We start from the raw sequence: 54397 nt of genomic DNA, 5'->3' as shown, positions 1-54397 counted from the left end.
AATCTGTGTTCCGGGACGGATGGTGACGTGGCCATGGGTGTCTTCAAGGCCATATTCACTGATCAGATGGGCGATTTGGGACATGCAGGCTGCGCCGCTCACGCCAGGCACCCTGCCCTCCTGCAAGCGCATCCTGGGAGCGCTGAGGTGACGGCCGGAGCGGCTGACTGCCCGCTCACCGGTGCCGTCTTCTTCGGTGTTGCCATAGCCGGCAACATAGAACACGTCGTCATCCTCGCCTTCATCCGCCACGGCCTGGAGCGTGGCGACGGGGCCGGTCCATGTCCCCGCGATGCGCAGGAGCGCGATGTCATTGCCGGTCTCGGGGTGGCCTGGTCGATAGTCGGGATGGATGACGATCCGACTGACAGGGAAGACTGATCCGGCTGCCATGCGGCGCAGGTCGCTATTGCCGATAACGAGAATGATCGGCCCGAACCGGACCAGGTTCCCTTCCGCGTCGGGGACATATTGCACCGCGCGACCGACGGCCTCGACCCGGGCCGTCTCGACACAGTGCGCGGCCGTCAGGGCCCATGTCTCGCTGATCATCGTGGCGCCGCACTCATGATAGAGTCCGCTGCCCTGTATTGACTGCAGGGAGGCGATGCCTGGCCAGTCCTCGGCATTGGCATCAACGCCGCCGATTACCTGCCTGGCGGCGGCGGGCGTCGCCACCATCCATAGGGCAAGGACGGCCAGCATGGCCGACTTGAAAATCACCGATGGGCGCAGTCCGACCTGTTGCATGATCATTCGTCCCTTGAACCATGATCATAACCCGGGTTGGGCTTCGGGCCAATTCAGGCCGCGCCAAGGGAGTGGTCAGGGGGCAGCAGGGGCCGTGTTGCGGCGGATGCCCGTGGTAGTGGATATCCAGTCGGCATAGGCCGAGACACGCATATAGACCCCGGGACTGTCTGCCCGGCCACAACCGAGGCCCCAGCTCACTACGCCAACCTGAACCGGCACCGCGTCGGTTCCGCGCTGCACCAGCGGGCCGCCGCTGTCGCCCTGGCAGGAGTTTGAATAGCCGGTACCAGCGCAGAGCTGCAATTCGGGTGACACGGTAACGCCGGAATAGTCCACGCCGTAGCCATAATCCTTGATCAGGCCCTCAATTTGGGTCTTGCAGGTCTCAGCGGCGACGGGGGGCACGAAGCCCTCCTGCAGGACCATCATGGGGGCGCTGAGGTGGCGGCCGGTCCGGCTGAAGGCTTCCTGTCCAGCCGCCTCCTCGCCGATCTTGCCATAGCCAGCGACGACGAGTTCGGACCAGGGCTCGGCCATCGCGCCGGCATCGCCCGTCAGGCCATCGATCCGGGACACGGGGCCGGTCCAGAGACCGTCAATATTGAGGAGGGCGAGGTCATGGCCACGTTCGGGCCTGCCGCGTTTGTAGTCGGGATGAACGACGATGCCCTTGACCAAGAATACGGTGCCCTTCTTCACGCGTCGCAGGTCCCCTGCCCCGATGGTGACGGTGATGGGCCCGAAGCGAACAAGCTGGCCGTCTTCATCAGGCACGTACTGGATGGCGCGCCGGCCGTTTTCGATACGAGCCGTCTCGACACAATGCGCGGCGGTCAGGGCCCAGCTTTCGGAAATCATGGTGGCGCCGCACTCATGGTAGATGTCGCGGCCCTGGACCGACTGCATCGAAGCCATGCCCGGCCAGTCGGCAGGATCGGCATCTCTGCCCGCCACGACACAGGCCGTGGCCAGCGCCAGCGTGCCGAGCGCGAGGCCCCATCTGGCGAATGGTTTCATGACATCCCTCCCTTTGTCTTGCCGGCAGTATACACGCCCCGGGCGATGGCGCGCGCCAATGTGCTGGCGGCAAGTTCACCGATGCGAGCGACCGTTGCCGGGGCCGGATCGGCGAGGGGGCGCTTGCCCGTGGCCAGCACGAACACCGCATCGCCGTCAAATGGCGCGAAGACAGGCCGGATGGCGCGCGAGAAACCCGACAGGGCCATCTGGGCCACGCGTTTGGCCTGGTCTGGCGTCAGGGTGGCATCGGTGGCGATACAGGCGATGGTCGTGTTCTGCCCGAGACCGGGATTCATCTTTGCCGCGCCCCAGTCTTCCGGGTCCATGGCGAAATCGGCTGGCGGACGGGCGCCGCCAAACTCGCCATCAATCTCGTACGGCCAGGCCCAGAAGGCATCTGTGTCGGGCATGTAGACCGATCCATAGCAATTGACCGCTGCGAGCGCACCGATCGTGACCTTGTCCTTCATGACGATGCTCGCCGAGCCCGTTCCACCGAGATGCGCCCCGGCAGCGGCGCCGAAGCCTGCCCCTGCCCGACCCAGCTTGAACGTGCCCGACGCCGTGTCATAGGCCTTGCGGCCCAGCGCGGCATAGGGCGAGACGTCTCCCCAGTCCTTGTTGCCGCCATTGGCAAGGTCATAGAGGATAGCCGAGGGCACGATGGGCGATTTCGGCACGCTGGGCAGGTCGATCAGGCCGAATCCGCGCCCTGCCTTTTTCAGGCCCGCCGCCACGCCGTCCGCGGCGGCAAGGCCGAATGCGCTGCCTCCGGACAGGACGATCGCATCCACTGCATCGACCAGGGTGCCACCGGCGAGCAAGTCTGTTTCGCGCGTTCCGGGACCACCACCGGCGACACAGACAGCCGCAACGACCGGATTGTCGGCGAGAATCACCGTGGTGCCCGTGCGCACGGAAATATCTTCTGCCTGCCCAATTTTGATGCCGGGGACGTCCGTTATCAGGTTCTTTGCACCCGGCTTTGCCATCATGTCTGCCTTTGTCTTTTCATTCCTGCACCCATCTCATAAGGTCAGCCGCACACTGCGCCAAGCAAAGGGTTTTTCATGTTTCGCCGTTCCTACATTTCCTCGCGTTCCGCGACGCTGCCCTTCGTGGCGCTTGCGGGCCTCGCGCTCGCGGCCTGCGCGCCCGCAAAAGACACTGTGTCATCGACGGCGGAGGCTGCCCGCGAGGCGGCTGAGACAGCCGAAACATTGAGCCCGCCGCTGGGCGACCTGAGCTGGACCAAGGGGGCCATGGTCGCTGCTGCCAACCCGCTGGCGGTCGAGGCCGGGCTGGAAGTGATGCGCAACGGTGGCAACGCCATCGATGCGGCCATTGCCGTTCATGCCGTGCTGGGCCTTGTCGAACCGGAAAGTTCCGGCCTCGGTGGCGGCGCGTTCATGGTCTATTACGACCGCGCCAGGGACGAGATCACTGTCTTCGACGGTCGCGAAATGGCCCCGGCCTCCACGACGCCCGAACATTTCATCAAGGACGGCGAGGTGATGGGATTCATCGAGGCCTGGCAATCGGGCCGGTCGGTGGGCGTGCCGGGCCAGGTTGCGCTCTACAAGGCTGCCCATGACGCAGCCGGAACCGGCGACTGGGCCGCGAATTTCGCGCCTGCCATCAAGCTTGCTGAAGAGGGCTTCGAGGTCGGGAAGAAGCTGCACGAGGCACTGGCGTCAGAGCGCTTGCGCTCATTCATCAACCTTGACGACAACCCGGTCACCGCCGCCTATTTCTATCCGGATGGTGCGCCCTTGGCCGTCGGCTTTGTGCGCGACAATCCCGACTATGCCGCCACACTGAAAGCCATCGCAGCTGAAGGCCCCAGCGCCTTCTACAAAGGCGACATTGCGGCCGGCATCGTTGAGGCCACGAATGCGGGCCCCGAAGGGGGCAACATGACGCTGGAAGACCTGTCCAATTACACGGTCAAGACACGACCGGCCGTCTGCGGCATGCTGCCAACCGGCTACAGGATCTGCTCCGCGCCGCCGCCGAGCTCCGGCGGGATCGCCCAGAACGAGATCATGGGCCTTTATGACCAGATGAAGCCCGGCCCGAACATGCGCGTCAGCGAGGACTATTTCCTCAGGATTTTCGTCGACGCCCAGCGCCTGGCCTATGCCGACCGCGACTATTATGTCGCCGATGCCGACAAGGTGACCGTGCCAACAGCAGACCTGATCAATCCGGACTATATCAAGGTGCGCGCAAAAGAAGCCTTCGCACCGGATGCACACGCGACGCCGGGTGATCCGGGCATCGCCCTCGGCCGCGACCCGATGATCGGCATGTGGGGCCAGGACAAGACAGAGCACCAGCCGGGAACGACGCATATCTCGATCATTGACACCGACGGCAACGCCGTGTCGATGACGGCGACGGTGGAAGCCGCCTTTGGCTCGTCGCGCATGACGCACGGATTCCTGCTGAACAACCAGCTGACCGACTTCTCGCGTGCCCCGACCGCAGGCGGCCAGCCGGTGGCGAACGCCCCGGCCTCTGGCAAGCGCCCGCGCAGTTCGATGTCGCCGACGCTGGTGTTCGATGAGGGCGGCGACCTGTTCATGGTGACCGGTTCGCCGGGCGGCAATTCGATCATTGCCTATGTCGCCAAGACGCTTGTCGGCGTCCTGGAATGGGGACTGACGGCACAGGAATCGGTCGACCTGCCCAACATCATTGCCCGCGGCGATACGGTCGGCGTCGAGGTCGACCGGGCTGATGGCCTCCAGAAGGCGGAAACGCTCCGCCAGATGGGGTACAATGTCGAAGAGCGGACCGGCGAGAATTCCGGGCTGCACGTCATCGTGGTGCGCGACAACGGCCTTGAAGGCGCTGCCGATCCCCGCCGGGAAGGCATCGCGAAAGCGCTGGAATAGTCCGGGACCAACTGCCTTGCCCGCGCCCATCACTGGACGTCGTTCAGGATGAGCGCTTCGGACGAAACCTGATGCGGTGAACCATGGCCAAGCTCTATTTTTCCTATGCTGCGATGAATGCAGGCAAGTCGACGATCCTGCTGCAGGCGGCGCACAATTACCGCGAGCGCGGCATGGACGTGCTGATGCTGACGTCGGCGCTGTATCGCGATGACAGTGACGGGCATATTTCCTCGCGCATCGGGATCAGTTCCGAGGCGACGCTTTATTCCGACACGGTCGACCTGTTCGCCCTGGTGCAGGATGTCATGGCCAAGGGGCGACTCGACGCGATCTTTGTCGACGAGGCACAATTCCTGACCAAGAAGCAGGTGTGGCAACTGGCCCGTGTGACTGACTACCTGCACGTGCCTGTGCTGGCCTATGGATTGCGGACCGATTTCCAGGGCGAGCTGTTCGAAGGGTCTGCGGCGCTGCTGGCGATTGCCGACAATTTGCGCGAGATACGCACGATCTGCGAATGCGGCAGCAAGGCGACCATGGTCGTCCGCCTCGGACCGGACGGCAAGGCACTGACGGAGGGCGATCAGGTCAGCATCGAGAAAGCGACCTACCTGTCCCTCTGCCGGCGCCACTGGGAAGAACGCATGGGGCGCTTCCCAGTGGGCTGAAGCGGACCACCCTAGGCGCTGGCGGCCTTGCCTGGGACAGGCATGCCGGGGATGAGGCCGGGCGTCGTGCGGCGGTAGGCTTCGTAATCTTCGCCCAGGTCAGCGACCAAGGTCTTTTCCTCGAAGTGAATGCCAATCGCGATGTAGACCGTGAAGGCAATTGTCAGGACCAGCCGGCTGACAGTCAGGTGAGGGATCGCCCAAAGCGACACGATCATGCCGGTCATCATCGGATGGCGTACGAGCTTGTAGAGAAGCGGCGTACGGAACGTATTCTCCTTTGACTCGGTATGGTCGATCTGTTGCCAGGCCTGTTGCAGGCCGAACAGGTGGAAATGATTGATCAGGAATGTTGCGAACAGGGTGAGCGCCCAGCCGAAGAAGTAGATTGCCAGCAGGCCGTTCCCGGCGAGCGTGCCGGAGATATCCCAGATCGTGGTCGGCAACGGCACCCAGAATGCGACAAGGCCGACGGTCATTATCGCGACGAAGATCAGGTAGGTGCTCCGTTCAATCCGCGCCGGCATGTATTGGGTCCACCAGGCCTTGAAGCCGGGACTTGCCATGAACGTGTGCTGGGCGCCCCAGATCGCGATGAGGGCAACATTCCACGCAATGGCCGGAAGGCCTGTCAGGCCGGGCGCGAATGGCGAACCTGTATTGACTGTGACCGGCACGTAGAGGTCGGCGATGAAAAGAATGAGCAAGACGAGTGCTGCGACACCTATGGCGTAGCAGGCGAGGCTGTAAAAGACGGCAATGAACCGAACCATTGGTATTCTCCCTTTTTGTATGCTTCCGGACAACCCGGCGATTTTTCGGACATCGCATTCGAGTGATGATTTCGGTAGTTCGGGAAATGAAGCATTGCGCTTCATGTTCTGAAGTATCGCACTTCACTTACGCGCGTCGAAAGCTTGCCCTGCCTCGCCGAGGCAGCCGGACGCCCGAGGAATCACATCCGGTTTTCTGTAGTCGGACCAGCACTTTTCTTACAGGAATCCTGAATTTGTTGCGCCGCAACCACACTTTCGTCCGATCGATTTTCCCGAAGCATAATTGTCGTATTTCAGAAGAAGAAGTGTCGCGCGCTTGTCATGGTCGCGGCCTATGCGGTGCCCATTCTTTTCAGGGGGCTACCATGAATATGCGATACAAAACTCTACTTCTATCGACCGCGCTGGCATCGATCAGCCTGTGCCTCTCGGCACCTGCTTCTGCCCAATCGACAGATGAAGACGCCGACGCCCGGCTCGACACAGTGCTCGTTGTTGGCCAGCGTGCAATGATGGAAAGCGCCATTGCACGCCAGCGCGCCTCTGACACTGTCGAAAGCGTTGTTACGCGCGACGCCATCGGCCAGTTCCCGGACCAGAACGTTGCCGAATCCACGCGCCGCCTCACGGGCGTCAACATCCTCGACGACCAGGGCGAAGGCCGGTTCATCTCCGTACGCGGACTTGATCCAAGCCTGAATGCCGCATCGGTCAACGGTGTGCGCCTGCCATCGCCAGAAGCTGACACGCGCGCCGTTGCGCTGGACGTTGTGGCCTCTGAGCTTGTTGAATCCATCCAGGTCAAGAAAACGCTGACACCCGATATGGACGCCGACACGATCGGCGCCTCCATCGAAATCAACACGACCAAGGCATTTGACCGCGACGACCTGTTTGTCAGCGCCAAAGCCGAAGGGTCCTACAATGACCTGTCGGGCGAAACGTCGCCGAAAGCCTCGATCGACTTCTCGATCCCGATGTCCGACAGGTTCGGAATTGCGGGCGGCCTGTCCTTCTACAATCGCAAAACTTCGACCGACAACATGGAAATGGACGGGTGGGACGAAGACGGCGGCGTCGTGTATGCGGACACGGTCGAGTATCGTGACTATGACGTGGAGCGCGAACGTATCGGCGCATCCCTGTCCTTCGACTGGAAAGTCGGCGATGCAACCGAGCTCTATGCCCGCGGCATCTTCAGCAAGTTCGACGACACAGAGAAACGTGGCCGCCTGACATTCGAGATGGATGAGGCGCCATCAAGCGCATCGGGCGATACCGTGACGTTTGACGATGCCGACGGCGAAATTGTCGTCCAGCGCGACCTGAAAGACCGGTACGAGAGCCAGATCATCCAGTCCTACCAGGTCGGAGGCGAAACTGACCTCGACACCTGGAAGTTCGACTACAAGATCGCGTATTCCGAAGCCGAAGAACACGAATACAAAACCCAGGACCCGACCCGTTTCGAACAGAAATTCGATGGCGACGGACTGGTCGCCATGTTCGACTACTCGAACCTCGAAACGACCAAATTTGCGATCATGTCGGGTGAAGGCCTGTTCCTGGACGCGTCGGGATATGAATTCGACAAGCTGGAAATTGTGGACGGCCTGACGACCGACAAGGAATGGTCCGGCAAGTTCGATGCGACACGCCGCTTCAACCTGGCGTCGGGTGAGTTCGACCTGAAAATGGGCATCAAGGCGCGATTGCGCGAGAAGGACTTCAACCTGATCGACGAGGTCTACAAGGACTTCAACGGCGCCGATGGCTACACGCTTGCCGATGTCGCAGGTGGACAGACCTATGGCCTGGCCGATCTCGGCCCGCTGCCGGACCTTGGCAAGGTGCGCGCGTTCAATCGCGCCCATGCGAGCGACTTCGAGCTCGACGCCTTCGACACCGAGTTCGAGGCTGCGGCAGCCTATTTCGATGTTCAGGAAGACATCTTTGCGGCCTATGTGCAGGGCCGCTACGAATCCGGACCGCTGACAGTGATTGGCGGCGTGCGCGTCGAGCAGACGCAGGACGACCTCAAGGGAAACACGCTGGAAACGGTCGAGGAAGACGCCACTTATAATGGCGTGGTCGTGACCGAAGACACAAACTTCATCACGCCGATTTCGATCTCGAACGACTACACGGACTGGCTGCCAAGCGTGAACGTCAAATATGAGCTTGCCCCCGATATCATCGTACGCGGCGGCGTGTTCGCCAGTATCGTACGCCCCGGCATCGGCGCCCTGGCCCCCCGGTTCCTGGTCGAACAGAATGACGACAACGAGCGCGAAGGCGAATTCGGCAATCCGGACCTCGATCCCTATCACGCCTGGAATGGCGACATCAGCGCGGAATACTATTTCGCGCCGGGCGGCGTGCTCCAGGTCGGCGCCTTCTACAAGGACGTCCAGGACTTCATCGTTGAACAGAACTTTGATGAGCCGGGCACCTATCGCGGCATCGCCTATGACGAGGCCAAGATCCGGATCAATGGCGATACGGCGAAGGTGAAGGGTGTGGAATTCAACTACCAGCAGGCGCTGGACTTCCTGCCCGGCCTGCTTGACGGAACGCTGGTTGGCTTCAACTACACCTATACCGATGCCGAAGGCGACGTGCCGGACGGCAATGGCGGCCTGCGCTCCATCCCGCTGCCAGCGGCCTCGAAACATACGTACAACGCCATGCTGGGCTATGAAAAAGGCGGCTTCTCCGGACGGATTACCGCGTCCTATCGTGATGAATACCTGGATGAACTCGGCGACGATGCGGAATCGGACCGTTATGTGAAGGATCACCTCCAGATCGACGCATCGGCGAAGTATCGCTTCAATGACCGCGTGCAGGGCTTCATCGAGTGGGTCAATCTCAACGACGAGCCCTATCTCGCCTTCCAGAAGGGTCCGGAGGGCAACCGCCTGCTGCAATTCGAAACCTATTCCTGGACAGCGAAGGCCGGCGTGCGCCTGACCTATTAAGGCCTCGCCCCTGACTGCCCTTGCGCTCCGGTCTGGCGACCGGGGCGCCTCGTTCAACACATGTGGAGACTGACATGACCCCCACCCGCCTTGTCCTCGCCGGTACCGCCGCCTTGATCCTTGCTGCCTGCGCCAGTGTACCGGACGTGCCGGTTGCCAGGGTCATGGCCAGCGCAGAAACGGTTCCGGCTGGCTCGACGGGCGACAGCGCCGACGACCCGGCCATATGGCGTCATCCGAGCGATGCAGCGCAATCCCTGATCCTCGGCACGAACAAGCAGGAAGGCCTGGTCGTGTTCGCGCTGGACGGATCGGAACGCCAGCGCCTGCCGATCGGACCGATCAACAATGTCGATGTGCGCCACGATCCCGGATCGGCCTATGACATCGCGGTTGCCAGCAACGACACTCAGGGCATTTCAGTGTTTTTGATCGATCGCAGCGCCGGCGAAGTGAAACACGTCAATGATGTGCCAACCGGCAAGACCGAACCCTATGGCATCTGCCTCGGGAAAAATGACAGCATGGGACTGGCCGGCGTTACCTACAAGGATGGTACGGTCGAGCTTTGGCAACTGGACGGCGACGCAGGCAGCGTGACGGGAACGCTGGCGCGCAGCGTTAAGCTGGCGACGCAGCTTGAAGGCTGCGTGTTCGATGAAGCCAATGACGCACTGGTCATCGGTGAAGAGGGCCACGGCGTCTGGAGCCTCGCCTACAAGGATGCCGCTTCGGTTCCCGTGGAGATCGACACGATTGCCGCCCAAAACGGACTGGTGGCTGATGTCGAGGGCGTCTCGATCTGGCGCGGCAAGGACGGCAAGGGCTGGATTGTCGCATCGGCGCAGGCCGCTGACCGCTATGTCGTGTACGAACGCCAGGCGCCGCATGCCGTGATGGGCGTTTTCACACTTATTGCCAACACAGCGGCCGGAATCGACAAAGTAACGCATACGGATGGACTGGATGTATTCTCGGGCGCCCTGCCCGGCTATCCGCGCGGCCTGCTTGTGGTGCAGGACGATGGCAACCCGAACAAGGAGCAGGACCAGAATTTCAAGCTGGTCGACTGGTCATCTGTCGAGACGGCCCTTGGTTTACCCGTGCTTGTTGCCGAATAGACACAGACCGCCCGGTCTTCCTCCCTATTCCTGCCGCATTTGCGCGCGACGATTCAAGACACTGGGGAAACGAAGGAGACTTCCCGTGGGCGCGAAGCGGAATGCCATTCTTGGAATCATCACGATTGCCGCCTTTGTCGGCTGCGGCCTGCTGGCGAGCGCCGAGGCGCAGGAAGCCCCGGACTCCTTCATCGACTATGACGGCTTCGTTGGCCTCAGCGGGGAACTTGCCGCCTATCGCCAGACGCGGCTTGTGGACCTTGATACATTCAATGCGATGAAGGCCGAACCCGGAACGATCCTGCTGGATACGCGCAGCTCGGAGGCCTTCCACATGGGCCATATCGAAGGCGCCGTTAACCTCAATTTCTCAGACTTCACCGACGCGAAACTGGCCAAGGTTTTGGGCGACAAATCCACGCGCATCCTGATCTATTGCAACAATAATTTCACCGACAATGTCGCGCCGGTCATGGTGAAACGCATCCAGCTGGCGCTGAATGTGCCGACATTCATCAATCTCTACGGCTATGGATACGAGAATATCTATGAGCTGAAAGGCGCCCATTCGATCAGGGATTCCGACATTCACTGGGGGTCAGACTGGCCGGAAATGGCCGAGGTTGCGACCGTTCAGGAAAACTAAACTGCCCATCTGCTACCTTGCTTTTGCGGGTGCGAGGCTTCATTTGCGGCGCTGTACCTGATTAGCAGACCCCGTGAAGAGGCCCGCCCATGACCGCCGATGCATCCGCAGCAGCTGCTGCCGCGCCGAGAGTGAACCCGAACGCGCCGACCGAGGAAACCGTCCTCAGCGTCGAGCATTATACAGACAGGCTGTTCCGCTTCCGCATCACACGCCCGCAGAGCTTTCGGTTTCGCACCGGCGAGTTCGTGATGATCGGCCTGCCGAAGGAAGACGGCAAGCCGCTGCTGCGCGCCTATTCCATTGCGTCTCCGGCCTGGGACGAGGAACTGGAATTCTATTCGATCAAGGTGCCGGACGGCCCGCTGACATCGCGCCTGCAATCGATCCAGCCGGGCGACAAGGTGTTGCTGGGCAAGAAGCCGACTGGCACGCTGGTGTTGGATGCGCTGACCCTTGGCAAGCGGCTTTACATGTTCTCCACCGGCACGGGCTTTGCGCCTTTCGCCAGCCTGGTACGCGATCCGGAAACCTATGAACGCTATGACGAAGTTATCGTCACGCATACGTGCCGTGAAGTCGACGAGCTGACCTATTCGCGCAATCTCGTGAACGATCTCGTCAATGACCCGCTGGTCGGCGAAATGGTCGAAGGCAAGTTGCGCCTCTATACGAGCACGACGCGCGAAACCTCTAACTGCATGGGCCGTATCACCACGCTGATCGAGACCGGCAAACTGTTCGAGGATCTCGGCGTGCCAAAACTCGACCCCTCCACCGACCGGGCGATGATCTGCGGTTCGATGCAGATGACGCAGGACCTGAAGGCGCTGATGATGGCTCATGGCCTGACCGAAGGCTCGAACGCGGCGCCGGCCGAGTTCGTGATCGAGAAAGCCTTCGCAGGCTGACCTGCGTTCGCTATTGCGCCCACACGATAAATCCTGACACCGACGTCATGTATTGACATCGCCCGCCTGCCCCGTGTCCACTCGCCTTCAAAACGAGGGGAGACGGTATGGCGGTTTCACGCAGGACGATGCTTCTGGCAGGCGGCGCAGTCGTGGCCGGCGGTGTCGCCATTCCGACAGGACAGCACCTGGCCTGGGGCGGACGGGACTTCACGCGGCCTGATTACAATCCGGATTATCCCGACGCGCCTGTGGGCGAGGAAAGCTGGATGAACTGGTCCGGCGTGGAGCGCGCGACACCGCAGGCGATCAACCTGCCCACGAGCGAGGATGAACTGAGCGCCCTGATTACCGGTACGGCCGGACGGGTCCGCCCGTTCGGCAGCGGGCATTCCTTTTCAGGCCTCGTGCCGAGCGAAGGCATGATGGTGGATGTCAGCCGCCTGACGGGTATGCAGTCAATCGACCCTGAAGGGCTTGCCGTTTTCGGCGCAGGCACTCGCCTGTTCCAGATGGCGACTGAACTCGCCGATGTCGGACGCGCATTGCCGAACCTGCCGGATATCGACGTGCAGACACTGGCCGGATCCTTCTCCACGGCGACTCATGGCACGGGCGTGACGCTGACGGCGCTGCACGACCATATTGCCGGCTTCCGGATGGTGACGGCGAGCGGCGAGATCCTGGATGTGACACCGGAAAGCCATGCGGACCTGTTCGCGGCGGGGCGCGTATCGCTCGGCGCGCTGGGCGTGATCACGCAATACACGCTTCGCACGGTGCCCGCGTTCAACCTGCGCCGAACTGTCTGGGTCGAGCGGATCGAGACGCTGATCGAGCGGGCCGAGGAACTGGCCCAGCAGCACCGCAATTTCGAATTCTACTATTTCCCGCACACAGGCTATGCGGCGGGCATCAGCCACGACCTGCACGAGGGCCCGATCACGGGCAAGGGCGAGACCGAGGACGATTCCACGCTGGAAGAGCTGAAAGCCCTGCGCAACTCGGTCGGCTGGTCGCCCTGGCTGCGGCGCAAGATTATCGGCGCGGCCCTGCCCAAGGGCGTGGTCGAGGATGTCAGCGACAATTCCTACAAGCTGCTGGCGACGACGCGGCCGATCAAATTCAACGAGATGGAATACCACCTGCCCCGCGCGAACGGGCTGAAAGGCCTCAAGGAAGTGATCGCGAAACTCGAACAGCGCAAGGACGTGTTCTTCCCCATGGAAGTGCGCTTCATCGCACCGGACAATGCGTGGTTGAGCCCGTTCAATGACGGGCCGCGCGTGTCGATCGCGATCCACGCCGCGGTGGACGAACCGTATGATTATTTCTTCTCCGATATCGAACCGATCCATCGCGCGAATGGCGGGCGCCCGCACTGGGGCAAGCACCATTCGCTGGGGCGGGACGAACTCAGCGCCCTCTATCCGAAGCTCGGGGACTTCATGGACCTGCGGCGCGCGATGGACCCTGAGGGAAAGTTCCTGAACCCGCACCTTGCCAAGCTGTTCGGGGAGCCGTTCGATGCTTGAGCTTTCCCGCCGCAACCTGATCCTGGGCGGTGCCGCCCTAGCCGGAGTGACTGCACTGATGATGAAACCCGGAGACAAGAGCGGGCCGCGCGATGCCTATTTCCTGGACGTGCAGAAAGCGCTTATCGCGGCCGGGATCGCGATGCCGACCATGGTGGTGGACCGGGCGCGGCTCAACGCCAATATCGACACGCTGAAAGGCTTCCTGCCGCCGGGCATGGGTTACCGGATCGTGGCGAAGTCCCTGCCCTCGCTGGGCCTGATCGACCATATCCGCAAACGGACCGGCACCGACCGGCTGATGACGTTCAACCTGCCCATGCTGCTGGACATTTCGCAGGCGATGCCGGAGGCAAGCCAGCTGCTGGGCAAGCCCCTGCCGGTTCAGGCGGCGCGGCAATATTTCGAACAGCTACCGCTGGAAGTGTCGGGCGCGGCGGACAATATCCAGTGGCTGGTCGATACGCCCGAGCGGGTGGCGCAGTATGCGGCGTTGGCAGACGCTTTCGGACGGGACCTTGCGCTGAACGTGGAGCTGGATGTCGGCCTGCACCGGGGCGGCGTGGTGCCCGGCGAAGTACTTGGCGCGATGCTGGCCGCGACCCAGGCGCACCCACGCCTCCGCTTTGCGGGCTTCATGGGATATGATCCGCACATCCCGTCGCTGCCGACGGCCATGGGCTGGCGCGAACGGGCCATGAAGGGCGTGCGCAAGACCTATGCCGAGGCGCTCAAGCAGGCGGGCAACGTGTTCGGCGCCGACGCGATGGCGGGCATAACGCGCAATGCAGCGGGCAGCCCGACCTACCGAACCTATCAGGATACGGAGATTGCCAGCGAAGTCTCGGCAGGCTCGTGCCTCGTCAAGCCGACGCATTTCGATACCGAGCTGCTGGAGCCGCACGTGCCGGCAAGTTTCATCGCGACGCCGGTGATCAAGTCCCTGCCTGTCACGCACATGCCAGGCCTGGAATTTGCCGACGGGGCAACACGGGCGTGGAACCCGAACGCGTCGAAGACCGTATTCATCTATGGCGGCAACTGGCTGGCCGACCCGGTCGACCCGCCGGGCCTGGAATACAACAAGACGTTCGGGCGCTCGTCGAACCAGGAAATGCTGAATGGCGGGCCGGAGCTGGAGATCAGCCCGGACGAATTCGTCTTCCTGCGCCCGCACCAGAGCGAGGCCGTGTTCCTGCAATTCGGCGACATCGCGGTGTATGAAGACGGCGCCATCGTGGAGCGCTGGCCCGTGTTTGATTATTCGGCTTGATGGGTGCGTGGGGAGAGGGGTGTTCGAATCCTCTCCGGTGCGCCATTCCCCAATTAGGCGAGCGGCGTGTCAGAGATTTCTCCTGTCTCTTCGAGGTAAGCACGTAGGAGTTCTCATCTTCAACTACCCCAGTGTGCCACGGGCCACTTACTCGCAAGAGTGTTTCTATTTAAATTTGCAATTTCTCTCCCTTAAGCTAGGATTTTGGTGAGCTGAGGAGGGAACGATCCATGAGATGTAATTGGTTGGCGACTAGCTTTATTCCACTGCTGTTGACTGCTTGTGCCGGTGCCACCTTCCATAAGGTCGAAGATGACGGGACCTTGGCAACAGAAGACATTGGCCTGCACTACTACATGCCGGTTCCCCACCTTCTCGTTCAACGTCCGGGTAACAAAGAGGGAGCCACTACAACCTCCATAATCTATCTGCCGGACATCAGCCAAGAGTATGCAATAAAGTACAAGAGCGGTGTCGGTAGCGGTAAAATGGAAGTTACGCTGTCAAACGGAATGATAGCGAGCTTCAACCAAGAAACCGATAGCAAGATTCCGGAAACCCTAGCCAATCTCGCAGCGCCGATTAGCGGTGTTGCTACGGCCGCTGCGAGCTTTGCAGCAGGTGACCTTTCCGACGCCCAGGCGAAACTCATCCGCAAGCGAATCGACGCTGGTTTACTTGACCCTGCGGCGCTGGCAGGAACCAATCCGCGGATTCCATTTGTTAACGCTTGCCCACCAAATTCAGCCAAAATCAGTGTAGATAGCCCGTATAATGATCAAATTTCTCCAGCTCGAGTCTCGGACATAATCGATGCAGCAAATCATCTCGCCTGCGCCAGCGAATTGCTGGACGATCAAGCGCTTTTTCCAAAGAAAGCCGGAGACGCCGCTGCAACCGCAAGACGACTTCCAACCATTCTAGCCGACTTGTCCGAAGAGGATCGCGTTTCTCTTGCTGCAACCCTGGGCATAGACGGTAGCCCCGAAGCCGCTTTTCTGAGAGCGGTCTCTAAACCATTTGCAGATTTCGACGCAGGACAATCTCCAGACGCACAAAAGATTGAAGACACCCTACATCGAGCGGTTAGCCTGCTCAACGATGCGGCCAATGCGATAGAGCCGCCAAAACCAAAGAAAACGCTCCCTACCTTTGAACTCTATCGTATTGTTATGGACGCGGGACACACGGCATATCGTCCTGTTGGAAATTTTGAGAGTTTATGCTCGAATCCTGCCCTGAAGCCTTCATTGAAAAATATCTGTTCGCCGTGATTATTCGTTCAAATTACGACGCTGAATAATAATTTGAAATAGTGCCCCCTTTCACCCTCTCCGGTGCGTCATGGAAACGGTGTGATGTGATTTTGCGACCCACCGCTCTTGCTAACATTACAAAAAATTGTGGCGGCTTGGGGCTGTTTCCTGTGTTCGTTGCCTCGACAAGCGGGGGTGGATGGGGTGAGCTGATCGTCATTGTACAGTTCTTGTAAAGTAACGGAGGCCCCGCCATGAAAGTGGGCAGTAGCGTATTTTCCGCAGCCATGTTCCTGGCGCTTGGCGCGTGTGTCAGTGCACCGCCTGATCTCAAGGACAACCAGATCGTGCCCGGCCAGCGAGTCAGCAATGTCGAGCTCGGCATGTCATTGTCCAGCCTGTTATCGCTGCAGGGCAAGCCGAGCCGGACGATCCCGATCGCGCATACGAATGCCACGTCCTACACGTTTGACGGGTTGACCGTGGCCGCCGACGACAAGGTCTATTGGATCATCGCGCATGATCCGCGCTTCTTCACGGACCGGGGCGTGTCGATGGGCTCGGAGCAGATCTTTGCGCGCGGGACCTATGGCAAGCCGAAATGCGTCGTCACGCGCGATGACGTCACTGTCTATGATTATGGCAACATCTATTTCGAGGTGGACAATGCGACCGGCAAGGTCGGCCAGATCGGCGTCCAGCGCAGCACACAGACCTGCGACGGGCCGTCCTAGCAGCGCCACAGGCCTGCCTGCTTTCGCGGCCTTTCCTGCCAGCCTGAAGCACCTCCGCCTTCCCCCGGATTGCGGGGGAAGCGGCCATGCATGAGTTGCTTTTCTCCACGCCGACGCTGTCAGGACGAATCCAGCAACGCGATCTGGAGACAGGCTTCGTTGTGGATGTCGCGCAAGGCCTCGCGCTCGCTTTCGGGCACGCGGCGCAACCTTGCGGCGGGTGGCAGGGTGGCGAGGCGGTAGCGGGGCGCTGAGGGCGTGGCGCGGGTGCGGGCGAGGTGACGCGTCATGCGGGCGATGTGGATGGCAGGATCGTCATAGACATCGCGCAGGGCCGCCAGACGGCGCACGAGCGGCTGGCTGGGCACCAGTTCGTCGGCGCGCGGCAGGTATTCCCATGGCTCGGGCGGCGGCAAGGGCAGGTCAAGACGGAGGATGCGCGGGCGCGGGCCGCCTTTCAGGCGGCGCGGGGGTGGCGCGGTGGGGGTACGGGGCGCAGGATCAGCAAGGCGGAAGGCAGGAAGGGTGAGGCAAGGGCGTGGTGCGGGTGTGCCGTGCGGTACAGGCGTCGCTGCAACCTGCACGGCGCGCTGCCGGACATCCGGCAACGGACGCTCCAGCACCATCAGCACAAGCAGGCGGCGTGTCAGCGCTTCAAAACGGGCGAGGTCTGCGCCGAGGCGCGCGCGGACCGGGCGCAGCAGGAAGGGCTTGCAAGCCAGCCGGCCAAGGCCGAGCGACCGCGCGATCTCGTGCACCATGTAGTCGGCGCGCCGCCATGCAACCATGACCAGCGACTGGAGCGGGGTGGACGGCATCAGGTTCATGCCGGCAATGATGCCACAGGTTCCGGTGCGGTCGGAAAGGGACCGCTCTTTCCGACAAAACCTGAACGCTGGATTCAGATGCTGCGATGCGGCTCTGAATGGGCCCATTCGGCCAGCAGGGTGCGCAGGGCAGACACGAAGGCGAGCGGCTGGTCGAGCATGACATGGTGGCGCGCATGCGGGATGGAGATGAACGGCACCTGGTGGCCGAGCAGCTTTCGCATGTAGTCTCCAATATCGTCCGGCATCAGCGCGCTTTCCTCACCGCGAATGATGGCGATCCGGCATTTCGCCGCCTTCAGCATGTCCCCCGGGGCGTCGTTCGGCTCGAAATGGGTCCAGATCGTCGGGTCGAATTTCCAGGTCCAGCCGCCATCGGCCTTTTTCAGACTCCAGCGGGCGATATAGTCCATGGCATAATGGTTTTCGCACAGCTGCGGCGGCGCGAGACGGAAGCGCCCGAGGGCGCTGGCAAGGTCGGCATAGACCTTGTTCGGGCGGCCGGAGCGCGGCGGTCCCTGGTGCGGGCGTTCGGGCGGATTTACGGGACTGTCGACAATGACCATGCCGGTGAAGCGTTCGCCATGTTCGGCGCCCGTAACGAGCGTGACGAAACCGCCAAAGGAATGGGCGACGATGATCGGCTTCACGTCTGCCTCGAACAGGCCGGCATCCTCGGCGACGGCAATCTGTTCGGAGCTGAATGTCGCCATGTCATAGGCGTCGCGCCAGTCGCTTTCGCCCATGCCGGAAAAGGTGAGCGCGGCGACGTTGTAGTGTTCGGCAAAATAGGGGGCGATGAAATCCCACCAATGCGCATGGGCGCCATTGCCATGGACAAGAAGAAGGCCGGGCTTGCCCCGCTGGCCCCAGCGCTGGTAGCGGACCTGCGCGCCTTTCACCTCGACCGAACACAACTCATAGGGCGTGGCCACAGCCTGCTGGAACCAGGCCGGGGCGGGAGGCACGGCGCCATTATATTCCAGCAGCGGGCCGCCCTCGGACGGCATTTCCGCCGGCTGGTCGCGCACAATCCCTTCGGGGCCTGAACTCATGGCTTGTCCTCTTTACCTGACGCCCCTGTCATAAATACAGGACCGGTTAAGACAAGCCTGACGCTGGGGACGTTACTGGTACTTCACGGAGCAGCCATAGGGCTTGGAACTGGGCACGGCGACGGCCTCGCCCGCAGCGACGCTGTCGAGGGCTGCGCGGACATAATTCGTGGCACCCTCTATATCGGCGACGCGAGCGGATGGCGCGGAATCGATGGCGCCTTCATAGGCCAGGGTGCCACCGGGACCGATGACGAACATGTGGGGTGTGGTCTTGGCGCCGTAGAGATGGCCGATCTCTCCGGTCGGGTCGAGCAGGACATGGCTGGGCATGGCATCACGAACCGCCGTCAGTTCATTGGCCTCTTCGCCGGTGACATGCCCCTGCTTTCCGGGAGCGGAGGAAATGACAGAAAGCCAGACGACATCATCGGCGCCGGCATAGGATTGCAGGGCCTGCATGTTTCCGGGCGGCGTCGCGTAATGTTTCTGGACGAAGGGGCAGCCGTCATTGGTCCATTCGAGGACCACGGTCTGTCCGGAAAAATCGGAGAGGGAAACCGTGTCCCCGTTCGAATTGGTGCCCGCGAAACCGGGCGCGGGCTGGCCGGGCGTAACGAGGGGGCTGGCATCGGCGGTGGAAGCGATGAGCGCGCCGGCTGTCAGGGCGACAGCAGCGGCCATGCCGGCAGCGAGTGAAAGATTACGGCGGCTGAACATGGGCAGTCTCCTACGTGCGCTCCCCCTTGCCTCGTATTCAACTCAAGATGCGTCCAGAAGTCCAATCACAAGGTCTTTAGACAGGATTTCGGGCAGTATCTCCGGTTCGGTCGCGCCAGCCGGATACCAGAGATACATCGGCACGCCGGCGCGTTCTCGCAGTTTCAGTTCGGCGGCGATGACCGGGTCCTTGCGGGTGAAGTCAGCGACGAGGAAGGCGACCCCGGCCTCGGCGAAGGCCTCCTGCACGGCTGTTGTCTTGAGCGTGCTGAGCTTGTTGAGCTGGCAGGAGGCGCACCATGTGGCGGTGAAATCGACAAAGACCGGGCGGCCTTCGGCGGTGAGTTCTGCGACACGTTCGGGGCTCCAGGCCTCGGTCGCGTATTTGGCGGCATAGGCCGTGGGCGTGCCTTCCGTGCCGCCGGGAACCGTGGCGCGCAGGGCCGGCCAGGCGAAGCCGGCAATCAGGACGAGCACGGCGGCAGCGCGGGCCGGGGCGCCGCCCCGGCTGGCAAGCCAGATGGCGAAGGCGATGCCGGTGGCGCCTGCAAGTGTCCAGGCCACTGCGCCATGGCCAGCCAGCGCCCCGAGCACCGAGAGCAGCCATGCCGCGGTCAGGAACATCGGGAAAGCGAAGAATTGTTTCAGCGTTTCCATCCACTTGCCAGGCTTCGGCAGGAAGCGTTGCAGGCCAGGCACGAAGCTGAGCAGGAGGAAAGGCAGGGCGAGACCGAAACCCATGGCGAGGAAGACGGCGAAAACGGCCGGGGCCGGCTGGCTCATGACAGCGCCGAGTGCGACGCCAAGGAATGGCCCAACGCAGGGCGCTCCGACAACGGCGGCGAGGACACCCGTGAAGAAAGCCCCGGCGGCGCCGTTGCGGCTGGCCAGGCTGCTTCCCGTGTTCTGGATCGAACTGCCGAGCTCGAACATGCCAATCAGCCAGAGGCCGATGACGAACATGATCAGCGCGAGAATGGCAACGGAGGGAGCATTCTGGAGCTGGAAGCCGAGCGTGGCCGTGCCGGTGGCCGCCCGCACGGCGATGATGACAGCCGCCAGCACCGCGAAGGAGACGAGGACGCCGCCCGTGTACCAGACGCCGTGGCTGCGCAGCTCGTTCGCGTGACCGCTGGCGGCAGCCGAGACCATGCCCATGGCCTTGATCGACAGGACCGGCAGGACGCAGGGCATCAGGTTGAGGATGAGGCCGCCGACAAACGCAAGCAGCGCGAGGGTGAGGAGGCCCGTCGTACTGCCCCCTGCCCGGGACGTGCCGGAGCGCGCCCCGGCGAGACCGGCCGTGTTTTCGAAGACAGGACCCTGTTGGGCGGAGAGCTCAAAACCCTGACGTGTTCCATCATTTTTTTCAATTACAAGTACGCCTTCAAGCGGGCCGTCCGGCCGGCCTGCACCTGCAGGCGTGAGCGAGAGCGTGGCACCGTCGGGGCCGAAACTGGCGGGCTGACCCGCCGGATGGCTGATCTCGTGAGCGAAGGGGAAGAAGCGCAGGGCTGCGTCAGTGGTAAGGCCGGGCCCGCCGCGCAGGCTGAGCTTCCAGGGAGAAGCGGAAGTGTCGAGCCGCGCTTCGCCGGCAAAATCGGTCGGAGTCCTGGCGATCCAGTCGGCAATCATTGTGCCATGCGCCGGGTGGGGCGTGGCGTCTCCGACATCCAGCATGAGCGACACGTCAGCGCTTTCCGGCACGCAGATGTCTTCACAGATGAGATAGTCGGCGAGGACGTCGAGCCGGACCTTGCCGCTGGCCGCCGCCGGGATCATCAGCGAGAAGGGCAGGATGACCTGGTCACTGTACCCATAATCCATGATCTCGCCGTCGACGACGGGCAGGAGCTCTGGAATGGGCCAGATGAAGTCGCCAATGGCACCTGCGGGAATATTACTGGTATCGCGATGAACAAGCTGTGGCGGCAGGCCCGCATCGCCGGCATTGCGCCAGTAGACATGCCAGTCGGGATCGAGATCCAGCTTCAATGCGGCCATGACGGTTTCGCCCGGCAGGACGCTGGTACGCTCAGCGATCAGTTCGACGCGGGCATGGCCACCATCAACCGGGACGGCAAGCGCGGGCCCTGCGGCGCCGAAGACGAGCGCTGCGAGCAGGCTGCAAAGGAGACGGATCATACTGGAGCTTTCATCGGGTCAGCTGTCCATATGCCTGCGATTGGCCGTAGAATGAAGGCCCTCGCTCATTCGTGAACAGTACGCGAGCGGGTCTGCCGCAAAACGAAAAAGGCGGCCCCGCAAGGAGCCGCCTTTGAAATCCCGAAACCGGATGGATCAGACAGCGGCCTGTTCGGCCGGCTGCATGCGCACGGCACGCTGGATGATTTTTGGCCAGTTGAGCAGCGAGACGAGGTGGGCATAGCAGGCACCCACAGCGCCATTGTTGCGCAGCTCGAGATACTTCGAATCCGGCAGCCCGTTCAGGCGCTCTTCGGAAATCGCGTAGTAGTCGGCAATCTTCTGCTGGTCGCCGGTCGGATTGCCCTGCGCATCACGCGGCTGGAAGGCGACCGATTTCTGTTCCATCAGGTCGAGGTCGATCAGCATTTTCACGAAATCCGCCGTGGCGCGGCGCTGGCGCTCGAATTCCTTGCAGAATTCAATCGCGTCATTGGTGAATTTCGACGGCTGGCCATTCTCGAAGAAAGGCACTTCCGGCTGGTTCGTCACCATGGGTGCGGCGCGATCGACGCAGAGAACGAGGCGATCGGAGGAATCGTCTGCGGCGAATACGAACGGATAACGGCGCACGAAGGCGGGCACATAATGGTCATCCGACACACGGCCCTGCGCATCGACGAACAGGTTCTGGCCCTGGCGGACGCCCATGACGGCGACCGGGGTGCGGTCCTTGCCGACGAAAATGATCGGATAGGACGCGGCTGCGAGGCCGAATTCGGTGACCGTGACAGGCACGGCATGCGCCTGGCGCAGGAAGCCGAAAGGCTCGGAAATCTGTTTGACGCCGAGGCCGCCGTGATCTTCCGGCGACAATGGCTGGGGCTGTTGGTAGAAGAGAACCTGGCCTGTCAGCGGCGAGACGCCACCGGCGGGCGGTGTTGCAGGGGGGTTGTTCACGTGTCTGCTCCTGAATTGTTGGCGGGAGCGTTAGCGGAAATAGGGACTGGCCACAACACCCGAACCGGCTTGAACTACACTAAAGACAAGGTGAAAAATACGTCATGTTCATCCAGACGCTGATCCGTTCCAATCCGGGCCTGCCCTTGCGGCTGGCGGCGCTTGCAATGACGGTTTTCGTGACGAGCTGTGCGCCACCTGTCGATGATGCCGGAACGCCGCGCCGCATTGCCCGCCAGGTCGACCAGTTGATGACCACGCTGGCGCAGACCGAACTGGCGCGCGACCCGGAACTGGCCACGCAGCTGGGCCTGACGGAAAAGACCGTCGGTTATGAATTCAATCGCTACCTGACCGACCGGTCGCAGGCGACCTATGAGCGGGTGCGCGTATCGCGGCTGGAAATGCTGCAGGCGCTGGCCGAGGCGCCCAAGCCGGCCGCCGGCAGCCCGCAGGCGCGCCACCTGGAAACGCTGATCCAGGCCTATGAGACGGCCGAGAGCCTGTTCGTGGCGGGCCACGGGCAAACCGGGCTCGGCATTGCCTATCCCTATGTCGCCGACCAGATGCGCGGCGCGTACCTGGACGTGCCTGACCTGATGACGCGGTCGCACCCGGTTCGGACGGCGCAGGACGCGCGCAATTTCGTGTCGCGCCTGGCGGCGTTTCCCGACGCGATCGACGACGAGCGCCGCCGCCTGAACGCGGATGCGATGGCGGGCGTGATTGCGCCCGACTTCATCCTGCGGCGCATGGCGGTGCTGGCGACAGAGATGGGCGCTGGCCCGGCCGAGGAGCACATCCTTGTGGTCACGCTGGACAGCCTGCTCGGCGGCCCGGAGGACCTGAGTGCAGAGGAACGCGATGCGCTTTCCGCCCGTGCCCGGGAACTGGTCGAGACGGGCATCCTGCCAGCCTATGAACGCTTTGCCGACGATTTGATGACATTGGCCGCGAGGGCCCCGTCGGAGCCGGGCGTCTGGCAATTGCCGGAGGGCAATGCCTATTATGACGCGGCGCTGGCGGCCTATACGTATGACGGTGTGAGTGCCGTGGAGCTGCATGCGCTGGGCCAGCGCGAAGTGATAGCGCTGACCGACCAGCTGAATGTGGCGCTGGCGGAAGCCGGCCTTGTCGAGGGCAGTGTTGCCGAACGGCTGCAGGCACTCGCCGCCCTGCCCGACCAGATCTATGCGGACGATGAATTGGGCCGCGAAGCCCTGCTGGAACGGATGCGGCAGCTGGAGCAGAAGGCAGAGTCCGCGCTGGGGCGCGAGATTCCCAGCCTGCCGAAGACACGCGTGGCGATTCGGGCCGTGCCCGACTTCCTTGAGGGATCCGCGCCGGCAGCCTTCTACAGTGCCGCCCCGGCTAACGGAACGGCGCCCGGCCTGTTCGAGATCAACCTGTCGGACATGGGCGACTGGCCGGACTTTGCGCTGGCCACGCTGGTCTATCATGAGACCCTGCCCGGCCATCACCTGGAAAGCGCGGTCGCTGCCGAGCGTGCAAACCTGCCGCTGGCCCGTCAGATGATCTGGAACGTCGCCTATGGCGAAGGCTGGGGCGCCTATGCCGAGACACTGGCCGACGACATGGGCCTCTATACGGACGATCCGCTGGGCCGGATCGGCTACCTGCAATCGATGCTGTTCCGCGCCGCGCGGGTCGTAACCGACACCGGCATCCACCGCATGAAATGGAACCGCCAGCAGGCCGTGGACTATCTCACCCGCGTTACCGGCCAGCCGGAAGCGGCGATGGCGCAGGAAGTGGACCGCTATGCCGTCTGGCCGGGCCAGGCGGCCGCCTATTGGGTCGGGCGCCAACGCATCCTCGACCTGCGCGAGCGGGCCGAGCGCGTGCTGGGGCCGAAATTCGACCGTGCGGCCTTCCATGAAGTGATCCTGACGGGCGGTCCGCGCCCGCTCGACATTCTCGAGACAGACATCGAGCAATGGTATGGCGCGCAGGTCGACCCGGACGAATAAGGCCCGGAAATCTTCAAACAATCCGAAGTCTGCCCTAATCCCGCCACGTCGCCTGCGCCATTCTGCTGGCAAGGACGCTTATCGGAGGGACGACCATGAGACTTCACGGATTGATACTGGCCAGTGTGGCCGCAACGGCGCTGCTGGCAGGATGCACGACGGACAGTGGCACGACGGACGCAACCGTCGCTGACGCCAAGCCGGTAGCGCCGTCGGCACCGCCTCCCCCTCCGCCTCCTCCACCGCCCATGGCCGAATCGGAACGGGCGCTTCAGGACATCGTCGTGACGGGGAGCCGGAAGGATTCCGCCCGGCAGATGGCGGGTGCGGTGCCGGCGCCCGTCATCATGGTGCAACCGGAACCGGAATTCCGCGACCAGTATGAGGATGTCGAGTCCAACCCGGTGAAGCTGACCAGCGAAGAGCCAGTCTCGACCTTCTCGATTGATGTCGACACGGCGTCTTACGCCAATGTGCGCCGGTTCCTGAAGGGCGGCAGCCTTCCGCCCAAGGACGCCGTGCGGATCGAGGAACTGATCAATTATTTCGACTATACCTATCCGCAGCCGAAGGCGGGCAGCGATCCGTTTTCCACGCAGGTGACCATGATGCCGTCGCCCTTCAATGCGGGACGCGACCTGATCCAGGTCGGCATCCAGGGCCGTGACATCGACCGCGACGCCCGACCGCCGATCAACCTGACCCTGCTGGTGGACGTGTCGGGATCGATGCAGTCGGAAGACAAGCTGCCGCTGGCCCGGCAGGCGATGAAGCTGATGCTGGAAGAGATGGACCCGGCCGATACGGTGGCCATCGTGGTCTATGCCGGCGCGGCGGGCGAAGTGCTGGCGCCGACGCCGGTGAGCGACAAGCGCAAGATCGTCGCGGCGCTGGAAGACTTGCGGGCCGGTGGCTCGACAGCCGGCGGCGAAGGCCTGCGACTGGCCTATTCCCTCGCCGAGCAGGGCCTAAAGAAGGATGCCGTCAACCGCGTGATGCTGCTGACCGATGGCGACTTCAATGTCGGCATATCCGACCCCGAACAGATGGAAGACTTTGTCTCGCGCAAGCGGGAGACCGGCATCTATCTCTCCGTGCTCGGCTTCGGGCGCGGCAATTACAATGATGCGATGATGCAGAAAATCGCCCAGAAGGGTAACGGCACGGCGGCCTATATCGATACGCTGAGCGAGGCACGCAAAGTGCTGGCCGACGACCTGTCGGGCAACATTTTCCCGATTGCCGACGATGTGAAGATCCAGGTCGAGTTCAATCCGGCAAGAATCGCTGAATATCGCCTGATCGGCTACGAAACGCGCATGCTGGAACGGGCCGACTTCAACAATGACAAGGTGGATGCCGGGGACATTGGCGCGGGCACGAGCGTGACGGCGATCTATGAAGTGACGCAAACCGGCTCGGACGCAACGCAGATCGACCCGCTTCGCTATGGCGAGGCGGCGGCGGCCGGCAGCACGAAAGGCGAATATGCCTTCGTCAAACTGCGCTACAAGGCGCCGGGCGCGGACACGTCAAAACTGCTAACCTATGCCGTGACCGACGCGAACCGCGTGGCGAGCGTCGACGCCGCGCCGGAATGGGCGCGCTTTGCGACCGCTGTGGCCGGGTTTGGGGAAATGCTGAAGGGTGGAGAGGCCCTTGGCACCGGTTTCGGGTGGGAGGCAATCCGGAAACTGGGGTCTGGCGCCAAGGGCAAGGACGAGTTCGGCTATCGCGCCGAATTTATCGAACTGACCCGGCTGGCCGAGACGGCTGATGCGCAGGCAACGCTCAACCGGCCCAGCCAGGGGGAATAGGCCTCAGGCGGCGATCTTGCGGGAGTGATCGGTGAAACAGACGGTCGAGAAGCCTTCCTCGATGTCGTTTACCATCAGCTTGCGCGCCGCCCCGTCGAATTCATGGGCGAGGAAGACCGCGTTGGCGCCGTAGCGCTCGGCCTCCGCCAAGGCCCAGATGGGCTGGAGGTCGTGCGGGCGGCCCGACAGTTCGACGACCCGGATGAGGCGCCATCCATAGGCGTCCGGCGCCGCGAAGATGACCACGCCCGGGCTGCGCGCCCATGGGCCGTCCGGTGCCACGCGATTGAATTCCCAAGCCTTGCCAGACCGTCCCCGAAAACTAACTGTGATACCCATGTTCCTGCTCCGTTCTCTGTTCCTGTTCCTAATATGTTCCAAAAGAACGCGCAAGAAAATTTTAGTTAACAGCAGGTTAACCATTCGGCTGGAATTGACTGGACCTATTTAACGACGGTGAAACGGCGCGTGTCGAAAACGCGCAGGACCTGTTTGAGTTCGCGGCCCCGGCGCAGGACCTGTCCGGCCGAGCCATAGACGGCATACTGCCCCTGACGGTTGGCCAGCGCCGGTTCCTTCTCGATCCGCCAGGTCGGGTTCTCGGCATGGCGGCGGTAGATCGCAAAAATGGCGACGTCGCGTTCCATGCCAATGGCATAGTCGCGCGCCTCTCCCGCAATGACGAGGCGGCCATAGACATCGAGGATGGGCTGCATCTCAGCTTTCTGGAACGCGACCTTCGGTTCAGGCGCCAGCTTGCGCGAAAACGTATCCGTCATGTCATCCTTCCGGGTTCCCGCATGGGGCGAGCCCGCGAATCCGCAGTCGCCTAACGGCATTGTAATTCAAATGGGGCGAAATCACCGCAATTTGGCCTTGCGTGCGACACCGGTGCTCGCCATCTTCTAACTGTCGGGCGGAGGTGTATACCAAGCACCCCGGACCCATCAGCCCCCCCAGCCCCCTGGGGCGCTTGATCAGCTTTCGCTCGACACCTTCCCCCTCCAAATCAGCGCTCCTGTCCGCGTCCGGATGGATTTGCATCCGGCTTCAGCGCCTTGATGACGTCGAGCACGGGCGCCAGGACCCGCCCGGCATTGCGGCCAAGGCCAGAGGCCTGTTGCAGCCGCCTGGAAATATAGGCGTCGAGGTCTGCCTCACCAGGGGCGTCGAGCCAGTACATGACAATGCCGGGAATCACCGCCGCCAGAAGGCCGCGCTTGGAATAGCGGTTGTAGTCGGTCGCCGTATCGCCCGCTGCGGTCCAGACCATGTCGGCGACCGACCAGGCGCGCTGGACGGCCGGGCCGGCACTCCAGGGCAGGAAGCCGCGGGCGGCGGCGCGGCGCACGGCCTCGCGATTCGGGGCGAGAACGGCCAGCCAGGCGAGGACGCCGCGCTTCACCTTGTCGGGCACGCGCAGGGCCGAGAGGTCCTGAGCAGCCAGAACGGCCGTCGCCTCGGTCTCTGCAGCGGCAAAAAAGGCCTCGATCAGGTCGATCACGCCATGCGGGGCCGCGAGCGCCTGTTCACCTTCGCTTAGCCCGGCCTCGCTGGCGGCAAGGCTGGCAGCGGCATCGGTCCAGCCATCAAAGGCGACATGGGGCAAGAGGGCTTCCAGCCACCTGGAGCGCAAGACATCGGATGGCGTATGTGTCATAATACATCTTTGCATCATTTAAGGGGCTTGGCCAAATCGCTTCTTGCGTGATATAGGCGCCCCTTCATGGCCATACAGGCCGCACAAGTTAAGTCGGGGCGACGCCCCTAACCCAATGGAGAAGACCCATCGTACAGATCGTCGTCCGCGATAACAATGTCGAGCAGGCCCTGCGCGCGTTGAAGAAAAAGATGCAGCGCGAAGGTCTCTTCCGCGAAATGAAGGCCCGTCAGGCTTTCGAAAAGCCATCCGAGAAAAAAGCCCGCCAGCGCGCCGAAGCCGTGCGCCGCGCGCGCAAGCTGGCCCGCAAGCGCGCCCAGCGCGAAGGCATCGTGTAGGCTTTACGGTCTTATCGAACTGAAAAAAGCCCCGTCAGAGCGATCTGGCGGGGCTTTTTCGTTGGGGCCGGCGAGTTTACGACTGAGTAACTGACATTTCCGGAGACATCACTATTCAAGGCCGGGACTGTATCTGAGCACGCCGGATGGTTTGGTGCCATCGAATGCCAGCCATTGGACGATCCGGGCAGGAAGATTGCGGTAGGACAATCGACCGTCACCGACGAAGCCGAACCTGGAATAATAGGCTGGATCGCCGATAAGCACGCAGCCGCTCGCACTCATCTGCTTCAGGCGCACGATACCTTCGTTGATCAGGGCGCTGCCTATCCCAGTGCGCTGCGACTGAGGCCAAACCGAAACAGGTCCCAAACCGTACCAGCCTGCGAAACAGTCGTCGAAGAAGACCGGAGAGAACGCGACATGCCCAACTGGTTCGGCGTCGCTGATTGCAACCAGAGACAGCGTCAGGTCCCCGTCGCTGCGAAGTTTTTCGATGCACTCGGCCTCATTGCCTTCGCTGAACGGCATTGGCGCGAAGGCGGCGCGCGTTATTCGTTCTATTGCCGCACTGTCGCTGGGCTTTTCTGCTCTGATCTCCATCATCCAAGAAGTAGCATTGGCGTCAGGCAAGGAACAGGCGGTCGTCATTCGGCTGGATTTTTTCGACTTCGCCCAGAATGAGCCCCTCCTCCGGGGTCAACCCGCCTTGCCCTTGAACATGCGTTTGAAAACGCCGCCAAGGTCACCGATGCCCGCGCCGTGGACTGCGCCGGCCCGGTAAACCTTGGTAGCGAGCCAGAGGATGGCCAGGGCGGTCAGCGCCATGAGCATCATCTGGGCCACAATTTCCCACACGGGCGGATCGTGCGGCATGCGCAAGATCAAGAGGAAGGGCGTAAACACCGGAATCCATGACGCGATGTCGACAATCGGCGAGCCGGGATCCTGGAAGGCGATGAAAATCGCGAACATGGGCAGCATCAGCAAGATCATCATCGGGCTGAGCAGGGTCTGGGCTTCCTGGATCGTGTCGCAGAGCGAGCCCAGCGCCATGAAGATCATGCCATACATGACATAGCCGAGCAGGAAGCTGATCAGGCCCGGAACGATGATGGACGGGTTGGCGAAGGCTGCGAAGAAGGGCGACAGCAGGCTGGCGCCGCCGGGGATCTGGCTGGTGGCGAACAAGGAGACCCCGAACGCGAACAGGCCCCAGGACAGCATCATCGTGGACGTGACCGCGAACACGGCAAGCAGCTTGCCAGCGAGCAGTTCCGGCAGCTTCACCGAGGTCAGCAGCGTATCGAAAATCTTGTTCGAGCGCTCTTCAATCGTACCCATCAGCAGGTACTGGATGATCGAGAAGATCATCAGCCAGAGGAAATAGGCGAGGCCGCCCGCGACGAAGACCGGCGCGCGGTCGGCCATGGTGACCGCCGAACCGGTCGTGGTCTGGTCGGCCACGGTGCGGATGCGGTGGGCGGGCACCTGCAGGGCATTGGCGTCGATCCTGTCGAGGAAATCAGGACCGAGGCCCGCCTCGGACAGGGCCTGCTGGCGCGCGAGGCGGCGCATGGCATTGGCCGCCGTGGCGCGCAGGGCGCCGACATTGACGTCATCGCTCCAGTATTCGAGATCCTTGCCGTCAGCCGACGGAATGAAGACGGCAAAGAGCGGCTTGTCGCCGAGCGGACCGGAGACGAGGCGCTGGCCCATCAGGTAGGGGCGCAATTCGTCGATGGAGCCTGCCGGGGCCGGCACGCGGATGAACTTGCGCGGCGGCGCGGCATTGCCGGACTGGAGCGCGGCGTGCTGCTCGGGCGACAGGTCGATGCTGGCGGCAAGGTCGCGTGCCTGCTGGCTGGCTTCTTCATCGTCCAGCGCAAACTCGGCCTCAATGGCGTCGGCATACACGGCGGCAGGTTCGACCACGGCGTAATAGCGCACCGGCGAGGACTTGGCCGCGAAGATGGCAAAGGCGCCACCGATGATCATGAACAGCGGCACGGCGGCTAGGCTGAGCCAGAAGCCCCAGGCCCGGACATAGCCGAGATAGTCGCGCCGGAAGATGAGGTAGATATTGCGCATCAGGCCGCCTCCCCCGCTTCGGATTCGCTGAGGGCGGCAGCGTCGGCCTCTCCCACCAGCGACACAAAGACATCCCGCAGGCGCGCCTCTTCCGGCGCGAAGCCGACAATCGGGGCGCCGGCCTCAATGGCAGCGCGCAGGGCATCCTGCGCGTCGGTGCCGCGCGGCAGGGCGATCCGCCAGGCGTCGCCCGGGCCTTTTTCGGGCGCACGGTGGGCTTCGAAACCTTTCGGTTCAAGCGCTGTGGCCAGGTCAAAGCCTTCGGCCACGGAAATGCGGGCGCCCCGGCCGAGCGAGGAAAAGGCCTCGTCCAGCGTGCCGTCGAAAACCTTCCGTCCACGCGCCATCATGACGATGCGGTCGCACAGGCGTTCGGCATGTTCCATGACATGGGTGGAGAAGAGGATCGTCGCGCCGCGCGCGTGTTCGGCGCGGATCAGGTCTTCGAGGACCTGCTGGTTGACCGGGTCGAGGCCGGAGAAGGGCTCGTCAAGGATCAGGAAATCCGGGCGGTGGGCGAGCGTGGAGAGGATCTGCACCTTTTGCGCCATGCCCTTGGACAGTTTGGAGATGCGCGTCGACTTGAAATCGCCGAGCCCGGCCGTGTCGAGCAGTTCATTGGCCCGCGTACGCGCGTCGTGTGCGGAGAGGCCCTTGAGGCGGGTAAAATGCTCGATCGAACTGCGCGGTGTCATCTTCTTGTAGAGGCCGCGCTCTTCGGGGAGGAAGCCGACGCGCTTGAGCGTGGCAATCTCGGGGGGCTTTCCGAACAGGCTGACACTGCCGGAATCGGGCTGCATCACGCCGAGCGCCATGCGCAGGCTGGTCGACTTGCCGGCGCCGTTGGGCCCGAGGAAACCGATAATGCCGCCTTCGGGCACTTCGAGCGACAGGGCGCTCACCGCCGTGAAGGCGCCGAAGCGCTTTGTCGCCTGCGTCATGATCAGGGGCGGCATGCTCATGAAAGCCTCCTCGGCGTCAGGGAGCGCGTCGGTCGTAGCGATTCCCGATAAGAAGACATGTGTTTCGCCCGGAACGCCTTGCCAAGCCCTTAAAGGCGACGCAGCATAATCCAATGAAAACGGATACTGCCCCTTCAGTGCGCGGCTGCCTCCACCTCACCCGGAAGGACATTGTGAGCGAGCGGCGTCATGTCCTGCTCGAGCGCAACCGCCTGCTGGCCCGTATCGAGGCGGCGCTGGCGCGGATGGAGGAAGGCCGTTTCGGCTATTGCACGCAATGCTGTGGGCCGATCCCGATGGACCGCCTCGAAGCCGACCCCGCGATGGCGCGGTGTCCGGAGTGTCGTGAAGCCTGTTAGGCCGGAACGTGCGCTAGAGCACGGCCCCGAAAAGCCAGATGAATCCCTGCACGACAAGTGCGAGGACGATCAGCAGGACCATCGTGGCCATCCAGCGGCCACCGAGATTCAGGAAAATTCCAGCCGCAAACCCGAGAACGGCCATCAGGCCGAGCGAGATCATCCAGTTCATGCCGATGGCAACAGCGAGCACTGCATAGCCAACAGCGAGGATGATCATCAGGCCGCCCCAGGTGCTGCCAACGATGAAACCGTGCCAGGTGTCTTCCTGTGCCTTGATGTCCATTTCGCCGTGATGGTATTCGCTCGTCGCCATGAGGCTTCTCCGTGACTCGTATCTGCACGCCGTATTAGCGAAGGCGCGACAAGGGTCAAGCGCGGCAAAGCGCGCGCCCGTTCAGTTCAGGTCGCGCTTGGGCTTGGCCTGTTTGGGTCGTTTGGGCGTAAATGCGCGCGGCAATGGCGCGGCCGGCACGCCTTCTTCCGCGAGTGCGGCCGATTCTTCGGCTGTCGTCGCGCCCCAGATCGGGCGATCTTCGGTCTCGCCATAATACATGGCGCGCGCCTCGTCGGCGAAATCATTGCCGACATAGTCGAAGTTCTTGTCGACATGCTCGCGGGCCTTTTCGGCAAATTCCTCGACCAACCGCTCGGCATCGGACCGGGCAGCCGCCTTTTTCGGCGACTTTACCGAAGGGGCCATGATCTGCTTGGCAACGCTTGCGCCGCCGCAGTCCGGGCAAGTCACCAACCGCTTACCTGACTGGGTGTCGAACGCTGCAGACGAGGCAAACCAGGCCTCAAAATCGTGTTCGCAATCACCGCAGATGAGCGCGTACCGGATCATCCGCGCCTCAGGCCGCCAGCAGCGCGTCGAGCTTGCCTGCGCGCTCAAGCGCCATCATGTCGTCGCACCCGCCGACATGGGTGTCGCCGATGAAAATCTGGGGGAATGTGCGTCCGCCGCCCGAACGCTCGATCATTTCGGCTTTCTTGGTGGCATCCATTCCGGCATCGATTTCGGTCAGGTCGACCTTCTTGCCCTTCAGGAGGGCAAGGGCGCGGCTGCAATACGGGCAGAACGCACGAGTGTAGATGGTGACCTTGGGCATAGAGGCAGGCTCCTTAAAGCAATGAGTTCATTTGCTTATATGGTAATATCTGTTTCCCGGACAACGCGCGCCAACACAAGCACGTCCACATTGGCTGCACCTGCCTGTTTCAGCGCACGCGTGCAGGCCGACAGTGTCGCACCAGTCGTTAACACATCGTCGACAAGCAGGACCCGGCAGCCCGAAATCCGTGTCGTTGCGGGCTTCGATACGGTAAACGCGCCAGCCACATTGCGGCGCCGGGCACGGGCAGAGAGGCCGGCCTGGCTAGGTGTACGCCGCGTACGCTTTATCGCATCCACCAGCATGGGTGTGCCGGACTGGTCCGAAATCGCCCCGGCCAGCCAGGCGGACTGGTTGAATCCCCTGCGAACGAGCCGGGCATAGTGAAGTGGAACGGGCACGATGAGGTCAGCCTCGTCGACGAGCGCGCGCCCCGCTTGCAGCATCCAGCCCGCCAGGGTTTCGAGCCCGTCACGGCGCCCCGACCGCTTGAGGTCGAGCACCGGGCGCCGGGAAGCGGCATCATAGACCATGGCCGCACGGGCGCGGGCCCAGCGCGGCGGCCGGGCGATGCAGGGCGCACAAGTCGCGCCCGGGCCGAGATCGAAGCCGAGCGGTCTGCCGCAGGTGTCGCAGACCGGGCCCGTGAGGAAGTGGATCTGGCCGAATTCCTCCGGCGCAAGCGGGCCTTTACCGACACCGCGCTGGCCGGAAACCAGTGATCGCGGCGGCCAGAGAAAGTCTGCAATCGCCCGCAGAAAGCCCTTTGCGCGGGCCGGACGCCGGTCCATATCGCCTTGCATGAGCCCTCCTGCCCCTCCCAAAGCCCCGCCGCGCCTGTTCGACCGCGAGCTGTTGGTGCGCCGCCGTGACACTGCGGCGCCGCGCTTTGAGGAATATTCCTTCCTGAAGGGGCGCGTGTCGAGAGACCTGGTCGACCGGCTGGACGACACATCGCATGCGTTCAGGTCGGGGCTGGAGCTTGGCGGGCATGATGGCGGGGTAACCGGCCTGCTGCAGGGGAGCGACAAGGTGGCGGCGATGCGGGCGACAGACCCGTCGCCGGGCATGGTCGCGCAGGCTCGCGCGCGCGGCCTGCAAGCCGAGGTCGCCGACGAGGAAGCCCTGCCTTATGAGCCGGCCAGTTTCGACCTCGTTGTTTCGGCGCTGTCGCTGCACTGGGTCAACGACCTGCCGGGGGCACTGGTACAGGTGCGCCGGGTGCTGGAACCGGACGGCCTGTTCCTGGGCGCGTTGCTGGGCGCCGGAACGCTGGCAGAGCTGCGAACCTGCCTGACCGAAGCCGAGAGCGAGCTTTCGGGCGGGCTGGCACCGCGCCTGTCTCCGCTGCCAGCCTTGTCGGACATGGCGGCCCTGATGCAGCGGGCCGGCTTTGCCTTGCCCGTGGTCGACCGGGAAAGTGTGACGGTGCGCTATGACAGCGTGTTCGGCCTGCTGGCAGACCTCAAGGGCATGGGTGAGCGGGCCTCGTTCACGCGGGGCATAGGGCAACCCCTGCCCCGGCGCGTATTGATGCGGATGGCCGAGCTCTATGCCGAACGGTTCAGCGATCCGGACGGGCGCGTTCGGGCGACATTCGAGATCGTGTATCTGTCAGGCTGGTCGCCCGCGCCGAGCCAGCCGAAACCGCTGAAGCCGGGCAGCGCCAAGGTCAGCCTTGCGGATGCTGTCCGAAGGCAGGGTGGGGAAAGCTGAACGGTAAAGTCCGGATCAGGAGCCCTTGGCGGTTTCCAGAGCGGCAGACGTATCATCGAATGAACCCGACGTGGCTGCACCGACAGCACCGATGCCGCCAATGATGGCCAAGGCCATAACACCGAGAATCAGGCCATATTCCAGCGCTGTGGCCCCGCGCTGATCAGCAGCGAAACGTACAAGCAGAGTCTTCAGTGTCATCTCAGACCCTCCAAGGTCCCATTCTTAAGAGCACATCGAACAGAGGAATATCTGCCGCTGGCGCCGGATAGTCGTGCAGGGCAGATGGTGCGACCCAATTGAAGGACTGGCCTTCTCTGGGATTCACATCGCCTGTCCAAACCCGACAGCGAAACAATGGCATGAGTAGGTGAAAATTCGGATAATGGTGACTGGCAAATGTGAGCGGTTCGAGATGGGACTCCTCAACCATGATCGACAATTCCTCGTGCAGCTCACGAACGAGCGCATGTTCCGGCGTTTCACCCGTCTCGACCTTGCCGCCGGGAAATTCCCAGAGGCCCGCCATGGACTTGCCTTCCGGGCGCTGGGCCAGCAGGATTTCGCCCCTGTCATTGTAGAGCGCCGCCGCAACGACCAGCACGAGCGGATGCGTCATGTCCGGTAGGCGCCGTTAATATCGACATAGCCGTGGGTCAGGTCGCAGGTCCACACGGTTGCCGCATGCGCGTCGACGCCAAGATCGACCCGGATGGTGAATTCCGGTCTGGCGAACACGGCACTGGCGGCAGCCTCGTCATAGTCAGGCGCACGGGCGCCGCCTTTTGCGACCTGCACATCGTCAAACCAGATTGCGAGTTCTTCCAGCACGACGGGTTCCAGCGACTTGCCGACGGCCATGACGACGCGCCCCCAATTGGCATCGCCTGCCGCCATCGCAGTCTTGATCAGAGGGGAATTGGCAATCTCGCAGGCCACAACCTTCGCGGAGAGTTGCGAAGCGGCCCCTTCAACACGGACCGTGACGAACTTGCTGGCCCCTTCCCCGTCCTTGACGACCTGCAGGGCGAGGTCGAGGCAAGTGGCGTGGAGGGCCGCAGCGAAGGCCGGGAAGCGTTCATCGTCACGCGTTTCGATGACGGGTTCGCCCGTGGCACCTGTGGCAAAGACCATCAGCGTGTCGGAGGTCGATGTATCGCCGTCCACCGTGATGGAATTGAAGGTTTCGTCCGTGATGTCTTCAAGCAGGTCCTGCAGCAGGTCTGCATCGACCGCGGCATCGGTGAAAACATAGGATAGCATCGTCGCCATGTTGGGGGCGATCATGCCCGAGCCCTTGGCGATGCCGGCAAAGGCCGTTGGCACGCCCGCGAGGTCCACGGTGCGGCCGGACGCCTTGGGATAGGTGTCCGTCGTCATGAACGCGCGGGCACAGGCCTGCCAGTCCGGCGCGCCGAGACGGCCCACGAGTTCCGGCACGATGGACCCGACAAAATTCGGGTCTGCCAGCGGCTCGCCGATCACCCCCGTCGCGGCGAGGAAACAGGCGTTGCGGTCGACACCGAGCGTCTCGGTGAGCGCTTTCAGGGTGGCATTGTTCTTTTCGACCCCCTTGGGGCCGGTAAAGGCATTGGAATTGCCGGAATGTGCGATCAGTGCTCGCGCCTTGCCGGCCCCTTCACCCAGGGCTTCGCGGCACCAGAGCACATCAGCCGACGCTGTGCGTGATACCGTGTAGACTCCGGCGCAGGTCGTGCCTTCGTCAAAGACGAACAGGAACACGTCATCGCGCGTAATACCGCGACGGGCATAGAAGCCGCGCGAGCCTGTCGCGGCGCGTACGCCCCTGACGACCGGCAGTGTGGGAAAGCTGGCGGGTGCAAACGGGGACGGCTTGAGGTTCACAATTCATTTCCTTCGGGGGCATCGGCGGCAATATCGTCCGGTGGGACGGCGTCCTCATCCAGCGAGAGCGGTGTGGCGGGCGGACTGGCTGCGCCGGGGCCGCCTTGCTGAATGACCGCCTGGGTGCGCAATTCGCGCAGGATCTTGCTGATCTGGTTCAATGTCAGGAAGGTGACAATTTCAGGCCGCATCTCCTCGCGCGTCTTGGGCGCGCGGGTGCGGCGGTTCTTTACCTTGAGAATGTGCCAGCCATCGGCGCTGAGGAAGGGTTTTGAAACCTCGCCTTCTGGCGTGTCGGCAATCATGACCGGGAACGGTTCCATCTGGTCGTTCGGCGAGACATAGCCGAGGTTGCCGTTTTCCATGCGCGTGGCTGAATCCCTGGAATGCGTCCGCGCCATGCTTTCGAAGCTCGCGCCGTCCTGAATCTCGTCATAGACCGCCCGGGCTTCTTCTTCCGACCCGAACAGGATGTGCGCGATCGACACCTCGTCATTCGACTGCTGCAGGCTGACCTGTTCGGCATACATCTTGTCGATCCGGGCGTCGGTGACCTCACGGGCGACCAGGTCTTCGACGAGGAGATTGCCAAGGATGCGCTCGCGCGCCATGTGGAGGCGGCGTTTCGCCGCTGAGTCCTGGTCGATTCCGCGCCGGATCGCCTCCTGCGCCATCAGTTTCTGGTCAATCAGCTGGTCGAGCACGGTCTTATAGTCCTGGCTCTTGTGGTCGAGCGCCTGGCCTGCAGGGATCAGGCCCCGCGCCACGGCCTCCAGTTCGACGTCGCTGACATAGATTTTCTCACCATTGACGGACGCCGCTGCGGCTCCGTCAACCTGGACCGGAACCTCGGCTTCGTCGACATTGCCGCAGGCACACAGCGCAAGCAGCGCCGCGCCGCAGGCCAGCCGCGTCAGGGCAGCCGTATTTGCCTTGAAAAACAGCACCATTATCTCCCGTGATCGCTGAAGGCGTCGCATTGACACCCCATGGCCGCGTTCTTAAGTCTGACCCTCACTCTGGTCGAGACCTCCCGACCAGTGTAAGCGCTGCGGAAGACCCCGCAAATGTCCTGCCATACGTCGCTGACAGGATTAAGTGTTTTGTTTGCCCAGATCGATTGGTGCCTCCTGATATGCTTTCCGTAGCCCGCAAGATTTTTGGTTCCGCCAACGACCGCAAGCTGAAACCCCTCCGCGCCCGCGTCAACCGGATCAACGCCCTTGAGCCGATGATGGAAGCCCTGTCCGATCAGGCGCTGAAAGCCAAGACCGTGGAGTTCCGCAAGCGGCTCGCCGATGGCGCCACCCTGGACAGCCTGCTGGAAGAAGCCTTTGCGGTCGTGCGCGAAGCGTCGCGCCGGGCCTTGGGCATGCGCCATTTCGACGTCCAGATGATGGGCGGCATGATCCTGCATTCCGGTGCAATCGCGGAAATGCGCACCGGTGAAGGCAAGACGCTGGTAGCCACGCTGGCGGTTTACCTGAACGCGCTTGAAGGCAAGGGCGTGCACGTCATCACGGTGAACGACTACCTGGCCCGCCGTGACGCCGAATGGATGAGCGGTATTTACGGCTTCCTCGGCATGACCACCGGCATCATCGTGCACGGCGTGACCGACGAGGAACGCAAGGCCGCCTATGCAGCCGACATCACCTACGGCACGAACAACGAGTTCGGGTTCGACTACCTGCGCGACAACATGAAATATTCGCTCGAGCAGATGGCCCAGCGCAGCCATCATTTTGCGATCGTCGATGAAGTCGACTCGATCCTGATCGATGAAGCCCGTACGCCGCTGATCATTTCCGGCCCGACAGACGACCGCTCGGAACTTTATATTGCGCTCGACAATCTGATGCCGCGCCTTGAAGCGGACGATTTCGAACTCGACGAGAAACAGCGCTCGGTCACCTATACCGAATTCGGGACCGAAAAGATCGAGAACTGGCTGACCGAGCTCGGCCTGCTGGAAGGCTCGATGTGGGAGCCGTCGAACATCTCGTTCGTGCACCACGCCAATCAGGCACTGCGCGCCCATAAACTGTACCAGCGCGACAAGGATTATATCGTCAAGGACGACCAGGTGATGCTCATTGACGAGTTCACCGGCCGCATGATGGAAGGCCGCCGCCTGTCGGAAGGCCTGCACCAGGCCATCGAGGCCAAGGAACGCGTCGACATCAAGCCCGAGAACCAGACGCTCGCCTCGATCACGTTCCAGAACTATTTCCGCCTCTACAAGAAGCTGGCCGGCATGACCGGCACGGCGCTGACCGAGGCGTCGGAATTCCACGACATCTACAAGCTGGAAGTCGTCGACCTGCCGACCAACAAGGAAATCAAGCGGATCGACGAGGATGACGTCGTCTACCGGACGGCCGCAGCGAAATACAAGGAGATCGTCAAGGAGGTGAAGGAGTGCCAGGCCAAGGGCCAGCCGATCCTGCTGGGCACCGCCTCGATCGAGAAATCCGAGATTCTCTCCAGCCTGCTGACCGCCGCCAAGATTCCGCACAAGGTGCTGAACGCGCGGCATCACGAACAGGAAGCCTTCATCGTCGCCAATGCCGGTGTGCCCGGCGCGATCACGGTTGCCACCAACATGGCTGGCCGGGGTACCGACATCCAGCTTGGCGGCAATTTCGAGATGCGTGTCGAGCAGGAAAAAGAGGCCAAGGAGAAGGAACTCGGCCGCGAACTGACCGAGAGCGAGCTGTCGATGCTGACCTCGCAGATCAAGGCCGACATCGAGGTCAAGAAGAAGCGCGCACTCGATGCGGGCGGTCTCTACGTGCTCGGCACCGAGCGCCATGAAAGCCGCCGCATCGACAACCAGCTGCGCGGCCGGACGGGGCGCCAGGGCGACCCGGGCAAGTCCAAGTTCTACATTTCGATCGAAGACGACCTGATGCGCATCTTTGCCGCCGAACGCATGGACGCCGTTATGCGCCGCCTCGGCATCAAGGAAGACGAAGGCATCACCCATCCCTGGATGAACAAGGCGATGGAAACTTCGCAGCGCAAGATCGAGGAACGCAATTTCGAGATCCGCAAGAACGTCCTGAAGTATGACGACGTCATCAACGACCAGCGCAAGGCGATGTTCGAGCAGCGCATGGAATTCATGCGCGCCGATGACGTCTCCGAGACTATTGCAGAAATGCGCGATCATGTGATCGAAGCGCTGGTTCTGCGCACGATGCCGGAAAAGGCCTATGCGGAACAATGGGACATTGCCGGGCTCAAGGAGGCCCTGCAGTCCGATCTCGCGCTCGACCTGCCGATTGCCGAATGGGCCGCCGAGGAAGGCGTTGCCAACCAGGAAATCGCCGGTCGTATCCGCGACCATGTCGCCAAGGCCTATGAAAACCTGTCGACCCAGGTGGGCGAAGAGCAGATGCACCGGATCGAGAAACAGGTCCTTCTGCAGGTCCTCGACCTGCGCTGGCGCGAACACCTGCAGCAGATCGACCAGCTGCGTTCGGTGATCCACCTGCGCTCATACGGCCAGCGCGACCCGCTGAACGAATTCAAGGAAGAGGCGTTCAACCTTTTCTACAGCCTGCTGAACGAGCTGCGTGCAACCGTGACCCGGTCGCTGATGCATATCCGCGTGCAGGCCCCTGAACCGCGCCGTCCTGCCCCACCGCAGCAAGTGCGCGAAATGCACCTCGATCCGGATACGGGCGTCAACGAAATGGCGCCGGACGAACCGGCAGGCAATACCGGCCCCGGCCCGGCCCTGTTCCAGGCCGAGGACGACTGGTCGAACACGCCGCGCAATTCGGCCTGCCCGTGTGGCTCAGGCAAGAAGTACAAGCATTGCCACGGCGCCCTGACACCCCAGCGGGCCTAGGGAGGCAGCTCAACTACCCGAACACGTGAGGCCCGGCTTCCAGAGTGGAGGCCGGGCCTCTCGATTCAGGCGTAGGAGAGGACTTCGTATTCGACATTGTCATAGTCGTGGAAATAGAAGCGGCTGCCGGGATCATAGGTCTGGTGGGAATGGGTGACGAAACCGGCATCGAGGACGCGGCGTTCGGCAGCGGCAAGGTCATCGACGATCACGCCGACATGGTTGAGGCCGCCCTGGACATTGTAGGAAATCTGGTCCGGCTCATCCGTTTCGCCGGGTGAGTAGAGGGCGATATAGGCATTGTCCGTACCGACATGAGCCGTCTGGCCATTGTTGATCGACGGGCCTTTCCAGCGCACGTGCCAGCCGAAGATGCGCTCCAGCATGCGGGCTGTGCGGTCGACATCGCTGACGGTGATATTGACGTGTTCGAGTGTGCCTGTGGTCATGGCTGTAGTCCTTTTTCGAGGGACGGAAATGGCCCGTCCTGTTGCTGATGGACCCTTTCGTAATTCCTCAACCTTACTTGAGGTCAAGGAGTTTTTTTGCTATTTGCCAATTCATGAAAACAACCGACCTCATACCCATCGGACAGCTGGCATCGCGCACGGGCGTGTCGGTGTCGGCAATCCGCTTCTACGAGGACAAGGGCCTGATCCGGGCGATGCGCAATGCTGGCGGCCAGCGCCGCTTCCTGCGCTCCGACGTGCGGCGCCTGTCCTTCGTGATGATTGCGCAACAGCTCGGCTTTTCGATAACGGAGATTGGCGAGCTGCTGTCCGGCCTGCCGCAGGAGCGCACGCCGACCAAGGGCGACTGGTCGAAGATCAGCGCCCTGTTCCGCGAACGGCTGGACAAACAGATCGAGACGCTGGAGCTGATGCGCGACCGGCTCGACGTGTGCATCGGCTGCGGCTGCCTGTCGCTGTCGAACTGCGCTTTGTACAATCCCGAGGACCGGGCGGCGCAGCTGGGCCCCGGCCCGCGCTTCCTGATGGAACGCGACGGCGCGGCAAAGGCGGCCGAAGCCTAAAGCATTCTGCTCCGGATTCTTGCGGGTTGCGGCGTGTTCCCGAAAACCGGTGTCCACTTTCCGGCACGCCGCTTCAGCCGCGTCCCTTGCGCTTGTTGCAGACGGCATGCGCCAGCTGGAGGTTTGCTTCCTTGTCCGGCCCGCCGCGCGCGAGGGCGTGGATATGGTCAAACGTCGGGCGCTGCTTCTTCCACACCGTGGCATGGCCGACCGTGAACCGGGTCGACGGCATCGGTTTGCCGCACAGGGCGCAGTTGCCGCCCTGTGCCTGCCAGAGGCGCTGGAACAGTTTCGTGGCAGGCGGTGCGAACTCCTGGCTCACAGGCCTTCGGGCACCTTCCACCCGCGCCGCGCGCAGGCGGCGAGCACCGTGTTGCGCAACAGGCAGGCAATCGTCATCGGGCCGACGCCGCCCGGCACGGGCGTGATATGGGCGGCGACGGGCTCGCAATCGGCAAAGTCGGCATCGCCGACAAGGCGCGTCTTGCCTTCACCCTTTTCCGGGGCCGGAACACGGTTGATGCCGACATCAATGATCGTCGCGCCGGGCTTCAGCCAGTCGCCCTTGACCATGTTCGGACGCCCCACGGCTGGCACGAGAATATCGGCCGTTCGGCAGACAGCCGGCAAGTCGGCCGTGCGGCTGTGCGCGATGGTGACCGTACAGTTCTCGGCGAGGAACAGGAGCGCGGCCGGTTTGCCGACGAGAATAGACCGACCGATCACGACGACATGCTTGCCGGACAGATCCTCGCCGAGCGCGCTTTTCGCGAGAATGACACAGCCAACCGGTGTACAGGAGCGCAGGCCCGGCTTGCCCAGCACGAGGCGCCCGGCTGACACTTCCGTCAGGCCGTCGACGTCCTTGTCCGGGTCGATGCATTCGATGGCGCGATGCTCGTCGAGGCCCTTGGGCAAGGGCAGCTGAAGCAGGATCCCGTCAATGCTGTCATCGGCATTGAGGCGGGCAATCAGGTCTTCGATCTCGGCCTGCGTGGCAGTGGCGGGCAGCTGGTGATGGACCGAGACCATGCCGGCCTCTTCGGTGAGGCGTACCTTGGAGCGGACATAGACCTGGCTGGCAGGATCGTCGCCGACCAGGACGACCGCGAGGGCTGGCTGCCCCGGAAGCGCTGACACGGCCCTGGCGACTTTCGCCCGCACGTCCGCAGCCACACCGGTTCCGTCGATCCGTTTTGCACTCATTCCCGCATCATCCCTGCCAGCACGTCCGCCATGCTCGGCGGCCCGTCGATTTCAACGCCTTTTAAACGGTTCTTGCCGCCCGTCACCACCCTGACGGCAGACTTCGGAACGCCAAGATGTTTTGCGATGAGTTTTTCGACAGCCGCGTTGGCCTTGCCGTCTTCAGGAACGGCGCGCACACGCACCTTGAGATAGGTGCGCCCGGCGGCATCGGTTTCGGGGCCTTCGATCCGGTCGGCCGAGGCGTTCGGCTGCACGCGGACCGTGAGCCGATGCATGCGCTAGAACGGCGCGATCGTGTAGCCGTAGCGAACAACCAGCCGCTGGAGGAAGAAGATGATCAGGAGCACCGCCATTGGCGTCAGGTCGAGGCCGCCGAGCGGCGGGATGATCCGGCGGATCGGCGCATAGACCGGCTCGGTGATCCGTTCGAGCCCGCCCCAGATGTTGCGGACGGTGGGATTGTGAATGGACAATACCTTGAATGCCACCAGCCAGGACATCACGGCCTGGACGATAATGATCCATGTCGCAATGTTCAGGAGAAACAAAAGGACATCCAGTATCGCGCGCATTGATAAGTCTCCGGAAACAGCGTGGCTTCAAACTGTCACTTAGGGTGTGTTGGCAAGGGGATGCAAGGTCGTCACTGTCGCTTTACCCTGCGACATGGTTTGCATCGGGCCGGGGCCGGACTAGCTCTGGAACATGCCACGGGAGGGCATACGGGCATGACAGAGACTGAAAAACCCCTTCGCCCGCTGACCCGTCTTCAACAGGGCATGATCGCGCTGGCCATGGTCGCCATGGGCGCCGGCATGACGATCAACTTCGTGGTCGTGGCGCCACTGGCCCGCAAGGCCGGGCTCGCCGAGATCGAGGTTGCGGGCATCCTGACCCTTTCGTCAGCACTCTATGCGCTGATGATCCCGGTCTGGGGCCGCATCGCCGACCGGATCGGGCGCAAGCGCGTGATGGTATTCTCCCTGATGGCCATGGGTTTCATGAACATGGCCTTCCTGTTCGCGCTCAGCGCCGCATTGGCTGGCCTCGTCACCGGCCTGATGGCATTCTTCCTGCTCGCCTTCGTGCGGCTCTGGTTCGGCCTGCTCGCGCCGGGCCTGCAGCCGGCTTCGATGGCGGCCATGACGGATGCAACGACAACGATGACCCGCGCGGGCGGCCTCGGCATGCTGGGCGCGGCGATGAGCGTCGGCTCGATCCTTGGCCCGGCAGGCGCTGCTGTTCTGGCCCCGTTTGGCGCCCTCGTGCCTCTCTGGGGCACGATCATTCTCAATATCGCCGTCGGGATCATTCTCGCCTTTGTCCTGCCGCGCAGCCGCAATCGCGTGCGCGAAACCGTCCGGCCGACGCCGCTATCTCTGAGGGACAGGCGCGTCGTGCCGCACCTTGTATTCCTGTTCATCTATTTCATGGCCATCGGCATGATCCAGCAGACCATCGGCTGGTTCATCGAGGACCGGTATGGTTTCGTCGACACGGCGGCGCATACGGCCGGCGAAATTGCCGTGCGCCATACGGGCATCATCTTCTCCTGCCTCGCGGTGGCGATGATCATCGTCCAGTTCGGCTATATCGTGCCGCGTCGGCCCGACCCGCGGAAAATCCTCCCTATCGGGCTCGGGCTGGTCGCACTCGGCTATGTCTGCGCCGACATGTTCCACCCGTTCTGGGCCCTGTGCGCCAGCTTCTTTCTTGCCGGGATCGGCGGCGCGCTGGCCGTACCCTCGGCGAATGCGCTGGGCAGCCTGTCAGTGGAACGCCATGAGCAGGGCTCAGCAGCGGCCTTGCTGGCCGCTGCACCGCCGGCGGGTTTCGTGTTCGGTCCGCTGATCGGCGCCGGGCTCTACTCCCTGGCCGCGCCGCTGACGCTGTACGCTTCAGCGACCGTGATGGCGGTCCTGTCGGTCTACGCTTTTATCGTGACGGCGCGCCGCCCGATCAGCCCATGATGAAGGCGTTGAGCTTGTTGCCGTCCGGGTCGCGAAAATAGGCGGCATAGAACCCGCTGTCGCCGCGCGGCCCCGGCGGGCCTTCATCGGTTCCGCCATTGGTAAGCGCGATCTTGTAGAGGCGGTGGACCTGTTCCTTGTCCTTCGCCTGGAGCGCGACCATCGTGCCATTGCCCACCGTTGCCGGCTTGCCGTCGAAGGGCAGCGTTGCCGCCACGCCCGCCTGGCCGTCCGGCGTGCCCCAGGCGATGAACGTATCGAATTCCATCATGCGCGGCGTGCCCATTTCAGCGGCAATCGCATCGTAGAATCTGGCTGCCCGGGCGAGGTCGCTCACCCCCAGTGTTACATATCCAATCATGTCCTTCTCCCCATTTGAGGAAAAGAACATAACATGAACACACTCCAGCGGGCAATCCCCTAGAGGGCAGATATGCCGCCATCGACCTTGAGTTCGGCGCCGGTCACCAGTTTGGATTCGTCCGAGGCGAGATAAAGCACAGCATAGGCGATATCGTCAGGCTCACCGACCTTTCCGAGTGGGATCTGACGGCCGAGCTTTTCGAGCGCCTTTTCCTCGCCGAACATTTCCTTGGTGCGGTCGAGGATCGGCGTGTTGATGAACACCGGGTGGACCGAGTTCGAGCGGATCTGCCCGCCGGTCTTGGCACAATGCAGGGCGATGGATTTCGACAGGTGGCGCACAGCGGCCTTGGCCGTGTTGTAGGCGACATAATTGCCGCTCGCGATGATGCCGGCGATGGACGAGATATTGACGATCGAGCCGAGGCCATGGTCCCGCATCAAAGGAATCGCATACTTGCAGCCGAGGAAGATGGAATCGACGTCGACCGTCTGGACCTTCTTGAACATGTCATAGGTCTCGTCTTCGACGCTGCCGAGCGAGCCGATGCCGGCATTGTTGACCAGGATGTTGAGGCCGCCCATCGCGTCATGCGCCGCTTTCAGCACGTCCTGCCACTGGGCCTCGTCGGTGACGTCATGCTGGAAGGCAAAGGCGGTGCCCGCGCCATGTGCGGCATTGATTTCGGCAGCAACCTTTTCGGCGCCAGCGCCGTTCACATCCGTCAGCGTAACCTTTGCGCCTTCCTTGGCGAGCATCTTGCCGATGGCTTCGCCGAGGCCCTGTGCGCCGCCGGTGACGAGTGCCATTTTTCCCTGAACCCTGCCCATACCTGTTTCCTCTCGGTTTTTTCTGTGACGTCCTCCCTAGCAGGCGAAAGTTGCAGGGGCCAATGCCAATCTTTCCGGATTCACGCTTGATAGTGGACGCATTCGGGCCGATCCTTGACGCCATGACGAGGGATGCGGGTCCTGACCGGGCAGAAGCCCATTTCCACCTGTTCGACACGGCCATCGGCCCGTGCGGCCTGGCGTGGAATTCTGCGGGCCTCGTCCAGGTCCAGCTGCCAGAGGCCAATGAAGCCGCAACCGAGACCCGGCTCGGTCGAGTCGCGTCGGCGACATGGACCGACACGCTGCCCCGGTCGATCCAGAATTGCGCAGGGTGCATGCGCGCCTATTTCGACGGCGAGGCCATCGACTTCACCGATGTCGCACTCGACATGGGCCGGGCGAGCGCCTTCAACGCGAAGGTCTATACCGCCCTGCGCAAGGTCGGCTGGGGGCAGACGACCACCTATGGCACGCTGGCGAAATCGCTCGGCGATCCGCACGCCGCGCGGGCGATCGGGGCCGCTATGGGCAAGAATCCCTGGCCGCTGGTCGTGCCCTGCCACCGGGTGCTGGCCGCCTCCGGCAAGATTGGTGGCTTTTCGGCCTTTGGCGGACGGGCAACCAAGCGGCACATGCTGCAGCTGGAACGTGCCGATGCAGATGGGGCGGCGCCGACGCTGCCCGGCCTGTTCGACTGAAATCACGCCTTGCCGCGCTGTTCCTTGCGCTGCACTTCCCAGCGGCGCCGCAGGGTCGCGATCCGCTCCGGGAAGCGGCCGAGCATCTCGGCCTTGCGCACGCGGTCGGTGCGGAAATGGCGGAAATCCTGGCGCAGCTCGCACCACGCGCCAATGAGACGAACCTCATCCCAATAGGCGAGCAGGAAAGGCCAGATGACACGGCGGGTGACATTGCCGGCCTCATCGGCATAGTCGATGGCCAGCTTGTTCTGTCCACGGATCGCCCCCCTCACCAGCGCCACATCGAAATTGTCTTTCGGGCGCCGGCGGTAGCTGACGGGCACAAGGCCGGAATCGACAATCACGGGCTGCAGCTCGCGCGGTACGGCAACCGTCAGTTTGGCGATCAGGTCACGCGCGCCCCGAGACAGGGCCTCATCCCCGCGAGCGGCCACCCATTGGGCACCAAGCACGGCGGCTTCCAGTTCGTCGGCCGTCAGCATGAGCGGTGGCATGTCGTATCCATCCTCCAGCACGTAGCCGGTGCCGGCTTCGCCGCGGATCGGCACGCGCTGGGCGATCAGCTCGGCCATGTCGCGGTACAGCGTACGCAGGGAAACCTCGAGCTCTTCGGCCAATGCCTGGCCGGTGACTGGCGCGCGATGGCGGCGCAGGACCTGGATGATCTGGAACAGGCGTTCGGTGCGTCTCATGATTTCTCGACCCTACTGCCACACTGCTGACACCATGCTGTCAGCAGGCCTCGCGTATCAAGCCTCTATCGCAACCACGATATGGAGACAGACAATGATCACGCTTTACGGATGGGGCCCCATGTTCGACTGCCCCTCGCCCAGCCCCTATGTGATGAAATCGGACATCCAGCTGCAAATGCTCGGGCTGGAGTTCAACCGCGCCATCGCAGACCTCGACGCCGTATCCAAGCACAAGGCGCCCTATGTCATGGATGGCGACGTCCTGATCCAGGACAGCAATTTCATCCGCAGGCATTTCGAGAACAAGCTGGGTCGGTCACTGGCCGCAGGCCTGAGTGACGAGGACAGCGTAACCAGCTGGGCGCTGGAGCGGATGGCGGAAGACCATCTGACCACGATCATGGCGATGGAACGCTGGCTGAAGGACGACAATTTCTTCAAAGGGCCTGCCGCCTTCTTCAGCGACGTACCCGAACCCGCCCGGGCCAGCGTGATGCAGGACGTCCGCGACAGTATGACTGCAACACAAATGGCACGCGGCATGGCCCGGCATACGGAAAGCGAACGCATGCAACTCGCGGCGTGGGACCTCCAGGCCATCGCCATCCAGCTTGCCGGACAGGATTTCCTGTTTGGAGATTCACCGACCGTGGCTGATGCCAGCGTATCGGCCGTCCTGATCTCCTGCGCGACCGAGTATTTTGATACACCCCTGTCAGGCCTTGTGCGCGATCATACAAATCTCGTGAGCTATATGGACCGGATGAAGTCGCGGTATTTTGCGAAGAGCCTCTGGCCCGTGCCGGAAATGGCCTGACCGGCACCATCAAGCAGGGAGGGCGCATGGGCGTCCTTCCTGTCTTCTCACCCGCATTCAATCAAATTTGCAACGTCCCGTTCAGCCAGCATATACCGTCGCCGTGTTAGCCATACTGGATGCTCCGCAAGCTCATTGCCTCGCTGATTGCCCTCTATGCCATCGCCTTCGCGTTTGGCGCTTTGGCGGCTGTGCGCTGGCCATCGATCATGATGGTCGTCAGCTGGATGGTGCAGGACGATATCGCGAACGGCCTCGACGCTGTCGACTGGCGCGCGCTCGGCATTGCCTATGGCGCGCCCTACCTGCTCGCTGCACTCAGCTTCTATTGCTCGTCCGTCATGATTTCCGGCCGCCGCCGCGGCGGTGTGCTCTGGTACATCATGGGCCTCTGCGCCGGGTTCCCGACCGTCTATCTTGTCAGCTTCGAGGATGGCTGGTGGCAGGATCCGAGCATCGCTGAAGGCGCCGTGGCCGGTGCCGGCATCGGCGCTGTGCTGCTGCTGAGCGCCGTCTACGAACTTCGCAAGCGGGCGCCTGTCCGCGTGACAAGACCCGAGGCCGTTGATCCGGTCGCAGTCGCGCCCGACCCTGCCCCTGCCACCCCCGTACCACCCCCGCAGCCCGAACCAGCCACTACCGTCATACGCCCTCGCGCCACACCGCCGAAACCCGTGTTTGTTCCCGCCGCCATTGCCCGCCAGCGCGCAAGTTTCGCCGCCCATGGCCGCCGCATGAACGCAAAACGCCATGAACAGCGCACCATCCGCCTGTTCTGATTAGCGATTGCCGACACTCCCGCTTCGGCCTAGCCTGAGGCAGAGGCCAAGGGAGGCACGATCGAATGAATTCCAGAATGCTAGCCGCCGCCGCGCTGTCCTTGCTGTCCGCGTGGCTGTTGTGGCAAGGCCTGTCGGCCGTGATCGTGATAACCGGTCGTGGCAGCCCGTTGAGCGACGCACTGCTGCAACCCCCGACCAGCCTGATTCGCATCCTCGGCACGTCAGTCATATTGATTGGCGGCCTCCTCGCCCTGGCGCGGCGCGCTGGCGGCGCGCTGGTCGCTGCAATCGGCACGTTCCTGTTCCTCCTGCTGCCGGTCCTGATGGCTGCATCAGGTGCCGATTCGGCCATGTGGACCGACGAGGCGGTTTTCTCCGCCTGCCTGATCGCCCTGACAATTGCGCTTTTGGCCATCAGGCGGCAGAAAGCCTGAAGGCGCTTCAGCCGCCGCATTGATTTCGTAACCAAAATGCCTAGGTTGCAGGCACTCGCCCTAGAGGCTCCTTCAGCAAGGCAGAAAATCCCATGTCAGAGACCTATGATGTCGTCATTATCGGTGGCGGCCCCGGCGGCTACAATTGCGCCATTCGCGCCGGACAACTCGGTCTCAAGACCGCCTGTATCGAGATGCGCGACACCCTCGGTGGCACGTGCCTGAACGTCGGCTGCATTCCGTCCAAGGCCCTGCTGCACGCTTCGCAGATGTACGCATCGGCGCAGAACGACTTTGCCGGCATGGGCATCAAGGTCGGCAAGCTGGAACTCGACCTGGCAACAATGATGGCGCAGAAAGAGGAAGCGGTGGACGGCCTGACCAAGGGCGTCGAATTCCTGCTCAAGAAGAACAAGGTCGACCATATCCGCGGCAAGGGAAAGATTCTCGGCAAGGGAAAGGTCGAAGTCACCGCCGCGGACGGCAAGAAGACCGTGCTCGACACGAAGAACATCGTCATCGCTACGGGCTCGGAACCAACCAGCCTGCCCGGCATCGAGATCGACGAGGAGCGGGTTGTCACCAATACGGGCGCACTGTCGCTGACTGCCGTGCCGAAACGCCTGGTGCTGATCGGCGCAGGCGTGATCGGGCTCGAGATGGGGTCGGTCTGGGCGCGGCTGGGTTCGGAAGTCACGGTTGTCGAATATCTCGACCGCATCCTGCCGCCCGCCGACGCGGAAGTCGCCAAGGAAGCCCAGAAGACATTCAAGAAACAGGGCCTCGAATTCCGCCTGGGCATGAAAGTGACTGGCGTCGAGAAACTGAAAAGCAAGCTCAAGCTCAGCATGGAACCTGCCAAGGGCGGTGACAGCGAGACGATCGACGCCGATGTCGTGATTGTTGCGGTTGGGCGCCGCCCGTATACGGATGGACTTGGCCTCGACAGTATCGGCGTCAGCCCGGACAAGCGCGGCGTGATCCAGCCTGTGGATGGCCATTTCAAGGTGGCGGACGGCGTCTGGGCCGTCGGTGACTGCATTCCGGGCCCGATGCTGGCACACAAGGCCGAGGATGACGGCACAGCGGTTGCCGAACTGATCGCCGGCAAGGCCGGCCATGTCGATTACAATCTCGTGCCAAGCGTCGTGTACACGAATCCGGAGATCGCCTGGGTCGGCCAGAACGAAGAAGAACTGAAAGCCGCCGGCGTTGACTATGTGAAGGGCAAGTTCCCCTTCATGGCTAATTCGCGCGCGCGCACCAACCATGAAACAGTGGGCTTCGTGAAAATCCTTGCCGAAAAAGGCACGGACAGGATTCTCGGCGCACACATGATCGGCGTCGGAGTCGGCGAGATGATCGCCGAGATCTGCGTTGCCATGGAATTCGGCGCTGCGTCGGAAGACATCGCCCGCACCAGCCACGCCCACCCGACCTTGTCGGAAGCCGTTCGTCAGGCCGCCATGGGTGTCGAAGGCTGGACGATGCAAATGTAGTCGGATTATGCTCCCGGCATGTACACGCATGCCGGAGCCGGTTGGAACATCAGGCCGTTCGTCAGGAACGACCGTGTACCGTGCTTGCGCATTTTCCGGGACTGTTTGCGCGCCTTTCCCTGGCGGGGCGAATGGCAAGCCTTTTTGCCTGCACTGCAAAACGCCTTTGCCAGCGCGCGCGTGCTGGTCGCTGTCGAACCGTCAGCCGGTGTGATCGGTTTCCTCACGCTGAACGTCTCAACCGGCTATGTAGACCACCTCTTCGTGCACGAGGACTGGCGCCTGTGCGGGGTCGGGCGCGGTCTGCTCGACGTCGCCCGGAGCGAAGCGGGACAATCGCTGACGCTCGACGTCGACACGCAGAACATGGCAGCGCGTCACGCCTATGAGAAACTGGGATGGCGGGTGATGGCCGACGCAAAGCCATCGCGGTCCGGCACGCAGGTTCGCCTCATCAGCCCCTGACCCGCGGCCGCCTATTCCGCTGCCCGCATGAGGGCCTGCATCCGGTCGAGCCATGCAACCCAGCCCGCCCTGCCCTCATCGGTGAGGAAAACCCGTGTCTGGGGCCGCTTGCCGACAAAACGCTTCTCGATGCGGACATAACCGGCCTCTTCAAGCTTGCGCAGATGGGTCGACAGGTTGCCGTCAGTGGCACCGACCTTGGCTTTCAACTCGCCAAAGACAGCCGGGCTGACCGAGGACAGGTAGGCCATGATGCCGAGCCGCAGGCGTCCATGGATGACATCGTCAATATCAGTATGATCAAAGGGGTTGTCGATACTCATGGCGGATCAGACGGTTTCCGAAGGTTCGCCGCGCAAGAGCACGACCCCCGGGAGGCATACGGTGAGAAAGGCAACACCGGCGCCGAGCAGCCAGAGGATGTTGGAACCCATCAGGAAAACCGCAATGGCGACGCTGGCAATCGCGCCCCAGCCGGCCATTGCCAGCACCTTGTTTCCGGCGATCAGACCAGAGGTAAGCTGCGATAATCCATACACACCGAGCACGAGCGGCACGGACCAGACAAAGGCTTCGCTGGCCTGGCCATCAGCAAACGAGCGCAGGATCGCACCCGAAAAATAAGCACACAGGGTGATGCCGGCGCCGGTCCAGACCAGACCCGACACCTTGTTTCCGATTGATTCAGCGCCGGGCTTGCTCGTCGGGAAGGTCATCTGCAGCAGCTTGTATCCCCCGAAGCCGAGAATCCCGTAGGCGCTCCACATCCAGGCGAACGCGATTGGTTGCAGGCTCATCAGGCCTTCTGAAATCGCGTAGTGGCCAACATAGGCGAGTGTCGTCAGGCCGCCCCACCAGGAAAGGAAGCGCCCGCCAAGTAGGGGCGCGTTGCGGCCTGCCTCAGCCATGTCTCGCAAATAGGTAAGGTCGTCCGACAGGGATTGATGGCTCATTTCTCGTGTCCTTAATTCACTTTGCATTTCAAAGTAATTTGTTTTCAGTCAATGTCAATCCGGCCTCGGCCCCACCAGGTACCCCGGACCCTCGCCATGGAAGAAAAACCCCGTTAAGCGGGGACATGACCGAGACGCCTGCCGCAGATCCCGAAACCCTTTATGCTGCACCCGCCAGATGGGTCGCCACCGGCGCCGGGGCGCAAGGCAACCTGTTCCTCACCGGGCGCGCGGGCACCGGCAAGACCACGATGCTGCGCAAGTTCCTCGCTGGCGCAGGCGACAAGGCCGTCGTTCTGGCGCCCACCGGCGTCGCGGCCATGAACGCAGGCGGGCAGACGATCCATTCCTTTTTCAAACTGCCGCCGCGCCTGATCGAGCCCACCGATATCAAACGGCTGCGTTCGACCCGGCTGATCAAGGCCGTAGAAACCGTGATCATCGACGAGATTTCGATGGTGCGCTCCGATATGCTGGATGCGATTGACCGCAGCCTGAAACTGAACCGCATGTCGAAACGCCCGTTCGGCGGTGTGCGGATGATCTTGTCGGGCGACCTACACCAGCTGCCTCCGGTCGTTTCCAATAGCGAAGCGCCGATCCTTCAGCAGCGCTATGGCGGCAGCTATTTCTTCAATGCCCCGGCTTTCAAGGAAGCCGAGTTTGCATTGCTGGCGCTGAAACACGTGTTCCGGCAGGAAGACCCGCGGTTTCTTGCCTTGCTGGGCGCCTTGCGGACGGGCCGGGTCACGCCGATGGACGAGGCTGTATTGCGGGGCGTCGTCTCGTCGCGCAGCGCAGTCGATGCCTCCGAGACGCATGTCGTGCTGACGCCGAACAATGCCAATGCCTATCGCATCAACCAGGCGCGGCTCGAAGGCCTGACCGCTCGGTCAAAGACGTTCGCCGCAGATGTACAGGGGCAGTTTGACGAAAAATCCTACCCGACCGAGGCCGACCTCGAACTGAAGGAAGGTGCTCGGGTCATGTTGATCCGGAACGACCCCGAAGGCCGCTGGGTCAACGGATCCCTGGCAATTGTAGAAGGCTTTTCAGGTCAAACGGTGATCGTGTCGATCGAGGGGCGAGCCTATGAAATCGAGCCGACCGCCTGGGAGAAATATCGCTACGAACTCGACCCCGAAACCAAGAAGGTGAAGCGTGAAGTAGTCGGCACGTTCAAGCAGGTGCCGCTGCGCCTTGCCTATGCCGTGACCATCCACAAGGCGCAGGGCCTGACGCTGGACAAGGTGTTCATTGATTTCGACAGCGGCATGTTCGCCCATGGGCAAGCCTATGTTGCCTTTTCCCGCGCGCGCACGCTGGAAGGGCTGGAAATCAGTCGTGAACTGCGCCCCCGCGATCTCGTGCTGGACCGCGAGGCATTTGCATTCGGAAAGCTCGATACCATCGAGGACACCGACGCCTATCTCCTGGCCAAGTTCGCCAAGGAAGACAGCACGCTGATCTGACGCGAGCGGGACCCTAGGCGAAGACTTCCGAATAGGATGCCTGGCCGGCGGCGCGGGCGCATACCATCGTGCCAGCCATCATGTCATGCACGCCTTTGCGGTCAGCGCGGAACAACCCGAGCAGGTATCCCGCATAGAACGGGATGATATTGACCGCGAAACGCCCCAGCGTGTTGCGCATGATGACGCTGCCCAGGCCAGGCTTGCCGCCATCCTTGCTGGTGACAATCGCGCCGACCATCAGCTTGCCCAGAGTGGCCTGCATGGCCGAACCTTCCATGGCGATACCGTAGACAGCCTGGGCAATGAAAATGAGCAGACCGGCCTTGATGAACTCGAGATTGGCATTGGTTGCCTCGAACGAGCGCGGCTCCGCCGTAGCCAGTGTTTCAAGGGCGCCATTCAGCGAGGGCATGAGAATCATGGCCATGGGAACCACGATGAGAAGCTCATCGACGATGCGGGCGACGATGCGACGGCCGAACACGGGCTTGCCCGCAGGTTTTCCGGCAGAACCATACGAGGGCTGCGGCGTACTGGACGGCATGGGAAAGGACGACGATGTTTCCGAAGCGCGCATGCCGCGTTCGGCTTCAAGGAAGGCGCGCGCTTCCGGCGACAGATCGCCCGATGGATGCGCAGGCATTGCGAATACGCCAGCCGATGAAGATGAGGCCCGGCGCTTGCCAAAGGCTGGCGCCCGGCCTGATCCAGCGTTCTTTTTGCCAAAAGTCGCCATACGGTGTCCCTCCGTTTGGCGCCTTGTTTACACGAGAGGTTTTAGTATCCCATGGACTGGAATGGGCCAATTTTGCGAACAGCGTTAACAGAATCGGTCAGGCGAGCTTGCGGATTTCATCGGCGAGCTGACGATCATTGTCAGTGACGATCTTTTCGAGCACGTGAACGCGTTCCTTCAGCCGCTCGATGTCGGTTTGCATACGCGCGACGTCCTTCTCGGACGCAGCATCAGCCTGCCTGTTCTGCTTCATCTGGAAGTAATTCTTCAGCACGCCCGCACCGACGGAAATCAGCACGATGATCACAACCATTTCGAACGGGTTCATTGGGCGGGTCCTCTCACTATATCGTTTTTCGATATATGGGCAGAT

Annotated in this window: 60 protein-coding genes (1 of these 60 running past the window's edge); 25 read left to right on the top strand and 35 right to left on the bottom strand. The window is 62.5% G+C overall.

Annotation, left to right across the window (positions count from 1 at the left end; genetic code table 11):
- From AC0L7I_RS05880 to AC0L7I_RS05870, 3 genes are all read right to left on the bottom strand, one after another.
- Nucleotides 1-750: the 5' portion of a S1 family peptidase gene (locus tag AC0L7I_RS05880; RefSeq protein WP_473398615.1), read on the bottom strand. 216 nt of this gene lie to the left of the window's left edge; the window shows 750 of its 966 coding nt (coding positions 1-750); the start codon lies at nt 748-750; its stop codon lies off the left edge, out of view.
- 75 nt (nt 751-825) lie between these two features.
- Complete coding sequence (locus AC0L7I_RS05875; protein WP_473398614.1) at nt 826-1770, bottom strand: S1 family serine peptidase; 945 nt, start codon at nt 1768-1770, stop codon at nt 826-828.
- Nucleotides 1767-2768 (bottom strand): P1 family peptidase, encoded by a 1002-nt coding sequence (locus tag AC0L7I_RS05870; protein WP_473398613.1) that lies wholly within the window; start codon nt 2766-2768, stop codon nt 1767-1769. The genes AC0L7I_RS05875 and AC0L7I_RS05870 overlap by 4 nt, the downstream gene beginning before the upstream one ends.
- 75 nt (nt 2769-2843) lie before the next feature.
- On the opposite strand from AC0L7I_RS05870, the gene ggt reads away from it, so the two are divergent.
- Both ggt and AC0L7I_RS05860 read left to right on the top strand, forming a co-directional pair.
- Nucleotides 2844-4673, top strand: a complete 1830-nt coding sequence (gene ggt, locus AC0L7I_RS05865; RefSeq protein WP_473398612.1) for a gamma-glutamyltransferase — start codon at nt 2844-2846, stop codon at nt 4671-4673.
- 83 nt (nt 4674-4756) lie between these two features.
- A complete protein-coding gene (locus AC0L7I_RS05860; RefSeq protein WP_473398611.1) occupies nt 4757-5344 on the top strand; it encodes a thymidine kinase in 588 nt (195 codons plus the stop codon).
- 11 nt (nt 5345-5355) lie between these two features.
- Here AC0L7I_RS05860 and AC0L7I_RS05855 read toward each other — a convergent pair whose 3' ends face one another.
- A complete protein-coding gene (locus AC0L7I_RS05855; RefSeq protein ID WP_473398610.1) occupies nt 5356-6117 on the bottom strand; it encodes a methyltransferase family protein in 762 nt (253 codons plus the stop codon).
- A gap of 374 nt (nt 6118-6491) precedes the next feature.
- Between AC0L7I_RS05855 and AC0L7I_RS05850 the strand changes: the two genes are divergently transcribed.
- From AC0L7I_RS05850 to AC0L7I_RS05815, 8 genes are all read left to right on the top strand, one after another.
- Nucleotides 6492-9101 carry a TonB-dependent receptor gene (locus tag AC0L7I_RS05850; protein ID WP_473398609.1) on the top strand — a complete coding sequence of 870 codons (2610 nt, stop codon included), beginning with the start codon at nt 6492-6494 and terminating at the stop codon, nt 9099-9101.
- Nucleotides 9102-9175: 74 nt separating this feature from the next.
- Complete coding sequence (locus AC0L7I_RS05845; RefSeq protein WP_473398608.1) at nt 9176-10222, top strand: phytase; 1047 nt, start codon at nt 9176-9178, stop codon at nt 10220-10222.
- 85 nt (nt 10223-10307) lie between these two features.
- The gene (locus tag AC0L7I_RS05840; RefSeq protein ID WP_473398607.1) at nt 10308-10868 is read left to right on the top strand and encodes a rhodanese-like domain-containing protein; all 561 of its coding nucleotides are present in this window, start codon (nt 10308-10310) and stop codon (nt 10866-10868) included.
- An 89-nt stretch (nt 10869-10957) separates the two neighbouring features.
- Nucleotides 10958-11779, top strand: a complete 822-nt coding sequence (locus tag AC0L7I_RS05835; RefSeq protein ID WP_473398606.1) for a ferredoxin--NADP reductase — start codon at nt 10958-10960, stop codon at nt 11777-11779.
- A 107-nt stretch (nt 11780-11886) separates the two neighbouring features.
- On the top strand, nt 11887-13314 hold the full coding sequence (locus AC0L7I_RS05830) for a D-arabinono-1,4-lactone oxidase (protein ID WP_473398605.1): 1428 nt from the start codon (nt 11887-11889) through the stop codon (nt 13312-13314).
- Entirely contained in the window at nt 13307-14587 is a 1281-nt protein-coding gene (locus AC0L7I_RS05825; RefSeq protein ID WP_473398604.1) for an alanine racemase, read from the top strand. The genes AC0L7I_RS05830 and AC0L7I_RS05825 overlap by 8 nt, the downstream gene beginning before the upstream one ends.
- A gap of 323 nt (nt 14588-14910) precedes the next feature.
- Nucleotides 14911-15861, top strand: coding sequence for a hypothetical protein (locus tag AC0L7I_RS05820; protein WP_473398603.1), 951 nt, complete (start codon nt 14911-14913; stop codon nt 15859-15861).
- A gap of 236 nt (nt 15862-16097) precedes the next feature.
- The gene (locus tag AC0L7I_RS05815) at nt 16098-16577 is read left to right on the top strand and encodes a hypothetical protein (RefSeq protein WP_473398602.1); all 480 of its coding nucleotides are present in this window, start codon (nt 16098-16100) and stop codon (nt 16575-16577) included.
- Nucleotides 16578-16696: 119 nt separating this feature from the next.
- Here AC0L7I_RS05815 and AC0L7I_RS05810 read toward each other — a convergent pair whose 3' ends face one another.
- The 5 genes from AC0L7I_RS05810 to AC0L7I_RS05790 all read right to left on the bottom strand — a co-directional run bounded on the left by AC0L7I_RS05810 (nt 16697) and on the right by AC0L7I_RS05790 (nt 22284).
- Nucleotides 16697-17404, bottom strand: a complete 708-nt coding sequence (locus AC0L7I_RS05810) for a hypothetical protein (RefSeq protein WP_473398601.1) — start codon at nt 17402-17404, stop codon at nt 16697-16699.
- A gap of 74 nt (nt 17405-17478) precedes the next feature.
- On the bottom strand, nt 17479-18459 hold the full coding sequence (locus AC0L7I_RS05805) for an alpha/beta fold hydrolase (protein WP_473398600.1): 981 nt from the start codon (nt 18457-18459) through the stop codon (nt 17479-17481).
- A 72-nt stretch (nt 18460-18531) separates the two neighbouring features.
- The gene (locus tag AC0L7I_RS05800; RefSeq protein WP_473398599.1) at nt 18532-19179 is read right to left on the bottom strand and encodes a redoxin domain-containing protein; all 648 of its coding nucleotides are present in this window, start codon (nt 19177-19179) and stop codon (nt 18532-18534) included.
- Nucleotides 19180-19221: 42 nt separating this feature from the next.
- Complete coding sequence (locus tag AC0L7I_RS05795; protein ID WP_473398598.1) at nt 19222-21324, bottom strand: protein-disulfide reductase DsbD family protein; 2103 nt, start codon at nt 21322-21324, stop codon at nt 19222-19224.
- Between the two features lie 156 nt (nt 21325-21480).
- Nucleotides 21481-22284, bottom strand: coding sequence for a SapC family protein (locus AC0L7I_RS05790; RefSeq protein WP_473398597.1), 804 nt, complete (start codon nt 22282-22284; stop codon nt 21481-21483).
- Nucleotides 22285-22388: 104 nt separating this feature from the next.
- On the opposite strand from AC0L7I_RS05790, the gene AC0L7I_RS05785 reads away from it, so the two are divergent.
- Nucleotides 22389-24275: a DUF885 domain-containing protein gene (locus tag AC0L7I_RS05785; RefSeq protein WP_473398596.1), complete on the top strand. Its 1887-nt coding sequence runs from the start codon at nt 22389-22391 to the stop codon at nt 24273-24275.
- Nucleotides 24276-24370: 95 nt separating this feature from the next.
- Nucleotides 24371-26092: a vWA domain-containing protein gene (locus AC0L7I_RS05780; protein WP_473398595.1), complete on the top strand. Its 1722-nt coding sequence runs from the start codon at nt 24371-24373 to the stop codon at nt 26090-26092.
- 3 nt (nt 26093-26095) lie between these two features.
- Here the strand turns inward: AC0L7I_RS05780 and AC0L7I_RS05775 are convergent, their stop codons facing one another.
- From AC0L7I_RS05775 to AC0L7I_RS05765, 3 genes are all read right to left on the bottom strand, one after another.
- Nucleotides 26096-26431, bottom strand: coding sequence for a hypothetical protein (locus AC0L7I_RS05775; RefSeq protein WP_473398594.1), 336 nt, complete (start codon nt 26429-26431; stop codon nt 26096-26098).
- A 104-nt stretch (nt 26432-26535) separates the two neighbouring features.
- On the bottom strand, nt 26536-26871 hold the full coding sequence (locus AC0L7I_RS05770) for a DUF2794 domain-containing protein (RefSeq protein ID WP_473398593.1): 336 nt from the start codon (nt 26869-26871) through the stop codon (nt 26536-26538).
- 230 nt (nt 26872-27101) lie between these two features.
- A complete protein-coding gene (locus tag AC0L7I_RS05765; protein WP_473398592.1) occupies nt 27102-27752 on the bottom strand; it encodes a COQ9 family protein in 651 nt (216 codons plus the stop codon).
- Between the two features lie 128 nt (nt 27753-27880).
- Between AC0L7I_RS05765 and rpsU the strand changes: the two genes are divergently transcribed.
- Nucleotides 27881-28090, top strand: coding sequence for a 30S ribosomal protein S21 (rpsU, locus tag AC0L7I_RS05760; RefSeq protein ID WP_034739875.1), 210 nt, complete (start codon nt 27881-27883; stop codon nt 28088-28090).
- Between the two features lie 111 nt (nt 28091-28201).
- Here the strand turns inward: rpsU and AC0L7I_RS05755 are convergent, their stop codons facing one another.
- From AC0L7I_RS05755 to AC0L7I_RS05745, 3 genes are all read right to left on the bottom strand, one after another.
- Nucleotides 28202-28693, bottom strand: a complete 492-nt coding sequence (locus AC0L7I_RS05755; RefSeq protein ID WP_473399116.1) for a GNAT family N-acetyltransferase — start codon at nt 28691-28693, stop codon at nt 28202-28204.
- A 96-nt stretch (nt 28694-28789) separates the two neighbouring features.
- Nucleotides 28790-30181 (bottom strand): ABC transporter permease, encoded by a 1392-nt coding sequence (locus AC0L7I_RS05750; protein ID WP_473398591.1) that lies wholly within the window; start codon nt 30179-30181, stop codon nt 28790-28792.
- Nucleotides 30181-31143 (bottom strand): ABC transporter ATP-binding protein, encoded by a 963-nt coding sequence (locus tag AC0L7I_RS05745; protein ID WP_473398590.1) that lies wholly within the window; start codon nt 31141-31143, stop codon nt 30181-30183. Before AC0L7I_RS05745 ends, AC0L7I_RS05750 begins: the two co-directional genes overlap by 1 nt.
- 113 nt (nt 31144-31256) lie before the next feature.
- Between AC0L7I_RS05745 and AC0L7I_RS05740 the strand changes: the two genes are divergently transcribed.
- Nucleotides 31257-31502 carry a TraR/DksA family transcriptional regulator gene (locus AC0L7I_RS05740; RefSeq protein ID WP_473398589.1) on the top strand — a complete coding sequence of 82 codons (246 nt, stop codon included), beginning with the start codon at nt 31257-31259 and terminating at the stop codon, nt 31500-31502.
- 13 nt (nt 31503-31515) lie between these two features.
- Here AC0L7I_RS05740 and AC0L7I_RS05735 read toward each other — a convergent pair whose 3' ends face one another.
- The 4 genes from AC0L7I_RS05735 to AC0L7I_RS05720 form a co-directional block, all read right to left on the bottom strand.
- Nucleotides 31516-31818 carry an aa3-type cytochrome c oxidase subunit IV gene (locus tag AC0L7I_RS05735; RefSeq protein WP_473398588.1) on the bottom strand — a complete coding sequence of 101 codons (303 nt, stop codon included), beginning with the start codon at nt 31816-31818 and terminating at the stop codon, nt 31516-31518.
- Between the two features lie 81 nt (nt 31819-31899).
- Nucleotides 31900-32349: a DUF1178 family protein gene (locus AC0L7I_RS05730; protein ID WP_473398587.1), complete on the bottom strand. Its 450-nt coding sequence runs from the start codon at nt 32347-32349 to the stop codon at nt 31900-31902.
- Between the two features lie 7 nt (nt 32350-32356).
- On the bottom strand, nt 32357-32614 hold the full coding sequence (grxC, locus tag AC0L7I_RS05725) for a glutaredoxin 3 (protein WP_473398586.1): 258 nt from the start codon (nt 32612-32614) through the stop codon (nt 32357-32359).
- A 35-nt stretch (nt 32615-32649) separates the two neighbouring features.
- Nucleotides 32650-33420 (bottom strand): phosphoribosyltransferase family protein, encoded by a 771-nt coding sequence (locus tag AC0L7I_RS05720; protein WP_473398585.1) that lies wholly within the window; start codon nt 33418-33420, stop codon nt 32650-32652.
- Here AC0L7I_RS05720 and AC0L7I_RS05715 point away from each other — a divergent pair.
- Entirely contained in the window at nt 33419-34333 is a 915-nt protein-coding gene (locus AC0L7I_RS05715) for a methyltransferase domain-containing protein (RefSeq protein ID WP_473398584.1), read from the top strand. The two genes, AC0L7I_RS05720 and AC0L7I_RS05715, sit on opposite strands and share 2 nt — an antisense overlap.
- A gap of 15 nt (nt 34334-34348) precedes the next feature.
- Here the strand turns inward: AC0L7I_RS05715 and AC0L7I_RS05710 are convergent, their stop codons facing one another.
- Genes AC0L7I_RS05710 through AC0L7I_RS05695 form a run of 4 tightly spaced genes read right to left on the bottom strand, consistent with a single transcriptional unit; the run spans nt 34349 to nt 37149 of the window.
- Nucleotides 34349-34534: a Flp family type IVb pilin gene (locus AC0L7I_RS05710; protein WP_473398583.1), complete on the bottom strand. Its 186-nt coding sequence runs from the start codon at nt 34532-34534 to the stop codon at nt 34349-34351.
- Nucleotide 34535: 1 nt separating this feature from the next.
- Nucleotides 34536-34952, bottom strand: a complete 417-nt coding sequence (gene mutT / locus AC0L7I_RS05705) for an 8-oxo-dGTP diphosphatase MutT (RefSeq protein WP_473398582.1) — start codon at nt 34950-34952, stop codon at nt 34536-34538.
- A complete protein-coding gene (argJ, locus tag AC0L7I_RS05700) occupies nt 34949-36199 on the bottom strand; it encodes a bifunctional glutamate N-acetyltransferase/amino-acid acetyltransferase ArgJ (protein WP_473398581.1) in 1251 nt (416 codons plus the stop codon). Before argJ ends, mutT begins: the two co-directional genes overlap by 4 nt.
- Entirely contained in the window at nt 36196-37149 is a 954-nt protein-coding gene (locus AC0L7I_RS05695) for a peptidylprolyl isomerase (RefSeq protein WP_473398580.1), read from the bottom strand. The genes argJ and AC0L7I_RS05695 overlap by 4 nt, the downstream gene beginning before the upstream one ends.
- A 185-nt stretch (nt 37150-37334) precedes the next feature.
- Between AC0L7I_RS05695 and secA the strand changes: the two genes are divergently transcribed.
- Complete coding sequence (secA, locus tag AC0L7I_RS05690) at nt 37335-40058, top strand: preprotein translocase subunit SecA (RefSeq protein ID WP_473398579.1); 2724 nt, start codon at nt 37335-37337, stop codon at nt 40056-40058.
- Between the two features lie 65 nt (nt 40059-40123).
- Here the strand turns inward: secA and AC0L7I_RS05685 are convergent, their stop codons facing one another.
- Nucleotides 40124-40507 (bottom strand): VOC family protein, encoded by a 384-nt coding sequence (locus tag AC0L7I_RS05685; RefSeq protein ID WP_473398578.1) that lies wholly within the window; start codon nt 40505-40507, stop codon nt 40124-40126.
- A gap of 113 nt (nt 40508-40620) precedes the next feature.
- On the opposite strand from AC0L7I_RS05685, the gene soxR reads away from it, so the two are divergent.
- Complete coding sequence (soxR, locus tag AC0L7I_RS05680; RefSeq protein WP_473398577.1) at nt 40621-41091, top strand: redox-sensitive transcriptional activator SoxR; 471 nt, start codon at nt 40621-40623, stop codon at nt 41089-41091.
- A gap of 73 nt (nt 41092-41164) precedes the next feature.
- Here the strand turns inward: soxR and AC0L7I_RS05675 are convergent, their stop codons facing one another.
- From AC0L7I_RS05675 to AC0L7I_RS05660, 4 genes are read right to left on the bottom strand one after another with little or no spacing between them, the layout of a single operon-like run.
- Entirely contained in the window at nt 41165-41413 is a 249-nt protein-coding gene (locus AC0L7I_RS05675; RefSeq protein ID WP_473398576.1) for an HNH endonuclease, read from the bottom strand.
- A complete protein-coding gene (gene folD / locus AC0L7I_RS05670; protein ID WP_473398575.1) occupies nt 41410-42297 on the bottom strand; it encodes a bifunctional methylenetetrahydrofolate dehydrogenase/methenyltetrahydrofolate cyclohydrolase FolD in 888 nt (295 codons plus the stop codon). Before folD ends, AC0L7I_RS05675 begins: the two co-directional genes overlap by 4 nt.
- Complete coding sequence (locus AC0L7I_RS05665) at nt 42294-42575, bottom strand: DUF167 family protein (RefSeq protein WP_473398574.1); 282 nt, start codon at nt 42573-42575, stop codon at nt 42294-42296. Before AC0L7I_RS05665 ends, folD begins: the two co-directional genes overlap by 4 nt.
- Before the next feature lie 3 nt (nt 42576-42578).
- A complete protein-coding gene (locus tag AC0L7I_RS05660) occupies nt 42579-42872 on the bottom strand; it encodes a YggT family protein (protein ID WP_473398573.1) in 294 nt (97 codons plus the stop codon).
- Nucleotides 42873-43028: 156 nt separating this feature from the next.
- Here AC0L7I_RS05660 and AC0L7I_RS05655 point away from each other — a divergent pair, with 156 nt between their 5' ends.
- Nucleotides 43029-44270, top strand: a complete 1242-nt coding sequence (locus AC0L7I_RS05655; RefSeq protein ID WP_473398572.1) for an MFS transporter — start codon at nt 43029-43031, stop codon at nt 44268-44270.
- Here AC0L7I_RS05655 and AC0L7I_RS05650 read toward each other — a convergent pair.
- Nucleotides 44260-44631: a VOC family protein gene (locus AC0L7I_RS05650; RefSeq protein ID WP_473398571.1), complete on the bottom strand. Its 372-nt coding sequence runs from the start codon at nt 44629-44631 to the stop codon at nt 44260-44262. The genes AC0L7I_RS05655 and AC0L7I_RS05650 overlap by 11 nt on opposite strands.
- Nucleotides 44632-44690: 59 nt before the next feature.
- On the bottom strand, nt 44691-45464 hold the full coding sequence (locus tag AC0L7I_RS05645; protein ID WP_473398570.1) for an SDR family oxidoreductase: 774 nt from the start codon (nt 45462-45464) through the stop codon (nt 44691-44693).
- Nucleotides 45465-45526: 62 nt separating this feature from the next.
- Here AC0L7I_RS05645 and AC0L7I_RS05640 point away from each other — a divergent pair, with 62 nt between their 5' ends.
- Complete coding sequence (locus AC0L7I_RS05640) at nt 45527-46165, top strand: methylated-DNA--[protein]-cysteine S-methyltransferase (RefSeq protein ID WP_473398568.1); 639 nt, start codon at nt 45527-45529, stop codon at nt 46163-46165.
- Between the two features lie 2 nt (nt 46166-46167).
- Here the strand turns inward: AC0L7I_RS05640 and AC0L7I_RS05635 are convergent, their stop codons facing one another.
- Entirely contained in the window at nt 46168-46860 is a 693-nt protein-coding gene (locus AC0L7I_RS05635; protein WP_473398567.1) for a helix-turn-helix transcriptional regulator, read from the bottom strand.
- Between the two features lie 94 nt (nt 46861-46954).
- Between AC0L7I_RS05635 and AC0L7I_RS05630 the strand changes: the two genes are divergently transcribed.
- From AC0L7I_RS05630 to AC0L7I_RS05610, 5 genes are all read left to right on the top strand, one after another.
- Nucleotides 46955-47680: a glutathione S-transferase family protein gene (locus AC0L7I_RS05630; protein WP_473398566.1), complete on the top strand. Its 726-nt coding sequence runs from the start codon at nt 46955-46957 to the stop codon at nt 47678-47680.
- Between the two features lie 119 nt (nt 47681-47799).
- Nucleotides 47800-48459, top strand: a complete 660-nt coding sequence (locus AC0L7I_RS05625; protein WP_473398565.1) for a hypothetical protein — start codon at nt 47800-47802, stop codon at nt 48457-48459.
- 65 nt (nt 48460-48524) lie between these two features.
- Entirely contained in the window at nt 48525-48896 is a 372-nt protein-coding gene (locus AC0L7I_RS05620; protein WP_473398564.1) for a hypothetical protein, read from the top strand.
- Nucleotides 48897-48988: 92 nt separating this feature from the next.
- Complete coding sequence (lpdA, locus tag AC0L7I_RS05615; protein ID WP_473398563.1) at nt 48989-50395, top strand: dihydrolipoyl dehydrogenase; 1407 nt, start codon at nt 48989-48991, stop codon at nt 50393-50395.
- An 18-nt stretch (nt 50396-50413) separates the two neighbouring features.
- Complete coding sequence (locus tag AC0L7I_RS05610; RefSeq protein WP_473398562.1) at nt 50414-50860, top strand: GNAT family N-acetyltransferase; 447 nt, start codon at nt 50414-50416, stop codon at nt 50858-50860.
- An 11-nt stretch (nt 50861-50871) separates the two neighbouring features.
- Here the strand turns inward: AC0L7I_RS05610 and AC0L7I_RS05605 are convergent, their stop codons facing one another.
- Nucleotides 50872-51183 carry a winged helix-turn-helix domain-containing protein gene (locus AC0L7I_RS05605; RefSeq protein WP_473398561.1) on the bottom strand — a complete coding sequence of 104 codons (312 nt, stop codon included), beginning with the start codon at nt 51181-51183 and terminating at the stop codon, nt 50872-50874.
- Nucleotides 51184-51189: 6 nt separating this feature from the next.
- Nucleotides 51190-51813 carry a hypothetical protein gene (locus AC0L7I_RS05600; RefSeq protein WP_473398560.1) on the bottom strand — a complete coding sequence of 208 codons (624 nt, stop codon included), beginning with the start codon at nt 51811-51813 and terminating at the stop codon, nt 51190-51192.
- 125 nt (nt 51814-51938) lie between these two features.
- Between AC0L7I_RS05600 and AC0L7I_RS05595 the strand changes: the two genes are divergently transcribed.
- On the top strand, nt 51939-53285 hold the full coding sequence (locus AC0L7I_RS05595; protein WP_473398559.1) for an ATP-dependent DNA helicase: 1347 nt from the start codon (nt 51939-51941) through the stop codon (nt 53283-53285).
- Nucleotides 53286-53298: 13 nt separating this feature from the next.
- Here AC0L7I_RS05595 and AC0L7I_RS05590 read toward each other — a convergent pair whose 3' ends face one another.
- Entirely contained in the window at nt 53299-54024 is a 726-nt protein-coding gene (locus AC0L7I_RS05590) for an RDD family protein (protein WP_473398558.1), read from the bottom strand.
- Nucleotides 54025-54121: 97 nt separating this feature from the next.
- Nucleotides 54122-54352, bottom strand: a complete 231-nt coding sequence (locus AC0L7I_RS05585; protein ID WP_473398557.1) for a hypothetical protein — start codon at nt 54350-54352, stop codon at nt 54122-54124.
- Nucleotides 54353-54397: the final 45 nt, after the last annotated feature.

Source organism: Hyphomonas sp. J20-32 (genome assembly GCF_055808555.1).
This window is presented reverse-complemented; position numbering and strand designations above follow the sequence as displayed.

Excerpts from the sequence above, each read along its gene's own strand:
- AC0L7I_RS05620 (WP_473398564.1), top strand. The coding sequence starts at position 48,525 with ATGAATTCCAGAATGCTAGCCGCCGCCGCGCTGTCCTTGCTGTCCGCG.
- AC0L7I_RS05735 (WP_473398588.1), bottom strand. The coding sequence starts at position 31,818 with ATGGCGACGAGCGAATACCATCACGGCGAAATGGACATCAAGGCACAG.
- AC0L7I_RS05650 (WP_473398571.1), bottom strand. The coding sequence starts at position 44,631 with ATGATTGGATATGTAACACTGGGGGTGAGCGACCTCGCCCGGGCAGCC.
- AC0L7I_RS05870 (WP_473398613.1), bottom strand. The coding sequence starts at position 2,768 with ATGATGGCAAAGCCGGGTGCAAAGAACCTGATAACGGACGTCCCCGGC.
- AC0L7I_RS05645 (WP_473398570.1), bottom strand. The coding sequence starts at position 45,464 with ATGGGCAGGGTTCAGGGAAAAATGGCACTCGTCACCGGCGGCGCACAG.
- AC0L7I_RS05685 (WP_473398578.1), bottom strand. The coding sequence starts at position 40,507 with ATGACCACAGGCACACTCGAACACGTCAATATCACCGTCAGCGATGTC.
- AC0L7I_RS05875 (WP_473398614.1), bottom strand. The coding sequence starts at position 1,770 with ATGAAACCATTCGCCAGATGGGGCCTCGCGCTCGGCACGCTGGCGCTG.
- AC0L7I_RS05655 (WP_473398572.1), top strand. The coding sequence starts at position 43,029 with ATGACAGAGACTGAAAAACCCCTTCGCCCGCTGACCCGTCTTCAACAG.
- AC0L7I_RS05695 (WP_473398580.1), bottom strand. The coding sequence starts at position 37,149 with ATGGTGCTGTTTTTCAAGGCAAATACGGCTGCCCTGACGCGGCTGGCC.
- AC0L7I_RS05860 (WP_473398611.1), top strand. The coding sequence starts at position 4,757 with ATGGCCAAGCTCTATTTTTCCTATGCTGCGATGAATGCAGGCAAGTCG.
- mutT (WP_473398582.1), bottom strand. The coding sequence starts at position 34,952 with ATGACGCATCCGCTCGTGCTGGTCGTTGCGGCGGCGCTCTACAATGAC.
- AC0L7I_RS05665 (WP_473398574.1), bottom strand. The coding sequence starts at position 42,575 with ATGCATCGGCTCACGGTCCGCGTGCAGCCGAACGCCTCGGCCGACCGG.
- AC0L7I_RS05780 (WP_473398595.1), top strand. The coding sequence starts at position 24,371 with ATGAGACTTCACGGATTGATACTGGCCAGTGTGGCCGCAACGGCGCTG.
- AC0L7I_RS05720 (WP_473398585.1), bottom strand. The coding sequence starts at position 33,420 with ATGCAAGGCGATATGGACCGGCGTCCGGCCCGCGCAAAGGGCTTTCTG.
- AC0L7I_RS05850 (WP_473398609.1), top strand. The coding sequence starts at position 6,492 with ATGCGATACAAAACTCTACTTCTATCGACCGCGCTGGCATCGATCAGC.
- AC0L7I_RS05800 (WP_473398599.1), bottom strand. The coding sequence starts at position 19,179 with ATGTTCAGCCGCCGTAATCTTTCACTCGCTGCCGGCATGGCCGCTGCT.
- AC0L7I_RS05660 (WP_473398573.1), bottom strand. The coding sequence starts at position 42,872 with ATGCGCGCGATACTGGATGTCCTTTTGTTTCTCCTGAACATTGCGACA.
- AC0L7I_RS05625 (WP_473398565.1), top strand. The coding sequence starts at position 47,800 with ATGCTCCGCAAGCTCATTGCCTCGCTGATTGCCCTCTATGCCATCGCC.
- AC0L7I_RS05750 (WP_473398591.1), bottom strand. The coding sequence starts at position 30,181 with ATGCGCAATATCTACCTCATCTTCCGGCGCGACTATCTCGGCTATGTC.
- AC0L7I_RS05765 (WP_473398592.1), bottom strand. The coding sequence starts at position 27,752 with ATGACACATACGCCATCCGATGTCTTGCGCTCCAGGTGGCTGGAAGCC.
- ggt (WP_473398612.1), top strand. The coding sequence starts at position 2,844 with ATGTTTCGCCGTTCCTACATTTCCTCGCGTTCCGCGACGCTGCCCTTC.
- lpdA (WP_473398563.1), top strand. The coding sequence starts at position 48,989 with ATGTCAGAGACCTATGATGTCGTCATTATCGGTGGCGGCCCCGGCGGC.
- AC0L7I_RS05590 (WP_473398558.1), bottom strand. The coding sequence starts at position 54,024 with ATGGCGACTTTTGGCAAAAAGAACGCTGGATCAGGCCGGGCGCCAGCC.
- AC0L7I_RS05825 (WP_473398604.1), top strand. The coding sequence starts at position 13,307 with ATGCTTGAGCTTTCCCGCCGCAACCTGATCCTGGGCGGTGCCGCCCTA.
- AC0L7I_RS05830 (WP_473398605.1), top strand. The coding sequence starts at position 11,887 with ATGGCGGTTTCACGCAGGACGATGCTTCTGGCAGGCGGCGCAGTCGTG.
- AC0L7I_RS05745 (WP_473398590.1), bottom strand. The coding sequence starts at position 31,143 with ATGAGCATGCCGCCCCTGATCATGACGCAGGCGACAAAGCGCTTCGGC.
- AC0L7I_RS05600 (WP_473398560.1), bottom strand. The coding sequence starts at position 51,813 with ATGAGCCATCAATCCCTGTCGGACGACCTTACCTATTTGCGAGACATG.
- AC0L7I_RS05715 (WP_473398584.1), top strand. The coding sequence starts at position 33,419 with ATGAGCCCTCCTGCCCCTCCCAAAGCCCCGCCGCGCCTGTTCGACCGC.
- AC0L7I_RS05810 (WP_473398601.1), bottom strand. The coding sequence starts at position 17,404 with ATGAACCTGATGCCGTCCACCCCGCTCCAGTCGCTGGTCATGGTTGCA.
- AC0L7I_RS05845 (WP_473398608.1), top strand. The coding sequence starts at position 9,176 with ATGACCCCCACCCGCCTTGTCCTCGCCGGTACCGCCGCCTTGATCCTT.
- grxC (WP_473398586.1), bottom strand. The coding sequence starts at position 32,614 with ATGCCCAAGGTCACCATCTACACTCGTGCGTTCTGCCCGTATTGCAGC.
- AC0L7I_RS05730 (WP_473398587.1), bottom strand. The coding sequence starts at position 32,349 with ATGATCCGGTACGCGCTCATCTGCGGTGATTGCGAACACGATTTTGAG.
- AC0L7I_RS05755 (WP_473399116.1), bottom strand. The coding sequence starts at position 28,693 with ATGGAGATCAGAGCAGAAAAGCCCAGCGACAGTGCGGCAATAGAACGA.
- AC0L7I_RS05605 (WP_473398561.1), bottom strand. The coding sequence starts at position 51,183 with ATGAGTATCGACAACCCCTTTGATCATACTGATATTGACGATGTCATC.
- soxR (WP_473398577.1), top strand. The coding sequence starts at position 40,621 with ATGAAAACAACCGACCTCATACCCATCGGACAGCTGGCATCGCGCACG.
- AC0L7I_RS05635 (WP_473398567.1), bottom strand. The coding sequence starts at position 46,860 with ATGAGACGCACCGAACGCCTGTTCCAGATCATCCAGGTCCTGCGCCGC.
- AC0L7I_RS05855 (WP_473398610.1), bottom strand. The coding sequence starts at position 6,117 with ATGGTTCGGTTCATTGCCGTCTTTTACAGCCTCGCCTGCTACGCCATA.
- AC0L7I_RS05795 (WP_473398598.1), bottom strand. The coding sequence starts at position 21,324 with ATGATCCGTCTCCTTTGCAGCCTGCTCGCAGCGCTCGTCTTCGGCGCC.
- AC0L7I_RS05775 (WP_473398594.1), bottom strand. The coding sequence starts at position 26,431 with ATGGGTATCACAGTTAGTTTTCGGGGACGGTCTGGCAAGGCTTGGGAA.
- AC0L7I_RS05740 (WP_473398589.1), top strand. The coding sequence starts at position 31,257 with ATGAAAACGGATACTGCCCCTTCAGTGCGCGGCTGCCTCCACCTCACC.
- AC0L7I_RS05835 (WP_473398606.1), top strand. The coding sequence starts at position 10,958 with ATGACCGCCGATGCATCCGCAGCAGCTGCTGCCGCGCCGAGAGTGAAC.
- secA (WP_473398579.1), top strand. The coding sequence starts at position 37,335 with ATGCTTTCCGTAGCCCGCAAGATTTTTGGTTCCGCCAACGACCGCAAG.
- AC0L7I_RS05805 (WP_473398600.1), bottom strand. The coding sequence starts at position 18,459 with ATGAGTTCAGGCCCCGAAGGGATTGTGCGCGACCAGCCGGCGGAAATG.
- folD (WP_473398575.1), bottom strand. The coding sequence starts at position 42,297 with ATGAGTGCAAAACGGATCGACGGAACCGGTGTGGCTGCGGACGTGCGG.
- AC0L7I_RS05710 (WP_473398583.1), bottom strand. The coding sequence starts at position 34,534 with ATGACACTGAAGACTCTGCTTGTACGTTTCGCTGCTGATCAGCGCGGG.
- AC0L7I_RS05585 (WP_473398557.1), bottom strand. The coding sequence starts at position 54,352 with ATGAACCCGTTCGAAATGGTTGTGATCATCGTGCTGATTTCCGTCGGT.
- AC0L7I_RS05640 (WP_473398568.1), top strand. The coding sequence starts at position 45,527 with ATGCCAATCTTTCCGGATTCACGCTTGATAGTGGACGCATTCGGGCCG.
- AC0L7I_RS05610 (WP_473398562.1), top strand. The coding sequence starts at position 50,414 with ATGTACACGCATGCCGGAGCCGGTTGGAACATCAGGCCGTTCGTCAGG.
- AC0L7I_RS05815 (WP_473398602.1), top strand. The coding sequence starts at position 16,098 with ATGAAAGTGGGCAGTAGCGTATTTTCCGCAGCCATGTTCCTGGCGCTT.
- AC0L7I_RS05630 (WP_473398566.1), top strand. The coding sequence starts at position 46,955 with ATGATCACGCTTTACGGATGGGGCCCCATGTTCGACTGCCCCTCGCCC.
- AC0L7I_RS05785 (WP_473398596.1), top strand. The coding sequence starts at position 22,389 with ATGTTCATCCAGACGCTGATCCGTTCCAATCCGGGCCTGCCCTTGCGG.
- AC0L7I_RS05770 (WP_473398593.1), bottom strand. The coding sequence starts at position 26,871 with ATGACGGATACGTTTTCGCGCAAGCTGGCGCCTGAACCGAAGGTCGCG.
- AC0L7I_RS05595 (WP_473398559.1), top strand. The coding sequence starts at position 51,939 with ATGACCGAGACGCCTGCCGCAGATCCCGAAACCCTTTATGCTGCACCC.